Raw genomic sequence first — 57,671 nt, 5'->3', positions numbered from 1 at the left:
AGTTTCTCCGCAGGGTGTTCCACAACCGCGGATGCCAGCGGCTGCTCAACTTCTTCCATCCCTGGTGGGGAATGCAGCTGGGTCTGAACTGGGCAAAAAGAAGCCGCCTGAAACGTTCGGACGGCAAGGAGACCCCCTATATGGGGGAAGACAAGGAGTATCTCGTGCGTTACACGAAAGAGTATATGCGCACGCACAAAGACATCGACTACTTTCTTTACGGCCACCGGCACATCGAGCTGGACCTCACCCTGTCGCGCAAAGCACGCCTTCTGGTACTCGGCGACTGGATATGGCAGTTCACATACGCTGTATTCGACGGAGAACACATGTTCCTCGAGGAATATGTAGAAGGCGAGACCAAACCTTAATAAAGGTAAAAATACATTCTTCACAAGGATAAAAAATGTTTTTTTAGAGATGAAAACCCAAATTTACTGAAAAGTATTTGGAAGTTACAAAACAAACTCGTAACTTTGCATTGTCCTTAGAAAATATGACGAAAAATTGTCATTGAAAGGATTTCAGGGATTTTTCATACCAATAAGAAGATTAAAAGACATTCATAATATAAAATTAAAACTCAGGTTTGTAGATTAAGTTTAGTCAAAAAGAAAGGTAGTTGTCGTGAGACAACTACCTTTCGCGTTTTCAGAAGAGTGTGGAGCCATAGGCGGTGACAGACCCGACAACAAGCGAGGACAGGCGATGACAGAAGGAATAAGCTGTCATCATCGCTTATCGCCACCTATCATCGCCTGTCCCCGCTTGTTATCGCCTGTCTTTTCCTCTGGCTTCTTACTTCTTCAGATTCTTGACAAGCTCCTGCGTGTCACGTGCAATGACAATCTCTTCGTCAGTAGGAACAAGGACGACCTTGACCTTCGAGTCGTCTGCAGAGAGGATCTTCTCTACACCACGGCATTCGTTGCGCTCTTTGTCGAGCTTGATGCCAAGATATTCCATGTCCTTGCAGGCATCCCAGCGAAGTCCGGTCTGGTTCTCACCGACGCCTGCCGTCCACACGATGATGTCCACGCCATTCATGGCTGCTGCGTAGGCGCCGATGTATTTCTTGATGCGATAGGTGTACATCTGCAGTGCCAGATGCGCCATCTTGTTGCCTTCGTTATCGGCATTCTCTATATCACGCATATCCGAACTGATACCCGTAATACCCAGTACACCGCTCTCCTTGTTCAGGAAGTCCGCCATCTCCTGCGGCTGCTTTCCGAGCTTCTCCATCAGGTAGGTAACGGCAGAGGGGTCGATGTCGCCGGAGCGGGAGCCCATCATCAAGCCGGCCAGCGGTGTCAGACCCATAGAGGTGTCGATGACCTTGCCGCCCTTGATGGCCGCTACCGATGCACCGTTGCCGATGTGGCAGGTAATGATTCTCTGCGTCTTGATATCGACACCCAGCATCTCGCAGACACGGTGTGACACGTAGCGGTGACTTGTCCCGTGGAAGCCGTAGCGGCGGACGTGGTACTTCTTGTAGAAGTCGTAGGGTACGGCATAGAGATAAGCATAGTCGGGCATCGTGCTGTGGAAGGCATTGTCGAACACCGTTACCTGAGGTGTATGCGGCATCAGCTCATCGACGGCACGCAGTCCGCGCAGGTGACCGGCATTGTGGACGGGTGCGAGGTCGATAAGGCTCTCGATGCCGTCTTCAACCTCCTTGGTGACAATGCAGCTCTTCTCGAAGAGGTCGCCACCCTGCACGATACGGTGGCCGACCGCATCAATCTCGTCGAGGCTCTTCAATGCTCCGATTTCCGGGTCAAGCAGTACCTTGAAGACGAGTGCCACACCCTCCTTGTGGGTCGGGAGGTCGGCCATTATCTGCCGTTTCTCGCCGTTGTCCAGTTTCACCTTGATGAACGCCTCGTCAAGTCCGATACGTTCAACACCACCTTGAGCCAGCACCGACTCATCTGCCATGTCGTACAACTTGTACTTAATGGAACTGCTACCGCAGTTCAGTACTAATATCTTCATATTGTATTTTTGGAGTTGTTACTTTCTTTTCGCATCCTGTGCCTGGCACGCCGTGATGGCTACCATATAATAGATGTCATCCACGCAGCAGCCGCGGGAAAGGTCGTTGACCGGGCGGGCAATCCCCTGGAGAATCGGGCCGATGGCTTTCGCACCGCCGAGACGCTCGATGAGCTTATAGCCGATGTTGCCGACCTCAAGGTTCGGAACGATAAGCACATTCGCCTTTCCGGCAACGGCAGAACCCGGTGCTTTCTTGGCGGCAACGGCAGGGACAAGGGCGGCATCGGCCTGCAGCTCGCCGTCCACATCCAGTTCCGGGAACTTCTCTTTGGCGATCTTCGTCGCCTCAACCACCTTGTCGATGATATAAACGCTTTTCCCTGTCTCCTTGTCTCTGGCATCCTTGGCAGAGCCTTTGGTAGAGAAGCTCAGCATGGCAATGTGCGGATTCCGGAATCCGGCAACGCTCTTTGCGGTCGCCGCTGTAGTATAGGCAATCTGTGCCAGCTGGTCAGCGGTGGGATTCGGCGTGACGGCGACATCGCCCATCACGACGATACCGTTCTCCCCATACTGCTGTTCGTGTGTGAGGATCAGCATGGCACCGCTCACGCAGGTGATGCCCGGCGCGCACTTGATGATCTGCAGGGCAGGACGCAGCGTATCACCCGTAGTTGAAAGGGCACCGGAGATCTGTCCGTCAGCCCCCTCCGTCTTGATGATCATGCAGCCAAGGTAGAGATTGTTCTTCGTAACCAGTTCGCGGGCCTGCTCCAGCGTCATACCCTTCTTCTTGCGGAGTTCGGCCAGCTTTTCGGCATACTCTTCACGCTTAGGGTTGTTCTCCGGATCGACAATGGCAGCCTTGTCAATGTTCTTAAGCCCCCACTCTGAAGCGAGCTTATGGATATTGTCCGGGTTTCCAATGAGGATCAGATCGGCGATATCGTCAGCCAACACCCTGTCAGCTGCTCTAAGGGTACGCTCCTCTTCTGCCTCGGGGAGCACGATGCGCTGCTTGTCGGCTTTCGCACGTGCAACGATTTGCTCTAGTAAATCCATATTCCTTTCTTATCTTAAGATGTAAAAGTTGTATTTCGGTCTTTGTCATGCAAAGATAGCAAATTAAAGTAAGATTGCCAAACATGCTCCTTGTTTTCTCTGATAAATCAGGTATTACCTTGGAGGTTTGAAGTATTCTGCATATCTTTGCAGTCCAACCAACCAGAAAAGTTATGATCAGATTTCACGACGTGAAGACGACCGACCGTGAATTGATACAGAGCTATACGCTGTGCGGCGACCGCCAGAACTGCGATCTCAGCTTTGCCAACATCATCTCATGGCGTTTCCTTTACAACACGCAGATAGCCGAAGTCGACGGCTTCCTCGTTTTCCGCTTCTACACTGGACACCATCTCGCCTATATGGCACCGGTATGGAAATGCCACTGGGACGAATCCATGCGCGGTCGTTTCGCAGCCGTCGTCCGGCAGATGCGCGACGATGCCATCACGTTAGGGCATCCTTTCCTCATGCTGGGAGTCTGTTCCTACATGGTCGGCATACTGGAATCGACCTTTCCCGACACTTTCTTCATCAAGCCCGACCGTGACCACTTTGACTACATCTACACACGTGAGAAGCTGGCGACGCTCTCCGGGAAGAAGCTGCAGGGCAAGCGCAACCACTGCAACAAATTCCGCAAGGCCTATCCGGACTACGAGTACCGCCCGCTCACCAAGGACATGATTCCGGAATGTATCGCCGTAGAAGAGAACTGGCGGACCGTCACGAAGGACGATACCGAAGAGACGGAAGAGCTCTCCGAAGAGCTCCGCTCCATGACACGTGTCTTCGACCTCTGGGACGAGATCGGTGCCACAGGCGGTACGATATGGGTAGGGGGGAAGCTGATCGCCTTCACGTTCGGCTGTCCTGTCACGGACAAGGTCTTCGATGTCTGCGTTGAAAAGGCCGACACAGCCTACGAAGGGGCGTTCTCCATCATCAACCAGGAGTTCGCACGGCATCTGCCTGAACAATATGAATACATGAACCGCGAGGAAGACCTCGGACTGGAGGGGCTGCGCTATGCCAAGCTGTCCTACAAGCCGGACATCCTCCTGGAGAAGAGTGTGGTCATGGAAAAGTATCCTCTGGCACAGGAAGAGACGCAGGAGCAGATCAAGGAAGAGACGATAGCCCTGTGGCGCAACACCTTCCATGATCCAGAGCCTTTCATCCGGTTGTATTTCTCACGTGTCTTCAAGCCCGAGTACAACATTATCTGCCAGATGAACCAGCGCACGGTGGCCGCCCTGCAGACACTTCCCTACACTCTGAAATATTACGACAAGGAGGTGCGGACTGCCTACATCAGCGGAGTAAGCGTGCTGGAAGAATACCGAAAGCAGAATGTGGGCAACAATCTCATGTCGCAGGCACACTTCCGCCTCTACCACAAGGACATTGTCTTCGCCACGCTGATCCCCGCCGAAGAATGGCTCTACGACTGGTACGGCCGCTGCGGCTACACCCAGCACATCACCTGCACGCCACCGCCTGCCGGGGTCGACAGCATGGACTTCGCCGCCTTCGACCACTGGCAGCAGACAAGAGACTGTGTGCTCCTGCACGATGAAGAGGGCTTTGAAATCATCAAGGAAGACTACCGCATCGCCCTTTCCATCGACCCTTCGGCCCGACGGCAGAGCAGGAACATCCCGGCCATGATACGCGTCATCAACGCCGAGAAAGCACTCCAGCTGTACGCCGGCCGTCATCCGGACCGCACGGAGAATCTCCGTGTCTACAACGACTCGGACATTCCGATGAACAACATCTACTTCCAGATCCGCGACGGTCACGTCACACGTACGAACCAGCCGCTCCCCGGCACCCGTCCGCTGACGATCACGGAGCTGGCCGACCATATCTTCCGGGACGACCGTCTCGAGATGAACCTGATGCTGAACTGACAGGAGAAGGGGCGATGACAAGCGATAGACGGGGATAAGCGATGATAAGCGGGGATAAGCAACAACAGACACTTACCCCTGCCTATCATCGCCTATCCCCGCTTATCATCGCCTATCCCCGCCCACCTCAGGCAGGTGCCATCTCCTTTGTCAGGATGCTCTCCAGCTGCTCGGCGGAGAGCCGAAGCTGGAACTCGCCGTGCAGAGCCACACTGATGCGGCCGGTCTCCTCGGATACGATGATCGCCAGAGCGTCGGAGTCCTGCGAGATGCCCATTGCCGCACGGTGGCGCAGACCGAGTTCCTTGGGAATATCCTGTTTGTGGCTCACCGGCAGGATGCAGCCTGCCGCCTTGATGCGCCGCTTGGAGATGACCATCGCTCCGTCGTGCAGCGGCGAGTTCTTGAAGAAGATGTTTTCGATGAGTCGCTGGTTGATGCGGGCGTCTATCAGGTCGCCCGTCTCAACGATGTCTTCCAGCATCACCCCCCGCTCGATGACAATCAACGCCCCCACCTTGCCGCGGCTCATGCTCATGCAGGCCATGACGATGGGCATGATGGTCTCCTTGTCGACCTCCTCTTTTCCGGTCTTCGTAAAGAGCTTCACGAGGTTGTTCACTTTCCTGTGCGCCCCGAGACTGTAAAGGAAGTGGCGGATCTCCTCCTGAAAAAGGACGATCAGTCCGATGACACCCACCGAGACGAGCTTGTCCATAATGCTGCCCAGCAGGCGCATCTCCAACACCTGGCTCACGATAAGCCATACGATGACAAACACCATGATTCCGATGAAGACGTTCAGCGAGCGCGACTCCTTCATCAGCCGGTAAAGATAGTAGAGCATCAGTGCTACCAGCACGATGTCGATTACGTCTTTTATTCCAAACGGGAAAAACATAAGGCTTCTTCCCCATGTCCCTCTCCTCGAGAAGAAAGGGCGGGCGGACGACCGTATCCGCCTCACTCCGGGGCATAAATTTATGGGTTAATACTAAATCTGTCCAAGTGATTCAATCGTCTGTATGCCGCCGCATGTCCTCGACGATCCTGACGGCTTCGACGGCGGGCCGTACGTCGTGTACACGGAGGATGCCGGCTCCTTTCAGCAGGGCGATGGTGTTCAGGACCGTCGTCCCGTTCAAGCTCTCGGCCGCCGTGATGCCGAGGAGCTGATGGATCATGCGCTTGCGGCTGATGCCCACGAGCAGCGGCAGTCCCATGACCCGCAGACGTTCCATCACGCCCAGCAGGGCATAGTTTCCGTCCACCGCCCCTTTGCCGAACCCGAAGCCGGGATCGAGGATGATGTCTTTCTGCCCCAAGGCGCGCAGTTCCTGCACCTCACCGGAAAATCTGACAAGCATATCATGCAGATTCGCCGCCGTAGACATCAATATATAAGGTGTACCCAGCTCTGCCACCGTACGGAACATCTCCGGATCCCTTCCTTCCTCCACGTCATTGATGATGTCCGCCCCGAACTCCTCCACCGTCCGCCGGGCGACCGACGCACGGAACGTGTCGATAGAGAGGATGGCATCCGGCACCGCTTCCCGGATGACCGGCAGGGCAAAAGCCAGACGGCGCATCTCCTCCTCCTCGCCGGCCACCTCTCCGCCGGGGCGTGTCGAGCAGGCACCCACATCAAGGATGCCCGCCCCTTCCGCTACCATCTGGCGGGCACGCTGGCGGATGGCATCCTCCGTCTGCACACGGCTGCCTGCGAAGAAGGAGTCAGGCGTTATGTTCATAATTCCCATGACGACCGGCCGGCTCAGGTCCATGAGCCGCCCCCGCACGTTGATGGTATAGTCAACAGGCTTTACATCAGCCTCAAGGTCTTGTTTTTTCATATCCGCAAAGGTAATGCAAAACTGCCATATTCGTGAATTTTGCTTCAAGAATTTTCATGATTGCCGTCCGGCAGACATTTTCCGTATAAGCCGGTCATCGGCATCCTGCCCGACAAGACTGCGACTGGGACGGTTCCGTATTCCCGCCTTCTGACGGTGTGCCGGTGCCTGACACCAGTCGTGCAGCCGGTGGACACCGGCCGTGACGGGCGTCCGCACGTTTGCTATCTGCCGCCAGAACGGGAGCAGTCGGCACCTCCGGGGACAGCCGGCAACAGCTTAGCGGGACGGCTGTACGGCATCAGAACTTCCAGCGCAGCTGGACATCAAGATCGCTCATCGTGGACGAACTGATCTGCTGAAGTCCGGAAGCTATCGTATCCCGGTCGAAATAGCGGGTCGTGGAACTGCGAAGGATCAGCATCAGGCGGCGGGAGAGGTCGGCCCTGGCGAACAGTCCGCAGCGCACGCCCCTGCCGTAGAAAGCGGGAAAGCTGAAAGCATACAGCGGACCGCGCTCATAGACATAGATCCGGGAGGAGAAGTCGGCGGTGTGGAAATAACCTGCCGTGGCGGTGAGGCTGAGCCATGCGGCGGGCTGCCACGTCCCCGTCTCCGTGAACATATAGCCCGTGCTCCGCCGGAGATAACGGCTTGCAGCAAAATCTATCTGGCTTCTGAAGTTCCACGAGGCGGCGGCATACGACAGGGAGAGCCGCCCGCGCTGTGTCAGCTCGCGTACGAGCGCCGTCCTGCCGGCATTGTCCTTCTCACGGATCCGTACCCGATAACGTACCCGCAGCGACCACCGCTTATATATATAGGCGAGCACCGCCAGATTGTCCCATGCCTTGCTGGCCGTATGGGCACCGGGGCGCGGATGGGAGAAGTAGGCGAGATCCGTGTATCCCATGATCGACAGGCCGCGCGCGACTTTCCATTCGGCTCCCACGAGGAGGCCGCTCTCATTCTGCACGGATGCGTTGTCGCCGGAACTCCGGGCGAAGAGCGCCGTGTAGCGATAGCCATAATAACGCTGGGCGGCAAGCAGTGACAGGCAGGAGACCGGCTGGAACGAAAGACGGTTCGCCGTGGCAAGGTTTCCTCTGCTGTCCGTCGCCGTCTCGCCGCCCATAGACCAGCGGTGGTGCAGGTAACTGTAATCCACGCTGACATTCCAGAAGTCATTGCCCGACGGAGCGTAACGGCGGTAATACAAAGACGTACTGGGAGTCAGTTCCCTGCTGAAGCGGGAGAATACCCCTGTCAGCCCCATGCGCAAAGCCCCGCACGTCCATCCCAGATGCGTTCCGGCAGCCAGCTGCGCGGCGGCATCCTTGTGGCTCATCTCACGCTCGGTGCGATGGTATCCGTTCTTGGGCAGCGTCCTGACCGTCCCGCTGTCAGAGAGCACGGCATCGACGGTGCGGTAAGAGAGAAAGGCGGTTAGGTCCGTATGCCGGGCCACCTCCACCGTGGCGGCCGCTCCCTGCAGATAGCCGTCTGCCGACCGTGAGGAATGGGCGCGGATTCCTGCGGGCTGCCTGCCAAGCGTGGTGAGCAGTCCTGTCTTGCCGAGGCCGAAGGTGTTGTTGATGACGAGCCCCTGACCGAAACTTATCCTGTACCGTCCCGCCGCCAGGGTCTTCAGCCGCCCCATTTTCCGTATCAGGACATAGAAGCTGTAATGGTCGTAGCCCAAGTTGTTGCCATGTGCGAAGAAAGGCTCTCCGGGATCCTGCGCACCCACCAGCCCGGCCTGGACGTAATCGCCGTCCCGGAACGCATAACGGAACGAATGGGCATACGGATAGCCGAGGTAGCCGTTGCGGTCGCCTTCCCGCCTGTAGAACGGAATGCGGGAGGTGAACAGCAGCGTGTGCTTCGCATGGGTCAGAATGTTTTTCAAGGATGGGAAGATCCCCTGTTCCGCAGCAGGGGCGATACATACGAAATAGGGAAGAAGCTGCCGTCGGACAGCGTCCAGGGACTCGATCAGGGCGAGTTCGCCCAGTGTCCGCATGCCGTGGTACCGGTAGACGTAGGCCTGGAGTTCCTCGATCTGTTCCGCCGTCAGGAAAGGGATGCGCTCCAGATCCTCCCGGGAAGCCGTGTTGAGCGGAACAGGATGTGCCGCAAGAGCCGACAGGATTTCAAGGTTCTCTTCCCGCACAGCCTGGGATTCCTCACCGGCGGCATAGAGTTCGTCATACAGTTCTTCCCAGTCACAGGACTGCTGTGCGGCCGCTGTGAGACAGGCAAGTCCAAGGAGAAGGGTCAGTAGCAGGTTCTTCATTCGTCAATGTCTCAAAGTATTATGGCAGCAAATATAGTCTTTGTTTCCCGAAAAAGCAAGCGGAATGTCAGGAAAAACACGTTTCCTCCGCATCACACCGGGAGGCTTCTGGCGTCTCGAAACGTGCATTTATACTTTTTTGACTTTAATTCTTCGTATGCTTTCGCAAATAATTGCTATTTTTGTCCATTGGCATTAACAACAGAACAAAGACTTTAAGCTTATGAAAAAGACCGACGTGCAGCAGGCGCACAACCTCCCGTCAGAGTGTACAACCATCATCATCGGGCAGAACCAGACCGCCGACGGATCCATGATCGTGTCGCGCTCGGAAGACTGGGATGCAATGGTAGCCAAGAATTATGAGATCTTCGAGGATACGGAGCACGGACTCAACGAGTTCGTCGCACTGGACAGCCCTTTCCGCTGCGAGCTTCCGGAGAAGGCCCTGGGCTATACGGCTCTCTCACCGCACCACCTACACCGCCACTGGGGCAGTGCCGGCTTCAACACGGCAGGCGTGGGCATGAGCGCTACGGAAAGCATCTTCAGCAGTGACGAGGTGCTGAAATATGATCCGCTGGTAGAGAACGGCGTGGCGGAGAATGCCGTCTTCAACATCACCCTGCCCTATATCCGCAGTGCACGCGAAGGGGTAGAACGGCTGGGAATGCTCATCGAAAAGCACGGCATCGCCGAAGGCTTCGGCATCGGATTCGTAGACAACAAGGAGATATGGTACCTCGAGACGGCGTGCGGCCATCGCTGGCTGGCATGCCGTATGCCGAAGGACCAGTACTTCGTCACCGGCAACCAGAGCCGTTTCCGCACCTATCATCCCAATGACAAGGAGAACTACCTTGCCTCCGCCGACCTGATAGAGTTTGCGGAGAAGCACGGTCTCTACGACCCGGCACAGGGTGACTTCGATTTCCACAAGGCCTATGCGCGCGACGTGGAACTCGACACCACCTACAACTACCCGCGTGTATGGGGCCTGCAGCGGTTCTTCTCTCCGGACATCAAGAACGACATCACGAAGAACACTTTCCCGGTCTTCGCCAAGGCCGCACACAAGATCACGCTGACCGAACTGCGCACGGCATTCCGCTTCCACTACGACAATACGGAGCACGATCCCTACCTCCACGGCAATCCGAAAGAGCCATACCGACCGGTCTCCATCTTCCGTACCACACAGACCCACCTCCTGCAGGTCCGTCCGGAGCTGCCGCAGGCCATCGGATGCGTCAATTACGTCGCAATGGGGATGGCCGACCTCGGCGTGTTCCTTCCGCTCTACCAGGGAGTCACGTCTTATCCGGAGGCTTACGGAAAAGGGACTGACGTGTCGAGCGCCGACTCTGCTTACTGGAAGTTCCGTAAGGTGATGGCACTGGGCATGACCAACTACAACAAATATACACCCGTCATCAAGGAGGCCTATTCGAAGTTCGAGGCGGAGACAGACCAGCGGCAGCGGGAAATGGAAGAAGAGTATCTGCGCATCTGCAAGACACAGCCGCTGCACGCCCAAGACCTGCTGCAGGCTTTCTCGGACAAGATCCTCAACAGCGCACTCGACCTCGCCGACCGCCTGCAAGAGCAGCTCTTCACGCTGATGACGCAGGATATTCAGCAGGAATATCTCTTCCACGGAGCATAGGCCCCATACGCTGTCCGACGACTATGAAGCAGAGGGATGGGGATGCCGGATACGCCGGTGACAGCAGACAACAGGTGCTGACGGGCTATGGGGCACACCCCTCTTTCTGTTTATTTGCCGTGGGGCTGTATGTTTCTCAGGGGTGCAATCTGCATTTTCAGGGGTGTAATGCCCGGAAGAAAAGCAAAAAACTGCCGTTTCGCAAGCGATTATAAACTTTTTTTCCTACCTTTGCAGCCGAAGAAGCACCTCTCCTCTATATGTCTATGGAGGCGTGCAAAAGGCTCTGATAGTTCAATGGATAGAACGGAGGTTTCCTAAACCTTTGATCCGGGTTCGATTCCCGGTCGGAGTACAAGCGTACGATCCGCTCCCCCTACTCTTCCCAAAAGGAGGATTTTCCGGAAGGCAATATGGGAAGCCGGCAGACGGATTCAGCGGATTGTCTTTGACTAATTCCTGCTTTTCGGGCAGGCAGTTCCTCCTTTCCTGCAGAAAGGACAGGGCAGCTGGTACGGCCGGAAGAGAACACAGAAGAACCGCACAAAAGCAAGAATACGCAGAGAGCTGACGGACCTGCACAGTACCGGTCTGCCTGAAAGGGACTTTCCGGAACAGTCCGCCGGAGGCATCCGGCTTTTGAAGGAACACGAAAACGACTTACTAACCATTGTCCGGGCACATTCCGATACCCGGTGCGACCGCAACAGGTTTCCTACAGATCAGAACAACATCATCAGGCCGTTACTGCCTGACCGAAACTTTATATAATCCCCTCATCCCCACACATCACGCCTGTTCTTTCTACTTTAAAAAGAAAGAAGAGGACGGGAAGCGGGTCTGGATGAGGCCAAGGACACATTTATGATTGGCGCCATTATAGGAGACATCGTGGGCTCACGCTTCGAATTCGGAGCTGCTCCACAGGAGGGGTTCGAGCTTTTCACCCCCGACTGTTCGTACACGGACGACACCATCTGCACCGTCGCCATTGCCGATGCAGTGCTGAACGGACGCGACTACCAGGAAAGTCTGCTCGACTGGTGCCGCCGTTATCCGGACCCCATGGGGGCTTACGGCAGCCGTTTCGAGCAGTGGATCCATTCGGAGCATCCGCATCCCATGAACTCGTTTGGCAATGGTTCCGCCATGCGTGTCAGTCCTATCGGCTGGCTGTTCGACGAGTGGGAGGACGTAATAGAGGAAGCGAAGAAGAGTGCCGCCGTAAGCCACAACCACCCGGAAGGCATAAAGGGGGCGCAGTGCATTGCAGAGACCATCTGCTGGCTGCGGCTGATGCGCTTCTCAAAACCTGACGTGGAGAAGAAAGTGCGCAAGTTCTTCGGCTACGAGCTGCCGCCGATGCGGGACATCTTGAAGATCGGTTCCGAGGGACATTTCGACGGAACGTGCCAGGAGACGGTACCGATGGCATTGCGCTGTTTCATGGATGCCAACAGTTTTGAAGAGACCATCCGCCTTGCCGTGCTGTGCGACGGCGATACGGATACGAAGGCGTGCATTGCAGGTTCCGTAGCCGAGGCGTACTACCAGGTGCCGGAATGGATGATAAACAAGGCTGTCGACTACCTCCCGGAGGACATGCTCGGCATCCTCGGACAGTTCTACGAACGCATCAAAGACAGCTGCGGACCGCAGAGAAAATAGCCTTGCGGACTTCGCCGGACGGAAACAAGGCAGAGGGAATGCGGCAGATCCCGATCTGTCAAGGACATGGCCGCCGTCTCTTCTATTCCCTTTACTCCTGATCCGGTTTCCTGTTGACGGCGGTCTGTCTACGAGGGGTCTTCATGAAGGTCTCCAGCTGTTTCCGATACATCGCCCCGGTCTTCTCGCCTATCCGGAGCATGGCCTCGATCGCCTTCGGTCTGAAGTCCTGGATTCCGTAACCGCTCAGGACAGGATTGATATACAGGTCTGCCTGCGTCCGGTTGACATTGTATTTCCTTATGTCAGGACGCACCGCCAGCCAGTCGGCCACACCGCCCAGCCCTTTCAGGAAAGCCAAAGGCGACCGGTAGTTGTCGTGTTTGTGCTGCTGGAGATCAATGGCGATGACGAGATCGGCTCCCATCTTCCGCACGACATCCACCGGAAGGTTGTTGGACATTCCGCCATCGACAAGCATCAGGGTGTCTATCTGCACAGGTTTGAAAGCTCCGGGAACAGCCATACTGGCCCGCATATTCCGTGCCAGCGAACCCTTTTCGAGCACGATTTCACGCCGGCTCCGGATGTCGAAGGCGACACATGAGAAGGGGATCGCCTTTCGGACGGTTCCGCACCGCACCGGAGAATGGGCGACGAGAGAATCGAGAAAGGTGTAGATATGGTCGCCCCGCAGCATCCCGAATCCTTTCATGCGTCCCATCCTGTCCTTTCTCCGCACAGGGAAGCCGAACAGATAACAGACGCCTTCCACCTCCTTGAACACTTTTCCCATGAGGGTCGTGTCCCTGTCGGTCATGAGCGACAACCAGTTCTGCGAACGGAAAAGCCTCTCGAGGTCTGCGGCACGATACCCCTGGGCATACAGTCCGCCGATAATCGCACCGATGCTCGTTCCTGCCACATAGTCGATGGGAACATGGGCACGCTCTATCTCCTTCAATACTCCTATGGCCGCTGCCCCCTTGGCACCGCCTCCGCCAAAGACAAGTCCCACCCTGGGGCGCGCCTTTCCGCCTTTCCTCTGCTGCTGTGCCGGTGCGGACAGCGTACAGTGGAGCAGGACCAGAAATACAAGAAACATCTTCTTCATGACGGCAAAAGTACTGTTTTCTCCCGAGAGAAAAGCAGTACTTTTTCGTTTTTATTCCTGTTTCCTTTTCCTTTGAGGGAGAAGCCGGGCACACGTGACGACCCGTCCGCCGGAATGAACGGGACGGACAGGGGCAGGAGACAGCTTGCAGGACCGGGAGGGGACAGACCGGAAAAATAGCACCGCCTGCCGCTTGTCCGCCCGCCGCTTTTTCCTTACCTTTGCGCCATGAAGTTCCATTCCATTCCCTCTGTACAGCCGTTGCCCGTCCGGTTCAACAGCCCTTTCGACGACCATCCGGATGCCCTCTGCCGCGCCGCCGCAGAAGATCTGCAGAGCCGTCTGCCCGCGAATCCCGCCGAAGGGAAGATGTATGGCGTCCTGGTTGTAGAACGGAACGGACAGACAGGATACCTGCAGGCTTACTCCGGACAGATGGACGGCCAGGAGGAAGACTTTGTCCCAGCCGTCTTCGACTATCTGCAGCCCCACGGCTACTTCAAGATGCACGAGGAGGAGATAACCCGGCTGAACCACCTGATCGCACGGATGGAATCCTCTGCCGCCTACCGGCAGGCGGAGGAAAATCTGATGAAAATCCGCCAGGAGGCTGAAAAGGCGGTCGACGAGGCACGGCGCACCATGCAGGGGGCGAAGTACCTGCGCGACAAACGGCGCAGAGAGGCCTTCCTGTCGGAGGAAGAACGCAGGGAGATGACACGCCAGAGCCAGTTCCTGAAGGCCGAGCTGCATCGCAGAAAGGTAAGGTATGCCGCCCTGACGGCCGAGGCACAGGCGGCCCTCTCCGGTTATGAGGAACAGCTGACAGCATGGAAACGGGAGCGGAAACTGAAGTCGGATCGGCTGCAGCGCTGGCTTTTCTCCCAGTTCTCTCTGCTCAATGCACGGGGAGAAAGCAAGAGCCTGCCTGCCATCTTCCACGATTACTACCTGCTGCACAGCCCAGCACGCATCCGGGCGGCGGGAGGGCCGGCGGCCTCGCCCGTCCGGCGGCTCTCTGCCGAAAGCCTCGCCCCATCGCTGCTTCCGCCTTCCGGTGCCGGGGAATGCTGTGAGCCGAAGCTGCTGCAATATGCCTTCCGGAAAGGGTACACACCCGTCAGCATGGCAGCATTCTGGTGGGGGCCGTCGCCGAAGACGGAAGTCCGGCAGCACGGCAACTATTACCCGGCCTGCAACGGGAAATGCAGGCCGATCCTGACATGGATGCTGAAAGGGCTGGACGTAGCCCCTGACGACAAGACGGAGGCGGCAGGGGCTGCAGGCTTGGAAATCCTGTATGAGGACGACAGCCTGGCGGTCGTCGCCAAGCCCCCGGGACTGCTGTCCGTCCCCGGGAAAGGGCGACAGCCCTCTGTCTACAGTCTCCTGAAAGAACGGTGGCAGCGATCCGGCGCACCTTACATGGTACACCGGCTGGACATGGCGACGAGCGGTCTGCTTGTCGTCGCACGCACCGCAGAGGCGCACAAGGCTCTGCAGGCGCAGTTCGCAGCACGCACGGTGCAGAAACGGTACGTCGCCTTGCTGCCCGGCAGCTTTCCCGAGCAGCGTTTCCCGGCAGAAGGGCGCATCGAGCTCCCCCTCTCCCCCTGCCCCGACGACCGTCCCCGCCAGCGTGTAGATCTTGAAAAAGGAAAGCCCGCCATCACCGAATACCGTGTGGCGGGCAGGACAAAATACGGCAAGGAAGGAAGGGAAGCGGTGAAGATAATCCTCCATCCGCTGACAGGACGCACCCACCAGCTGCGCATGCACTGCGCGCATCCCGACGGACTGGGGACACCGATCATCGGAGACAGCCTCTACGGACAGCGTGCCGGGCGGCTCTGGCTGCATGCGGAGCACCTTGCCTTCACGCATCCGGTGACGCAGCAGCGGATGATTTTCGACCGTCCGCCGGAACTGCCCTGAGCCTCGGCAGTCGCAGAAATTCCCCTTGATGGGATGTCAGCACCTGCATGGGAATGTCAGTCCCGACGCTTGGGAATACGATTCCCGACGGCCGGGAACAGGATTCCCAACCGGTCGGGAACCCGACTCCCGGCCGTCGGGTACAGGATGCCGGCAGGCAGCAACGTTCCGGAAGGTGTCGCTTCGCAGCTTTCCCGGTCTCTGACAGGATGCTCCGGACGCATCCCGCAAGCCCCCCGCCTGCAGAAATGACAGGCGGGGATGTACGCATGGTACATCCCCGCCCTGACAGCCATTGTGCGAAACAAAGCTTATCCCTGCTCCTGGAAAGCCTTGAAGATCTTGGCAGCAATCTCTTTCTGCTCCTCTGCACTGACCTCCACATGGTGCTTGAAGTCGACATCTGCCTCGCTGTTCATCGGCAGCAGATGGATATGGGCATGGTTGACTTCCAGTCCCAGCACGACCTGCGCCACCTTCCTGCACGGAAATACGGCCTTGATGGCACGCGCCACCCTCTTGGCAAAAAGCTCGAAGGCGGCAAGGTCCTTGTCGTCCATGTCGAAGATATAATCGACCTCCCTGCGGGGGACGACCAGAGTATGCCCCTTCGTTACAGGGTCAATGTCGAGAAAAGCATAGAACTGGTCGTTCTCTGCACACTTGTAGCTGGGAATCTCTCCCGCTGCGATCTTGCTGAATATTGTCATACGGACCTCCTTGTTTTTAAGTTGATAGGCAAGTTGTTCTGAAGTATAGTCCATCGGGGTGCCGCAAAGCCGTTCTTCTCTCGGAACCAGCCCGTCCGGAAGGCAGAGAGCCGCCGAAGGTGACCTGGGAATCCCGGCCGGAGAAGACCGTGGGCGCCTTGGCCGGACACCGACCGCTTACCCCTCGATGGTGATATTGTCAATACGCAGTCTGATGGTGCCGCGAGGAATCTTGATGTCAACCTCGTCGCCGACCTTCTTGTTCAGCAGCCCCTGTGCGACAGGAGTCTTGATGGAAATCTTGTTCTGCTTCAGGTTCGCCTCCGTCTCGCTGACGATGGTGTACTTCATCTTCGCATGGGTCTTGACATTGGTCATCTCGACGGTAGACATGATCTGTACGGCATCGGTGCTCAACCGTGACACATCGACGATCTTTGCCTGTGCCACGGTCATCTTCATCTCGGCGATGCGCGCCTCAAGATGCCGCTGTGCCTCCTTGGCGGCATCATACTCCGAGTTTTCACTCAGGTCACCTTTGTCCGCCGCCTCGGCGATGGCAGCTGATGCCTTCGGGCGTTCAACCGACTCTAAATACTGCAAATCGGCTACGAGCTTGTCGTAACCTTCCTGTGACATATAAGCCATATACTTATCCGTTAAAGTTAATCGTTTTTCAATAGACATAAAAAAGACAGAATTCCAACATCGTACTCTCTGAATGCCGGAATCCCATTTCCTTAAATGCCTTAACCTCTTTATTTTCTGCAAAGGTAGCCCTAATAAATGAAACGGCAAAGTTTTAGAGGTTAAAAATACTTTCCGTGCAGGAAATGGCGGGGAGGCCGGGAGAAATACGGGGAAGTGCAGACCGGCAGGTGCGGGCAGGAGGCTGGAAAACGGGAGACGGCGGAGGCGCAGCAGGTGTTGCAAGGGAAAGATCCGCACCTTGCGAAAGGTTCTGTCCTGACGTTCAATATTCCCGGAAAATTGCTTGCATTTTTGAAAATAACTGTTTATATTTGCGACATGCAACAATGATCCTGAGCAAGCGCTCGACAGAACCTGGTATAAACATTTTTAACGGGAGAAACATTATGAAAGCATTTGCAATGTTAGGAATCGGAAAGGCAGGATGGATTGAGAAAGCTCGTCCGACCTGCGGGCCAATGGATGCCATCGTCAGACCATTGGCAGTCGCCCCCTGTACATCAGACGTACACACGGTATGGGAAGGAGCCATCGGCGACCGGAAGGACATGATCCTCGGACACGAGGCGACAGGCGAAGTGGTGGAAGTCGGTTCGCTGGTGAAAGACTTCAAGCCGGGAGACAGGGTTCTCGTACCGGCCATCACGCCCGACTGGAACTCGCTGGAGGCACAGGCCGGGTACTCCATGCATTCGAACGGCATGCTGGCCGGCTGGAAGTTCTCGAACTTCAAAGACGGCGTCTTCGCGGAATACTTCCATGTCAACGATGCTGACGGAAACCTGGCACTGATACCGGAAGGCATGGATCCGGTGGATGCAGTCATGCTGTCCGACATGGTGCCTACGGGATTCCATGGGGTTGAACTGGCCGACGTGAAGTTCGGCGACGAAGTACTTGTCATCGGCATCGGTCCGGTCGGACTGATGGCTGTCGCCGGTGCGGCACTTGCCGGCGCTTCCTACGTCTATGCGGTCGGGAGCAGGAAGGTGTGTGCCGATGCGGCACGGGCCTACGGTGCATCGGAAATCATCGACTATCACAACGGACCTATTGCGGAGCAGGTGATGAAGCTCACCAACGGACAGGGCGTCGACCGTGTCGTCATTGCCGGTGGTACGGTCGATACGTTCGCCGAGGCGGTGGCGGTGCTCAAGCCGGGCGGAATCATCGGCAACGTGAATTACCTGGGTTCAGGAGACACGGTCAACATCCCGCGCATAGCATGGGGAGTCGGCATGGGACACAAGACCATCAAAGGCGGACTGATGCCCGGTGGACGGCTCCGTATGGAAATGCTCGCCAAGATGGTGACATCGGGACGGCTCGACCTTTCGCCTCTCGTGACACACCGCTTCAAAGGATTTGACCACATGGAAGAGGCGCTCATGCTTATGAAAGACAAGCCGAGAGACCTCATCAAACCGGTAGTCATAATCGATCCCGATTTGTATTGAATTATCATTTTATCATGTATTTTGCTTGATTTATATCAATAAATACGATATTTCAAGAAAATCATTTGCAAAAACTTGCAGATATGGATTATATGCCTTATCTTTGCAACGTGTTTTTCATAGTATTAGATTTAAGGTTAACAAAGGTTGGACTACAGCGGTAGTCCTTTTTTTATGCCCTGAAAGCTGATGCTATGGGAGACAGAAGCCAGTGACAGACGTGAGAAGCAATCATAGGCGAGGATAGGCGATGACAAGTAACCATAGGTCCTATCACCGCTTATCCCCGACTATCCCCGACTATGAGCGCTTACCACCACCTATCATCGCCTACGCTCGTCCACCATCGCCTGCCACAGGTCATTCTACCGGTTCTTTATCATCTTCAGGAAATACTCATGCACATGCGTGTCGGCATCCAGTTCGGGATGAAACGCCGTAACGAGCTGATTCCCCTGGCGGGCAGCCACAATGCGGCTGTCGACAGATGCGAGGACTTCCACATTCCCGGCGGTCTTCATGATATAAGGCGCACGGATGAAGGTCATGGGGACATTACACTTGGCACCCTTGAAGAACGCCTCTGTATGGAAACTGCCCAGCTGCCGGCCGTACGCATTGCGCGCAGCCGTCATGGCCATTGTGCCCAGCCGGGGCGGTACGGGAGCCGACGGACTGTTTCCCTCCACATCATGAGCAAGGAGAATGAGCCCGGCACAAGTGCCGAAAACCGGCAGACCACTCTCGACAGCCTCACGGACAGGAGCGAGCAGACCGAGGTCGCGAAGCAGCTTACCCTGGGTGGTGCTCTCACCACCCGGGATAATCAGTCCGTCTTTCTTTTGCTGCCAGTCTTGCAACTGGCGCACCTCAAAGCAGTCGACACCTAATTCCCGGAGCATCTTCTCATGCTCCAGGAATGCGCCCTGCAAGGCGAGTACAGCAATTCTCATTGTCCACGTTCAGCCATGAGCACCTCGATTTCATGCTCGTTGATACCTACCATCGCTTCCCCTAAGTCTTCTGACAGGTTAGCCAACTCCTTAGGGTCATTGTAGTTCGTCACAGCCTTCACGATGGCGGCAGCACGCTTAGCAGGGTCGCCGCTCTTGAAGATACCCGAACCGACGAAGACACCTTCCGCACCCAGCTGCATCATCAATGCAGCGTCAGCAGGGGTCGCCACACCGCCGGCAGCGAAATTCACAACAGGCAGTTTGCCGTTCTCGTGTACGTACTTCACCAGGTCGTAGGGAGCCTGCAACTGCTTGGCAGCCTCGAAGAGTTCGTCTTCCCGCTTGCCGACAAGCTCCTGGATCTGACTCTGCATCAATCGCATATGGCTGACAGCCTGCACCACGTCACCCGTGCCGGGCTCACCCTTCGTACGGATCATCGTAGCCCCCTCGGCGATACGGCGCAATGCCTCGCTCAGGTTGCGGGCACCGCAGACGAACGGCACCTCAAACTGTGTCTTGTCGATGTGATAGATGTTGTCGGCCGGTGAGAGCACCTCGCTCTCGTCGATGTAGTCAATCTCGATAGCCTGCAGGATCTGTGCTTCTGCGATATGTCCGATACGGCATTTTGCCATGACAGGGATGGTCACAGCTTCCTGAATGCCCTTGATCATCTTGGGGTCGCTCATGCGCGACACGCCGCCGGCTGCACGGATGTCGGCCGGGATACGCTCCAGTGCCATGACGGCACATGCGCCGGCAGCCTCGGCAATGCGTGCCTGCTCCGGAGTCGTCACGTCCATGATTACGCCGCCCTTCAGCATCTGGGCGAGATTGCGGTTTAGTTCTTGTCGATTTGTCATGTTGGTTCTTTATTATTATGTGATTATAAATGATCGCAGGTGGGAATGGGAGGTGATAGGAATCGTAAGCGGGGATAGGCGATGATAAGCAACGATAGGCTGGGATAAGGGGATAGGCAGGGATAGGCGGTGATAGGCGGTGATGGACAGCTGCCAATCTTAGTCCTTATCGGTAATCACTCCCCTCTCCATTCGGAGAGGGGCTGGGGGTGAGGCCTTTGAGGAACCATTGGAGGCTTTTCTCCAGCCGCTCGGCGCCATCCCTGTCTGCTTACGGAAGAACTTGGAGAACTGTGCCTGTGATGCAAAGCCATGCTCATAGGCGATTTCCTGGATGGTCTTCTGCGTCGTCCGGAGCTGGCAGGCAAGGGCTTCCGTGAGTGTGTGATCGATGATGCTCTTCGGCGACTTGCCTGAGATGCGATGCGCCACCTGCGAGAGATAGCGCGGCGAGACATTCAGGCAGTCGGCATAGAAGGCCACATCACGATTGGTTCGGTAATGCTTCTGCACCGCCTCAAGGAACTCATTGTAAAGCTGGCTGCTCCGTCCGCTAAGGTCACTCTTCCTTGCCACGAGTGTCCTGACATACTTCCGCGCATGCTCTATGGCCTGTCCCATTGGCTCGTTCTGGCTGAGATAGACCGCCAGCGCCGACGAGAAACTGTTGATAAGACCATGCTGCATGGGGTCGTCAAGTACCAGCGAACGGACGCTTCCGTTTCCCTGTCCTTTCAAGGAAGTGCAGTCGAAGAGCCTTTCCGCCTCTCCTTCCCGAAGAATGACCATCGAACACAGGGGCAGCAGCCGCTGCCGGATCTGTCTGACAACGTCATCCGTCATGAGACGGTCGCCATTGCTTGCCGTGACGATAGGGTCGTATATTATATGGTGGGGACGATACTTCAGCAGTGCGTCTACCACGACCGCCAGCGTCTCCGTAGTCCTGATCATGCCCACCTTCACCGTATCGGGCTGCACGTCGTTGATGATCGCCTCGATCTGGCCTTTGACAATATCTGCCGGAAGATCATGGAAAGCCTGGATACCCAGTGTGTTCTGCACCGTGATGGAGGTGACCGCCGACACGGCATACCCTCCCAGTGCCGCTATCGTTCTGATGTCAGCCTGCACGCCGGATCCGCCCGTACTGTCCGAACCTGTTATGGTGAGAATTGTCTTCAACAGTTTAAGATTATCGTTTCCAATATCACTAACCCCGACAGGATGCCGCAAAAGACATCCCCGCTCCCGATCAGCCGGGAAGCATGATGCAAAGTAAAAGGATTTTATTGAATCCTGCAAGTCTTGTTCCTAAATTGACAAGAAAAACTAAAGTTCTGACGTATTCCTGCTGCTGACAGATGGGAATTATCCCAAGAATCAGGCAGAATGATGAGGGGGAAACCAGCAGGCGCATCACTCGAATACCTAATAGTAGGTATTGCCGCATTCCATGAAAGACACTACTTTTGCAAAAATTTACAAGCTAATGCTAAAATGAAAAGATTGTTAATATTTTTCGTTGCCATCGTGTGCGCTGTCGCATCCATGGCACAGAACACCGATGCGATGCTGTTCGGTGACGTGAAAGCAAAGGAGGGTGGACAGCACCTTGCCCATGCAGTGATCCAGGTCAAGGGTACCAACCTGAAGACACAGTGTGATGCCACCGGACACTACAAAATGGCGAACCTCCCTGTCGGGAAGCAGACCGTTGTCGCTACCCTTACAGGCTATCAGCCGCAGGAGATAGAAGTGATGATGACCGCAGGCAAAGGTACAGGAGCCTACTTCGAACTGGAGAAGGATCCACTGGAACTGAGCCAGGTCGTCGTAACAGGTACCCGTACCAGCCACTTCGTCAAGGATGTGCCCATCCGCACAGAGGTCCTCACCTCACAGGCACTCACCAAGAAGAATGCTCAGAACCTCTACGAAGCACTTGAGGGCGTACCGGGCATCCGCGTGGAACAGCAGTGCCAGTTCTGCAACTTCTCCGAAGTCCGCATGCAGGGGCTGGGTGCAGAGCACACGCAGATCCTCATCGACGGCGAACCGGTCTATTCCGGTCTTGCAGGCGTATATGGACTGCAGCAGTTCGGCACCAATGACATCGACCGGCTCGAAGTCGTGAAAGGTGCCGGGTCGGCTCTCTATGGCAGCAGCGCCGTAGCCGGTGCCATCAACATCATTTCCAAGGAGCCTACCTACGAACCCACCGTCAGCGGAGATATCCAGTTCGGCAACTACGGCTTCAAGAGCTACAAGGGCTCCGGATCCATGCGTTACAACAACATCGGACTGAGCGTCTTCGCCCAGCGTACGCAGATGGATGCCGTGGACGAGACGCAGAACGGACTTACCCGCAGCGAGGTGAAACACAAGGACGGAGTGTCCGACCGTGTCAACGAGACGATGAACAACCTTGGCTTCAGCCTCTATTTCTATCATCCTTTTGCCAAGAACGACAAGCTCGTACTGCGCGGGAAGGCGATTGACGAGCACCGTTTCGGCGGTGTCATGACCAATGACCAGTACCTCAATCCCTATACCGACCAGACCGAGGACATCCGCACGAACCGCCTCTCAGCCGACCTGGCGTACACCCTGCCCGTCGGTGCACACTCCGAGCTGAACCTTGCCGCCGCTTATGTCTACCACAAACGGCAGGCCACCAACGACACTTTCCTGCACGACTACATGGACTCCCACAAAGACCCAGCCCATCCTGACGAGGACGGAGCGACACCGCCGGTAGAACTCATGCGTCCTTACCTCGCAAAGGAGAACACCGTCACCCCATCCCTCACCTTCACCTCCATCCTCGGCAGCCATACCCTGCTGGCCGGCGTGCAGGGGTACTTTACCCGGCTGCGCGAGACAGGACTCTATGTCATCTCTGCCGAGGACGAGAAGACAAGCCCCTACTACGGCGTACCTTATACCTCCATCGGCAAGAAACACGCCAACGAAGTAGGCTTCTTCGTGCAGGACGAATGGAACATCACACCGGAGCTGACCGTCGTACCGGGCATCCGCGTCGACTCCCACAGTTCCGGCGAGGAATATTCCACCAGCGTGAAGGTGTCAGACAGCGCTTTCCCCTCTACCAAGTTCAGCAAGACCTCCGTCAATCCGCGCATCGCCGTCAAGTACGAACTGACCCCATCGCTGATTCTCCGTGCCAATGTCGGTACCGGCTTCCGCGCCCCCTACGGCTTCTCGGAGGACCTTCACCTCTGCAGCGGCTCGCCGCGCGTATGGAAATCGTCCAGCCTCAAGGGCGAACGTGCCGTCAGCTATAACGTTTCGGCCGATTACTACGCCCGGAAATACCAGTTCAGCGTAAACCTCTTCCGCACCAACCTGAAGGACAAGATACAGTTCTCGCCGGCTGATGACGAGGTGAAGAAGTTCGGCTATTCCTACCAGTGGGAGAATGTCGACGACGCCTACGTGCAGGGGGTTGAACTGGGTGCGAAAGCCAACCTTTTCCGCAACTTCACGGCCGGACTCAACTGGACCTTCAACCAGGGCAAGTTCAAGCACGAGCGCGCCGAATGGTCCGATCCGGACGACGAGACCGTAAAGCAGTTCCCGCAGCGGCTTCAGTATGCCAAGGACAGCCGTCACATCTCCCGCTTCCCATCCATGACCGGCGACCTCGATCTCGACTATACGCCCGGCACATGGACTTTCTCAGTCACAGGTTCTCTCCAGGGCAGGATGTACATCGACTACAACTCCGAGGATGACGGCGCCACCTCGAAGATCAAGAAGACCAGCCCGTTCATACTCTTCAACTGCCGTGCTTCAAAGCGGTTCGGTATGTGTACCGTCTACGCAGGTGCGAAGAACATCTTCAGCTACATCCAGGACGAGAAGCACACCGACGATGCAGCATTCATGTATGCTCCGGTCTACGGTGCGACCTGGTACGTAGGACTCAGCGTCAAGCTATAGGAAACTCTCTGAAACATCACAGTCATATCCAGACAGCCGTATTGCCTTCACGGGCAATGCGGCTTTTTTCATGCCGTCCCAGGGACAGTCGGCAACCCTTCAGGCTGACTGCCGTCCGGCAAACGGTTTCCGTCCGAAATCGTCAGAACTGAAAAGGACGCATATTCCCGGCCATCGGGAATCGCATTCCCGACCATCGGGAATCGCATTCCCGACCGGCTGGGAATCCTGTTCCCAGCCGTTGGGAATCCTGTTCCCAGCCGTTGGGAATCCTGTTCCCGACCGGTCGGGAAGAAACCGATTTTCACGTTTTTTCTTGCTGCTGTCCGCACAAATGACTATATTTGCGGTATAAAAACAGGGCAGTCCGCAATTCCACGCACGAAGAAGACAAGAGACGGTTTCTGCCCGGAAACGACAAGAAGACTATGGGATTAAGAAAACTCTTCAAACGACAGCTCCGTTCCGTCATTGAATGGAAGGAGCAGAACGCCGACCTGCTTTTCCATCAGCTGGAGACCACGACGGATGAGATAAAGAACGCAAGCAAACTCATTGTCGCACCCGGACAGGGCTGCATCATCGTGTATGACGGCAAGGTGATGGCCACGCTGGACGAGCCGGATGTCTACGAGATGGAGACCGCCAACCATCCTTTCATCACGACCCTGCTGAACATTGCACAGCGGGCGGAAAGCGAACACAAGATGCGCTTCTACTTCTTCCGCACCGCCGAGATGGTGAACATCCTATGGGGAACGCCGTCGCCCGTTAAATACATAGAGCCCGACTACAGGCTGCCGGTCTCCCTGGGCGCCTGCGGAAACTTCTCCGTGGTCATCTCCAATGCCGAACAGATGTTCGTCACGCTGCTCGGACCGCGCAGCGATTACAGCGCATCGGACGTGCAGGAACTGGTCTCCTCACGCATCGTCGCACCGCTGTCCGCCTTCCTTGCAGCACAGGCCTATCCCTACCGCGAGGTTGACACACACCTCATGGAGATGTCAGACGACCTGAGGCACAGGACCGCCGAGGAGCTGATCCGGCTGGGACTGGAGCTGACCGACTTCCGTGTCAATTCCGTCACCTTCGACGACGACACGATGGAACGCATCGGACGCATCGCCGATATGACGACGGAGAAGAGAGCCGCCGCAGAAGTGGACCTCGACTACGTGGGGATGCAGAAGCTGGAGGCACTGCGCGATGCCGCCCGCAACGAAGGCGGACTGGCCGGAGCAGGACTGCAGCTGGGTGCCGGCGTGCAGCTGGCACAGGACATCTTCAAGGAACAAGGCGCAGGCGGCGATGCTGCTGAACGCCTCCGCAAGCTGAAAAAACTGTTTGACGAGCAGCTCATCACCGAAGAAGAATACGAACAGAAGAAGAACGAAATACTTTCCAAACTATGATAAAGGTCATCGTCCCTGCGGCGGCCGTACTCGCCGTAAACATCACGGCAGGACTCCTCCTGTCTGCCTATCCGCTGACGAACATGCTGTTCACCAGCCTTGCCATCGCTGTCAATACGCTCCTGATCGCCCTGCTCTTCTGCTTCCGTGCGGAAAGTACTCACCGGATGAGCCTGGGAATGATTTTCCTCGGTGCGGGCATCATTGAATATGCAAGCGGACTGCTGGCCCCCACGCGGTGGACGGACAACTGGTGGGTCATCCTGTTTGCCGTACTGACAGCCATACAGGCTGTGCTGGTTTATCTGACACTGCATTACACAAAGAATTCATAACCTTGTAAAGAAAGCCGATGGCAACAAAGATAAAGCCGGTGAAATGTCCGAACTGCGGCAGCGGGAAGCACATACAGCTCGACGAAAAACGCTACCGGTGCAGGAACTGCGGAACAGAGTTCTATCTGGACGATGACGACATCAACATCAATGTCAACCACCACTTCGACTACGATACCCGCAGACCCAAATATACGGCGGCAGACTCCTTCTCTGACAACGCCACCTACAGATGGTTTCTCGCAGGCATTCTCATCGTGGGACTTTTCCTCTTTCTGCTGAATACATGCGACAATGCAGCCGGCTCCCTGCTCTCCGGCGATAAGGATTCCGTAGAGGTACACGACAATTACACTGCACTTGTCCCGATGCTCCACAAGGGCAGGCCCTGCTTCTTCTATCTCTGCGAACGACGCTTCGATTACGGGTACAATCAGAAGAAAAGGAAGCCCGACGGACTTTACTACGGTTTCCGTGACGCCGGTACAGGCGAGGTACTGGCAGACAAGCTCTTCCTCTCGAAAGATGACGATGAGAAACGGGAGAGCGGCTTCAATCTGTATGCGGCGAGTATGGCTTATTTCCATCAGGCAGGACGATGGTATTTGGTTGTGCCCAAACGCTTCATCTATGCGATTGACCCGGACACGATGAGTATGACGAATGTTTCGAAGACGATCTTCGCCGGGAAGAAGGCCATGGAGACAGGAATGTCATGGGTGGAACTGCTCGACCGCTCCAGCGGCGAGGGGTTCAAGGTGACCAACAACCTTGCCGAGACGTATTACTTCTTCCCTGCGACAGGACGGCTCTATACGGAGGAGGCTTTCGCATACGCCTCCAAGCTGACGCCTGCAGAGCTGAATGGTGAAGTGCGCGACAGCGTGTGCTACCGTCTCGAGAAAGTGAACGCCAGCTCCTCTACCTCTTCCGGGGGAAAGTACCGGATCTGGCGCATACAGTACAAGTTCCATCTTGGCGACCCGCAGGATGCCGACTTCCTGAGGACGGACGTGAGCAGATACAACTATGACGAGGGGAAACGGCTCGTCGGATTCCAGCACATATCCGACTGGTTCTCAGCCTTCGACGCACAGATCGTCTATCAGGACAACCGCTATATCCTGATAGCCTATCATCCGAACATTGACGACGATGCCACGACGGTCTTCCAGCTCCGGGACACCAGAGGACGGATCGTCTGGACACAGGCTCCTGAAATCCGCATTGAGGTGAACGGAGCCATACGCGGTGACAGGCAGATATGGATCAGGGGAACGAGAAGATACAGTAGCAAGCCGGACGAAGACTACTGCTACAGTCTCGACCTGCGCAAGGGAACATGGGCATGCCATTATCGGTTCCCGACAGAATATAAAACAGCTGAATAAGGAAGTATCAGACGGATTGGAAAAAGAACAAAGGGAAACCTGCCGTGCCGGGACCGACGGCAAGCAGGTGTTGACAGAAAGACAGACTTCAAACGCCAAGATGATGACAAGGAACAACCTGCTGCTTTTCCTGCTGCTTTTCCTGCCGCTCGCAGGGACAGCACAGATAAAGGAATACATCGAGACCTATTCGGACGGGCGGATATGGTCCAGACAGTACTGGAATGAACTGACCGATACCAAGGAGGGACGCTGGACCTATTATGACCAGGACGGGAAACTCCAGTTAGAAGAGAATTACAAAAACGGAGAACTGGACGGTAAGAAGATCTATTACAGCTATGGAAAGATAGAAGAAACCGCCGAATATAAACAGGGACTGAAAGACGGCATCTATGCAAAGTACAACAACCAGCCGGCTCCCGATGAAAAGCATGTCCTCGTCTTCACGGTCACTTACCGTAACAACCGGAAACACGGTATGGGATATGTCTACGATGAAGACGGAAAACTGAGAGAACGGCAGAGATACGACAACGGTGTCATGGTTGCCGACACCTTTGTAACGGACAGAGGCCTCGTCTGTATCAGCTGGAAAGAAAATGCAGACGGCTCCTACACGCGCATGAAGCACTTCTGTCCATACAAGACCAGGACAGCTGTAAGGGCAGCTGTCCCCAGACCGCCACGTGCGGGGGCGGCAAGACCGAGAAGGAACGTCGCTGTCAACAATCCACCCAAGACCAGACATAAAGCCGTTCCCGGCCGGCCGCACGAGCCGCAGCCGTCAGCACCACAGCGCAAACCGAAGCTGAAGGTGAACAAGGACGGTACGATAGAACTGGAATAAGCCTGCTGCGGACAGTCAGCAGACTTGTTCCTTCAGCGGACACCCAGAACGCCATAAGGACCCGTGGTACTGGCATGATAGCGTGTCAGCTTCCTGCCGCCCTCTCCTGCCACGATGTTCCCGCCGGTATTGAGGCTGTACCTACGCCCGCAGCGGCTGCAGACGGCAAGACCGTTGCTGCTGATTTTCAGTTCGCAGGAACGCTGGGGAAGCGCATGCTGCTCGTAACAGTTGGGACACTGCAGGTCGTAAGCATAGAAGGGAGCGGGACTGTCCAGATTGCCATAGCCCACGACAAGTCCGTTGTTCTTTCCCACGTGTTTCCAGCTTTCAAGCCGCTGGTCGATGCCGTCGAACCATACCGGACTGCCTGATTTCAGCCCCTGGTTGTTCTCGAAAGAAAAACTGTGCCGGCCGCTGACATACGCATACCGTATGATGCAGAACACGCCCGGCGACATCGGATTCATCGCCGATGCGAGAACGGGATCCTGATGCGTATCATTATGGAAAGTGAAAAAGACATGGCTGTCTTCGTACTCCTTGTCACCGCAGGAGGACAACAGCAGGACAAGCAGCACGATGATGGATGGAAAGACTTTCTTCATAACACCGGATTATGAATGGCTTACAAGATTATGAACGGTTGACAAGCCCACCGGGCAATTACTCAAACGGAATCATGGCCAGTGCATCGGCTATCTTCTCGATGCCTTCCTGCAACGGCTTCGACACCATGCCCTTCGCAAAGAAAGGTATATCGGCATCGATCGTGAGTTTCATCTTCGAAGAAGTTTCGGTGACAGGCAGAATCTGTATCCAGAAGTTGAACGACAACGGGGAGTTGTCGCTCTCGAACTTTATCGTCTTCGGCTCGTCACGCTCGATGATGCGCATGGAAATCTGACCGACAGGGTCGACGCTGACCGACAGCGAGTCATGATCAAAGGAGAGACTCTGCAGTTTGTCCTTCACCTTGTCCATGTCGGCATTGCCCGTAGAGCCTTCCGGGAAACGGTCCTTCAGCCGCTGCACGTTGTTCAAATCGTTCAGCATTCTGTACACGCTCTGCTGCGAATGGGGTATCTGTTTTATGCTGCTTTCAAACTTTGTCATTTCTTGTATTATTGTTGGTGAAGTCGAAGAAAGCGTGTCACATAGCCATATTGTAGGGACAGATGTCCTCGTCTGTCCACGAAACAGATATTTATCGACGGACGAAGGCTTCTGTCCCTACAGTTCAACTATTATATGAACTTTTGACACACACCCTTTTTAAACCTTTCATTTTCTCCAGTTCGCCGGATCCTTCCGCCACTGATGCAGCATCGGAACATCAGTCTCCTTGATATAGCCGGTCTCCAGGGCTTTCTCAACAACGTGCTCGTAATCGGTAAGAGTGACGAGCTTCACCCCTGCTTCACGGAATGCCTCTTCAGCTACAGGGAAGCCGTAGGTGTAAGAAGCGACCATACCCACCACTTCAAATCCAGCCTCACGAAGGGCAGCGACCGCCTTCAGTGATGAACCGCCGGTAGAGATGAGATCCTCCACAACAATGACCTTGGCACCGGCGGGCAGCTCACCTTCAATCTGGTTCTTCATGCCATGGTCCTTCGGTTTCGGACGAACGTATGCGTATGGCAACGCCAGCTCATCGGCAACAAGCATGCCCTGCGCAATGGCGCCCGTGGCGACACCGGCCACAGCCGTAGCCTCCGGGAAGTTCTCAAGGATGGCATGAACCAGCTCGAGCTTCACAAACGAGCGCACGTCGTGGAACGACAAGGTCTTGCGGTTGTCACAATAAAACGGTGACTTCCAACCGCTTGCCCATGTGAACGGGTCATTGGGCTGCAACTTAATCGCCTTGATACCGAGCAGTTTGCCCGCAAAGACTTTCTTTAAATCTTCCATCTTGATAGTTTATGGTTATATTCTAAGTGCAAACTTACGCATTTTTTCCGAGACTAAAGGACAAAAACACCATAAAAGGAGAGAACAGACAAAAGACGAGTGAGCAAAGACAGGGCAGACATCAGACTGTCTGGCGGCCTGCCGGTATGCAGCTGTAACGACAGACACCCGAAGAACCGCACGCACGATCCCTACACCATAAAGAAAGACAACAGACAGAAAATGTTTCCCTATTCTTGCGGAAATCCGTTTTTTATTATACATTTGCAGCAGATACAGATAATACCAGGGAAATGTGACAGCACCTGGGAACTTACGACACAACTCTCTTTATTCAAACATGGAAAGACTTTTATTCCTCCTCATCCTGTTCTGTACAGGACTCCGTGCCAGCGCACAAACGGTATCAGGAAAGGTTCTCAACGAAAGCAAGAAGCCTGTACCCTATGCGAATGTCGTTATCCTTTCAGCCGGGGATTCTGCCTTCATTGCCGGTACGACAACCAACGACGACGGCGCTTTCAGCATCAGGAATGCCGCTCCGGGCAACATCCTCAAGGCTTCCTTCGTAGGCTACGAACCGTTTTCCACGGTCCTTTCCGACCAGGAAACCCTGACCATCGTACTGAAAGAGGACGCACAGCTGATGAAAGAGGTGGTTGTAAAGGGCAATGCCCCCCTGCACAAGATGACGGCAGAGGGCATGCAGACGAACATCGAGAATACCGTGCTGAGCAAGCTCGGTACCTGCGAGGATGTTCTTTCGCATATTCCGGGACTGATAAAGAAGAAAGACGGCTACGAGGTCTTCGGCAAAGGGGCACCGGTCATCTATATCAACGGACGGCAGATGCGGGATGCTACGGAGCTTGAACGCCTGAAATCAAGTGACATCAAGAGCGTCGAGGTGGTTGCCAACCCCGGTTCCAGATATGATGCAACGGTGAAAGCCGTGGTAAAGATACGCACGAAGAGGGTGCAGGGCGACGGCTTCGGCTTCGACGTACGGTCTTCTTACTACCAGTCGGAGAATGTCGACCTCGTCGAACAGCTCAACTGGAAGTACCGCCACGGCCGTCTGGAACTCTTCGGCGGGCACGGCTATTCGCTTGACAACGGAAGCTATCCCAGCAAAACGACCACAATTGTCTATGCCGATACGCTTTGGAGGCAGGACTTCACACAGGAAGCTACAGAGAAAGCATCCCGCTTCAAGAACACGATAGGGGCAGACTATCAGCTGAATGACAGCAATTCCATCGGCATGAAATACACGGTCAACTTTCTCCACGACTCTCCCGCCCCTTTTATGCTCAGCAGTGACGTAAGGGCAAACGAGGCCTTCTATGACCATATCAACACTTCTGCCATGCGCAGCAAGACCCATCGTCCCTCCCAGTTCCTCAATCTTTACTATGTCGGGAAGATAGGAAAGATGGACATAGACTTCAATGCCGATTACCTTTACAACAAGCAGTGTGACCATACCGTCTACCAGGAAGACAGCCGCAACAAGACCAGCCGCACCGTGACTTCCGACAACCAGGAGCGCAACAGGCTCTTTGCTTCCAAGCTGACCCTGGGCTATCCTGTCCTGGGGGGCAGTCTTTCCGTGGGTGCAGAATACACCAGCACGAACCGCAATGACGATTACGTCAACCCCGAGCAGTATGTCCCGACCTCATTCGCACAGCTGAAGGAGTCCAACTTCGCTCCCTTCATGGAGTACACGCACATGCTCCCTGTCTGCCAGCTGACCGTCGGTCTGCGCTGGGAAGCGGTGAGGTTCAACTACTATGAGAACGGCCTGCACATTGCCGACCAGAGCCGGTCGTTCAGCAACCTGTTTCCAAGCATCTCGGCTGCCACCAAAATCGGAGACCTGCAGATGCAGTTGAGCTATGCAGCGAAGACCCGCCGCCCCTCTTACCGTCAGCTGAGCAACAACGTATCCTACGGCAACCGCTTCCTGATGCAGTCGGGTAACCCGCTGCTCCAGCACGAATACATCCATACGCTCTCTCTGGGAGCCATGTGGAAGTTCATCCAGCTGGGTGTTTCCTATAAAGACCGCCGCCACGCCATTGTGTTCTGGAGCGAGCAGGACAACCATAACTCGGCTGTCTCACGTATTACTTATACGAACCTTCCAAGCATCAAGTCGATATCCGCCCAGGTCACCTTTTCCCCTACCATCGGCATCTGGACTCCCGAATTCAGTGCAGCTGTACAGAAGCAATGGCTCAATTTACAGACAAAAGTGAGGACCTATAAACTGAACAAACCTATCTGGCAACTCAGCTTCAACAACACGTTCAACTTCGGGAAAGGGTGGCTGCTGTCGATGGAGTCCTACTTCGTCAAAAAAGGCAATGATGAAATCGGGGCATTGGCAAGCAATACAGGTTCGCTGGACATCAACCTCACCAAGTCATTCCTGAAGGACAGACTGGCTTTCCGTATTGGCGGAACGGACCTGTTCCATACCCGGAAGGAGGGAGGAATAGGTTATACTGAACTGATGGAAACAATACAGGTCAGCACGTATGACAGCCGCCAGCTGGTCCTCACGGTCACCTATAAATTCAATGCTTCACGAAGCAAATACAAGGGAACCGGTGCCGGACAGGCAGAGAAGAAGAGACTGTGAGCGAACAGCCTCCTCGCCATACAGCGCACAGAGGCGTGCCAAGACCCGGGATTCCGGAAAGACCGCCTTCCATATCGACGGTTTCAGACCCTCACAAACATCAAAACGACCGCTGTCATCGAATTGTCAGCTCCAGGGCAGCGGTCATTCCGTGCTGTCGGACAACTGCCTTCAGTGGTGCGTCGGCGTTCCGGCACGCCCTCTGCAAGTCGTGTCGAGAACCACGGGAAGAAAACTGACAGATGAGGGTGTGTCAAAATGCAGATGAATAACCTGACGACTTTCAAACTATAAGCAGGTTTTTCCTAAAAGCAAAGAAAAGACCATTTCTTTACTCAAAATCGAGTACGGAAATGGTCATTTTTAATGAATTGTTTCAAACTGCAAGATTGTCAAAATGGCATTTGTATTTTGACACACCCTCAGGTGCAAGAATGACGCATGGCGATTCACCAACATCACGGACAAGGAGCAGAAGATTCTATCTACACGTAGATAATGACTTATTTACATGTAAAGAATGACTTATCAACACGTAAAGAATGACTTATCTACACGTAACTAATAGCTGAAAATGAAGAAATGTTGAGGTTGATGTAAACTAACTGATAATGAGGAGGAAATACACGAATTAGCATAAAACTGCTCTGTTTGTAAAGGGCAGAAATATGCAGATTTAGGCAGAAGTTCAGTTACCAGAGTGTTACCTTGTTTTGATGTTGGTAACGATGGTGCAGTATTCGGTAACTGAATTATTTTCGCTCGTGTGGCTGTTGCTGCGGTCGGCAGTTTTCTGCATAAGTGAGGAACGCTTTAATTCGGGTAACTTTGCATAAGACAGGCTGTGCTCGTCCATTTGAGAGCAAGCTCTCATGGAACTCGCTTGCACTGTCTTTGCCCACAAATATTAAAGCGTATGAAAACAGAGAAAATGAAGGTGTTGCTCTACCTTAAAAAGAGCGGTATAGGCAAATCAGGTAAAGCCCCGATTATGGGGCGGATAACACTTGGAAGGAGTATTGCGCAGTTCAGTTGTAAACTTTCCTGCAACCCCGACTTGTGGAATTCACGTGAAAGCAGGATGGACGGCAAGAGCCGTGAGGCGGTGGAGATTAACGGAAGGTTGGAGAACCTGTTACTTTCCATTCAGTCTGCCTGTCAGTCGTTGATTGCCAAAGGACAGCCATTTGATGCAACCGATGTAAAGGAACTGTTTCAAGGCAGTGTGCAGGCACGATGCAGGCTCATCGAAAGGCTGGATATACTCATCAAGGAGAAAGAAAGCCATATCGGTATAGACATCAAGGAAGGATCTATGTCCGCCTATTATTCTACTCGAAAACGATTGCAGGAGTTCATTCAGAAGAAATACTATGTTTCGGACTTGGCTTTCTCACAGTTGACAGAAAACTTCATTTACGAATTGCAAGCATTCTGTCTTGGCGAACTCGGGCATCAGCAAAGCACATTTTTCAGAGTTGCAGCCGATTTGAAGACTGTCTGCAGGCTGGCTTATCGTGAGGGGCTGGCTGATACGCTTCTGTTTGACAAAGTCCATATAGAACGGGGAGACAAGAAAACACCCAAAGCACTTGACCAAGAAGCATTGGACAAACTCAAAGCACTCCGCTTTGATGAGTTGGAAGAGGAAATGGAAACAGCTCGTGATGTGTTTCTCTTCGCCTGTTATACCGGTGCAGCTTATTGTGATTTGATGGGGCTAAGCAAGAAGCATCTTGTTCGTGACGATGAGGATTGTCTTTGGTTAAAGTTCAACCGACAGAAGACAGGTGTGCTTTGTCGTATCAAGCTATTGCCCGAAGCAGTTCGATTAATTGAGAAAATGCACAGCGATGAAAGGGAAACACTGATTCCCCATATCAAATATCCCACTTATCAGTCCTGTCTTAAAGCCTTGCGACTACGGGCAGGTATTTCTTTTCCCTTTACCTCGCATACCGCAAGGCATACCTTTGCCACCCTTATCACATTGGAGCAGGGCGTTCCTATTGAAACGGTGAGCAAGATGCTCGGACATACGAACGTAAGTATGACCGAACGTTATGCGAAGGTTACACCGCAGAAACTCTTTGAGGAGTTTAACCGTTTCCTTTCTTTCACTGAAGATTTGCGTTTAACCATTTAACCAAGATTTTTTATGAGAAGTACATTTAAGATATTGTTTTACATCAACAGAAAGAAAATAAAAGCAGACGGCAAGACCGCTATTCTCTGCCGTATCACCATAGACGGAAAGAGCACCGCCATTACCACAGGCGAGCAGTGCAAATCCTCCGAGTGGAACAGTAGGCAAGGGATGACAACCGATAAGAAGACCAATCAAAGAATTGGCAAGTTTAAGGAACCTGTAGAAAAGACCTATCAGGAGATATTGATAAAGGACGGAGTGGTAAGTGTGGAACTGCTCAAGAACCGTTTGCAGGGAATAGCCACCATGCCGACAACACTTCTTGCCATGAGCAAAGCAGAACTGCAATCCGTTAAAGAGTGCGTGGGCAAATCAAGGGCAGAGGGGACTTATCAGAACCTATTCTATTCAGATAAGTTGCTTACGGAGTTCGTAAAGGATAAGGGAATGACGGATATAGCCATAACCACTATAACGGAAGACTTATTTGAAGAATACCGCTTCTATCTGAAGAAACGAGGTTTGGCAACAGCAACCATGAATCGTTACCTTTGTTGGTTGAGTAGATTGATGTATCGTGCGGTCAGTCAAAGGCTCATTCGCTGTAATCCTTTTGAGAATGCCAAGCATGAGAAAGCGGAACAGAAGATACGCTTTTTGCAAAAGAGCGAAGTATCTAAACTTATGGCACTGAGAGTAATTGATAAGGAAGCAGAACAAGCAAGACGGATGTTTATCTTTGCCTGCTTTACGGGCTTGGCTATCGCTGATATGGAACATTTGCAATTTGGACACATTCAAACGGCAGCCGACGGACAGAAATATATCCGTAAAGAAAGGCAGAAGACAAAGGTGGAGTTTATTGTGCCCCTGCACCCCATAGCGGAAGCCATCATCAATCAATGCAAGAAAGAACAACCAAGTATGAAAGAAATGCAGACGGTGAAAGACAAAGACAACAGCTTTATCTTCCGAACTAATTGCAGCCGTAGTGTGATGAGCGTAAAGCTGAGCATCGTAGGCAAAGCTTGCGGTATCAGGGAACGGTTGTCCTACCACATGGCGAGGCACACGTTCGGCACGATGAGTTTAAGTGCAGGAATACCTATCGAAAGCATTGCCAAGATGATGGGGCACGCCTCTATATCAAGCACACAGATATATGCGCAGGTGACGGACAATAAGATTTCGGAGGATATAGACAGACTGATAAGGAAACATCAAAAGGAGGAAACAATGGGGGAAACCGTATGAAAGTCAATTACCATCAAACAAAAGGAGACCGCAGTTATTTCGAGTGGGGCGATAATATGCAAATCACTCGCAAAGGCAAAGGCGAAATAGCAATGACAGAGAGTGAACTGGTGGATTTCTTTAGTGTAACATGGAGGAAGCTCAATTATCGTCTGCAACTTCTACTAAAAGTCTCTCCCCTGCAACCCGACGAAAGGGATACAGGGGAGCAGGAAGTCTACGTGAACGGACGGCTGCGAGGTTATGCCTTGCTTTATCCGCTTTCAATCATCATCGCTTTGTCTTATCAATTGGACAGCATGGAAGCATACTTCTTCAGGAAATACATCTGCCAAGAGTTACAACGTCCTGCATCTGTGATGGAGCAGATATTCCTATATGGAAGTGGCAGTATCAATTGATATGCTTTTCTCTTTCACCGATATTATCTTACTACATAACTACAAGGAAAGGTAATACGGTGAAAGGAAAGGGTTGGTATTGTAGTCAGAAAGTAGGAATGGTTATTACTACCGTCTAACTACACACAACTATGTTTTTGAGGCCTTCAAGTATACCGAAAGCCTTATAAGTAGTTATTCTCCAAGTAGTCTATCAACAGTAGAGATACGCATCTGTTTTATTGCATAACATTCCTTTTACCCGTATTTCCTGACCCTCTGATTTCTTCGTGATAAAGATAATTCACTATCGAGGGATGTCCTTTGGGACTTCGTTCGTAAGGCAATTCATTATCCACATACTTACATTGAGCCTCCTGCGCCATTTCCGCGGCCTCTTGCTCTAATTGCTTCCAATATGTTCGGTCTTTATGCAAATAGATTTCTTCATAAAGTGGGAACAAATGGGGATAGTATGATTTGATATAACCCATAATGTTAGCCTTAAAACCACCCCGCAGATTGAGGTTCTCAAGCCAAAAGAGGTCGCAAATATCTTTCACTTCATGAAAAATAGCTTTGAAATTGGTGATGCCAGGGAAGATGGGCGACACAAAACAAATGGTTCGGATGCCCGCCTCGTAGACCTTTCGCATGGCTGCGATGCGCCGCTCTATGCTCACGGCCTTGTCCATGTCGGCACGAAATGTCTCATCAAGCGTGTTGACTGACCACGATACGGTGACTTTCTTCATTTGCCGGAGCAGGTCAAGGTCGCGCAACACGAGGTCGCTCTTTGTACAAATGAGTATTTCTGCATCGCTGTCTTTGAGCTCTTCAAGCAGTTTACGTGTCCTGCGGAACGTTGCTTCTTCGGGATTATATCCATCGGTCACTGATCCAATAACCACGCGTTGTCTGGCATATTTCTTCGGATTCTTGATTGCAGGCCAATGCTTCACGTCTAAGAAAGCGCCCCATTCTTCTTTATGTCCTGTGAAGCGCTTCATGAATGAGGCGTAACAATACTTGCAAGCATGGGTGCACCCCACGTATGGATTCACCGAATAGCCACCAACAGGGAGGTTGGACTTGGTCATGATGCCACGCACCTCTTTCGTTCCAATGAGTGTTTTTGCCATATATCTTCCTTTATTCTTTATAAATCCTCTACCGTTTCACCGTCTTCAGGAATAAAGACGCGGTCTAAAATTCCTGCCACTTCCGCACGCTTTCTCACCATTTCACGCGTCACGCTATTATGGTTCACGCCTTCAAGATGCGTCACAAATAACTTTGCATCAGGTGCAGCTACAGCAACTTTTACCACATCTTCATCGTTCATAATAACGCGTCCACCCAAACGAAAGCCATTGCCACCAGCATTAAGAGTGATAACCTCGGGGCGAAAACGCTTCAAATTGCGCTTCACACCAGCATACCAGATGGTATCTCCGGCGTGATAGAGCGTCTTTTCTTGTGGATGAGTGAATACATAACCCGCTGTATGTCCGGCAGGATACTTCATGATGAAATTACCATGCTGGCTTTCGGCCTTTTGTATGCTCACTTCCCCTATCCTTGTATTGTCGCCGACAACTTCCACATGATTAAATCCATGCGACATCACCACCTGCCGATTGTTTTCGTCTTGCACAAAAAATCGCATATCTTTAGGCATCATTTCATAGGCCGCCTCATCGATATGGTCATCGTGTAGATGGGTAAGCAACACCGCATCTACACCTTTTAGCATCTCTTCTACAGGAAAAGGTAGTTCATGAAGTGGGTTGCGCAGATGTTGATTTCTACTAAAGGGGAAAGGAGGCATGCAGCCTTTCTTTCCCAACATGGGGTCGATCAGAATTTTCTTTCCCCCATATTCAACGATTATCGTTGCGTTTCTTACTTGCTGGATATTCATTGTTTATTAAAATTAAAGTTTAACATTGGCTTCCAGCATAATACCATCCTTCAGAGGTTCATCATCATCAGAGAACGAGTTTGCCTTATATTGTACGCAAAGCACGAGCATTTCGCTGCTGCCTGTATTCTTGAAAGCACGTTTGCCATTGGGCGCAATTCTCACGATGCTTCCTTCTGAAACGGGAAATCGTTTGCCGTCTACATCGAAAATGCCTTCACCTTTAAGAATGAAATAAAGCTCTTCGTGGGTTTTATGGGTATGGCGTGTGCCATAATCCTGCCCAGCTGCAAGACTTTGGAAAGACAATTCTGCGCCTGTTGCTTGTAGTGCATGTCCGGCAAACATCTTTCCCGGGATAGAGAAATTGCCCATAGCCAACTCATATTCCTTAATTTCATTCAACTTACCTACGTTCACCGTGGTGAAGTTCTCACCTTTTTCTACAATTTTAATTTCTTTCATAATGCTATTTGTTTTGATTACGAGTGCAAAGGTAGTGCATAAAACAAAGACACATTCTACCATTAATAATATATGCTCTACCATTTTGATAAGCCATTAATTATTCGTACATTTGTTGCATGAAATTAGAGAGTCATCCCCAAGAACTTACACAAGTTCCTTTCTGCAAAACGGAATGTGGTGTAGACTTCAACATCAATACCGATACGCACGAGCGTTTACGGGGCGTATTGATGGAGTATCCGTCTTTCAAAACCAACTTCTTCGAGTTGTTTTTCTTCAGGAAAGCATCCGGGTGGCTGCGTTATGGCTTTCAACATATCGCGTTGAAAGACAATACGGTGCTGATACTTTCGCCGCACATCCATCAGGAGTGGCACATTGATGAAAGCCAAACGGATTATCGTTTCCTTATTTTCCGTGATGATTTTCTTTCAACCTATCTTGCCGATCCTTTCTTTACTTATCGTTTGCTTTATTGCTACCAAACAGATTTCCCACCCTATCTGTCGGCTACAGCTATGGAACAACAAGAATACGAGCGTTTGCTTGTGCGGATAAAAGAAGAACTCAACCATCCTCTTGCCGACAGCTATCACATCATCGTATCCTTGCTTCATTATCTGCTCATGACCCTTAATCGTAGGTATTCTGCTCAATACCATCTGCCTTTTGATGCCCCCAAGAACCACCATGCCTTTGAGTTCAAACAACTCTTAGAGAAGCATATTCGCCAATACCAGCAAGTGGCCGACTATGCAGCCATGCTGAACATCAGCCGCATCACATTGAATGCTTCTGTACAGGCACAATATGGGCAAACGGCCGTACATCTGCTGAAACAACGTCTGCTTGCAGAAATCAAGAATGAAATACTATTCACTGACAAAACTACCAGTGAATTGGCATACGAATTCAATTTCTCGGAGCCGGGACATTTAATGCGTTTCTTCAAAAAACAAACAGGACAGACGGTTACGGAGTTTAAAGAAGAATATAAAGGACAACAGTTTACCGCAGAATAGAAAAATGATTAAACGAAGAACTTACCAATAAACGAACGGCACTTGAAACAGATATATCTCTGCTCAAGTGCCGTTATCCATTCACCAATATACGCTTATTGCCTTTATCCTGTCTGACTACCCTGATAATTCTCCTCCAGCATCTTCTCCAAGTCCGAAACCTTGTAGAGTATCTTTCCTGCAAACTGCGTGTAGGGAATAATCTTCCTGTCTCGGTAGTCCTGCAAGGTACGGGGACTGATATACAGTCGCTCGCACACTTCCTTGCCCGTTAGGAAAAGTTCGCCTGCAAAGAGTGGCTTGTGTGTATCCGCCACTTCTACTATTCGTTTACCTACACCTCTCAACGCTGAGACGACCAACTGCATCTCGTCCGACTCCATGTTCAAGTCTCTTGCTGTTTCCATCATATCATTTTGTTTTTAGGTTTGTTCGACTTCATAAGAAGCAGTGTTTCCACATCTTCGCGCTTGTAATAGCACTTGTGTCCGATTTGCGTAAATGGCAGCACACCCGTATCACGATAATGCTGCAAGGTGCGTTTGCTGATGTTGAGTAACCTGCACACATCTCCGTTGTGCAGCCAGTCGGTGTGTTTGCTCTTTTCTCCGAATGCTTTGTGGCAGCATTCTGCAAGGCTCAAGATTTCATCTCGCAGCTTTGCCCAATTGGTTTCTGTAATGACGTAATAGTTCATAATCTTATCTTGTTTTATTGTTTGTTGTTTCAAATCTTTCCAGTTTCCATCGGCAAAGATAATGGCGTGCGTACACCTCTCAAAGCTGTGGTGAACAGCAGGGAAATGCCGGGAAGAATAAGGAAAGAGGTAATCTGCATCATCGGTTCGCATTTGCGTTTTCCTGCCCCGTCTTCTTTTTTCGATGTAAAATTAATATCGGATATTTCTCATTCTATCGCTTTCATTCAAGTGGCAGCTTGTGGCGCTATGACAAGGACAAAAGAGACAGATTGATGTTCTTGCCACTGCACAAATGAGGTTAATAAGGTAATCAAAGCAAAAGAGTGCATCTGAAAGCAAACAACGGCAATCATATTTCTGCTAACCTTTCTTTCCTGTCACCCGTTTTTTGCTTAATGAGGCAATAAATGCTCTTCTTGCCTGCCCGTTTCCCTAAGAATTTTACAGCAGACAGGTGCAACATTATGCAAGAAGGCTCTGAATGCTTGGAAGTTACGCATTCTCACCCTAACTTCACTCTTGGAAACCAATTCAAGGGAATAATGAAAAAGAACGCAGATGCAGGCAAGTATAAGCAACGGGGAAAGCTTCCCCATCTCCATTCCTTCAAACTTGTAGTAGCCGAATGTAGTAAAATGTGTAGTATCGCCCTACACTATCAAGCATTACTGATTATCAATTACTTATCACAGAATAGTATGTAGTAAGAAGAAGGATGAAAAAGTTTGAAAACGGTAAAACAAGTCAAACTTAAAATAAGATAGAGTGATGAAAAAGGAAAGAAGAAACATAGAAGAAATAGATCGTTTCATAGGAGAAACTTTTGGCGTAAGCCCGGCTAAAAGTTCAAACGGACAAACCGCCGCTGAATTTCGGGCAAGGAGAATGAAAAATATTCAAGAGCAAAAACAACAAGAAACAGAGCATGCCATAGAGCATGCCACGCCATCCGAGCCTGTACTGCATACAGAGCATGCAACTATTCAACGACGCATCAGTGCCAAGATGAGAAAAGAGACACTCGAAGCATACAAGCAAGCGTTCCTTATTCCGACAAAGCTAAGTGAGAGAAAGGCGGTCTATCTGAGCAGAGAGACGCAGGAACGTGCCGACTTCATCGTTCGCAGGTTGGGTGACAGGGGTAGCAATCTTTCAAGTTTCGTGGAAAACATCGTGCGCATTCATTTGGAAGAATACGGAGAAGATATAGAGAAATGGAGGAAGCTATAAACAACAGAAAAACAGTTAAGGACTATCAAGTAAAAGGATGTCCCTTTCACTCAAAATCCTCGACCGTTTTAGGATAGTACCAACAATAGATTTTTACTGAACACATTGAACGGTGGGAATGCCACGAACACAGTTAATCTTCTGAATGCATAGCATTCATTTTTGGACGACAAAACGCTTTATGCGTAAACGTTTCGTTAGCTGACATTGCAAGACGTCAGTTTGTACCCACAAACTGCGCTTGCTCCCCTCGTTTTATTGTCGGGGGAGATAAGACCGTAATCACTTCGTTCTCATCGGTCAGTGTTCAGAAATTAAGCAACAACAAATCATCTAAAATGATTAACTTTCAAAGAAACTTATATGGACAGATATAATAGAAAGACTGCCAAGTGGCAGCAACGAGGTAAGGAAGAAGTGAGGATGAACAAGACGGAGTTCATCAAGGTAAGATGTACAAGAGAGGAAAAGCAGCGTATTAGGTCAAAGGTAGAAAGTACAGGGCGGAAGTTCTCAGACTACTGCCGTGAGATACTCCTGAATGGTGAAGTAATTGCCGTCCCTAAGATGACCGACAATGAAAGGGAAGCCATCGAGCTACTCAGACGAACTGCCTACTTCTTCTCACATATTTCCAATCTTATCAAGGTAAAGGATGATGCATGGGTACTGATTACTCAAAGTCTTTCCTATCTGGCAAGGGAGGCATTTAAGCGTTTCTTCAATCCCAAATACCGCATTGAGGAAAGGGCAATTAAACTCTTAAATCTAATGGAGAATGATAGGAAAATGTAGAGCAATTGCGCATGGCAGCAATGCGCTGGAATATATTTTCAGAGAGGGAAAACTCGGTAAAACACTTCCCTTTCACAATCTCTGTGGAACGACACCAAAAGAAATTTACGAGGAAATGAAGATGGTGAACGATTACAATACACGTTGCAGGAACAAGTTCCTCCGCATCGAAATCGGTATAGCACCACAAGACGAGAAGAAACTGCCCGTATCTGAACTTATGCGGATAGCCCATCTGTTTGCCAAACAAATGGGACTTGACAACCATCAATGGGTGGCGGTAACACACAAGGACACCGACAACAGACATATCCATATCATTGCCAACCGCATCAGCCTGTATGGGGAGGTCTATGACACCACCTTTGTAAGCAACAGGACAGCAAGAGTGGCGGAGGAAATAAGTCGCTCGAAAGGCTTGACTATCGCAAAGGAGGTCAGGGCGGAAAGGAAGCATCAGAAAGCAAAAGCCAATCCTACGAGAGAGCAAACAAAGAAAGAAGTACAGCAAATCTGTTATGCCTTGTTGGATAAATATAAAGGCGGTGGCATATCAGGGCACTCCATGTTTCTCTACGAATTGAACAAGAACAACATTATCATAGAGCGCATGAAGAACAAACAGGGAAAAGTCTATGGTTTGAAGTTCTCCTACTGTGGCCAGACATTCAAAGCTTCTGAAATCGGCAGAGAGTTCGGGTACCGTTCCTTGCAGAAGAACTTTGAGATAGCCAATAAAGCCGAAACAAAGGAGACGATAATAAAAGCTCACACAATAGCAGATAAGACTACAAAGAATAAAGTTCAATCAGACACAGGCTATCAACTTGTTCCTCCCAGTCGTTCATACATACCGCCTGCAAAAGCAAATGACAGTTCATCCATTGCACAAGCCGTAGGAAATGTAGCAAGCACCGCCTTGAATGCTGCCGAAGAAATGATTTCGGGAGCAGGTGGACTTATCAATCTACAGACACACGGTGATGATTATGCCGAGATGGCTTGGCAACATAAACTCAGAAACCAAGCCAAGAAAAAGAAGAAACGAGGAAGAGGTATATAACAGCTCTTCTCTATTCCCAATCGTCCAAAAACTCAAGGATGAAGTAAAAGAGCGAAAATCTTATCAAAAGAGCTTGTTATTCAAAGCAAATGATTATCTTTGCAAATAGAATAACAAGCGTTCTTTGTTGATGTAGAAACATGCGACAGAAAGCACTTCGCTCGTTTCCAAATCGTTACCTGTTTAGTTTTTACAGCGAGGTAACTTCTTCTTTCTCAATTAGATACGTTTTAGACATCATCTTAACACGTAAAGAAATATTTATCACCATGTAGAAAAATACAACTATACGGGCATGCACATTTCCAGATGACGGCTCGCAATGACACCACCAGCGTCATGTCCAGCGGGAGACAACAGGGCAACCGCAAGTGGCCGGATCCTCATCGGGCGACCGGTCGGCCGAAAAAAGGGATGCACCCATCGGCAGGTGCATCCCTTCTGCTGTTCGAGGCCTCGTCCGACCACCGGAAAAACCCATTGGTTCGTCAAGGCCGGCACAAGCCTCGGTTGAATCAACCGGGTCTCTGTTTAATCATCCGCCTCAGCCTTCGGCAGGACGAAGTAGCCATAGTGGAGATAGTCGTCTTTCAGAATCCACATGATTCCCCATACGTGCGTATCGGAAACCTTGAGGATCTCGACATTCGCACCTTCGTAGACCGTCACGTCACTGCTCCAATAGTCTGTCTTGACTTCAATTTTCCCGTCCGCTTTCTTCCCTACGGAGAGGTCGCCGCTGAACCAGCACTTCAGATAGATATAATCACTGTAGTTCCATTGCGCAAGCTGCTTGCCGTCCTTTTCCCCGATGGAGAAACTGCCATACGACTGTGCATGACTGCCATCGAAGACGAAGTTCTCCTGTGTGGATGCCATGATGGCAGCCTTCTCCTCATCGGTGAAAGGAATATCGGTCGTCGTAACCGTTACCTTCACCGTCCTGCTGACGCCCATCTTGTCGGTAATGGTAAGCGTAGCCGTTCCGTTGCTGAGCCCGCGGATGGTGATGACGTTGTCTACGACGGAATAGACCTCGGCAATGTCTTCATGGTCGCTGACCGCTTCATAGCCGCCGTTCCCACCGGTGACGGTCAGCGTGGCAGAACTCTCGGTGTGTCCGGCCTTTATCTGCACGCCGACCTCCTCTTTGTCAAGAAGAATCTTCTTGTACATTGCCTTTACAAGCACACGCCTGTAATTGCCGGCAGCATCGGAGACCACGATGCCTGTAAGTCCGCTTTTTACAGCGGCCACAGTAATCGCATTCCCCTTGATTGTCAACGTTGCGACATCAGGATTCTCACAGAAAGCCCTGTATTCGCCGCCTCCGGCAGTGATGTTGAACGTGGCCGTCTCACCCACTCCGACACTCACGGTGTCGGAATCGAACGTGAGGGCTGTCTCCACCTTGGGTTCCGGCTTCACTTCCGGTGTGTCTTCATCGTTGCTGCAGGCTGTAAAACCCAAGGCAAGAAATGCCGTCATTACGGCTGAATAGAAATATCTCAGTTTCATTGTTTCAAGTGTTTAGCAGGTTACCAATCTTTTGCATAACTACCCGTCCGCACGGTTTCCTCTCCATAGAAGGCACGCGTGATGTTGTTCAGACGGGTCACATAGCCGTTCTGAGGGGTCAGACCGAAGACCATCGTACCACCATAACCGTCAGTCTTGATAGATTTTGCAGTATTAAAAGAAATGATACGACCTTGTCCGAACTCTGATGATCCCTGTATCATGCCCTTAGGCGACAGGCCTTCATAGTTGTTGGAAAGGTCGCCGTAGCGTCCGTAATCCTGCAGGGCATAGTCGATGAACTCGCCCGGCTTGTGGCCGTCAACAGTCTCCAGGCTTCCCGTGCGGCTGTAGACATAGACTTCTATGAGCTTGTCGGGCATGATCCGCTTGCACTCGTAGCAAAGGCGGGATGCCGCTTCTATGGAAGGTGAGACGAAACCGGGGTAATCGCCATAGTTGGAATATTCATCGTCGAAGAACACACCGTCAAGTCCGTAGGCATCAACAACGGCTTTCAACTCCTGTGCAAACTTAATCGCACCCTCCTTGGAGAGGTTGGCAACACCCGAACGGTCATGGTTTCCGAGAATGCCGAGAATCACCTTCATACCCTTCTCCTGCAACGGCTTCAGGTACTTCTCCTTATAATCGAGCAGGTGCTGCACGTTCTCATTGTTATAGTTATACACCTCACCGCTCTCAGCATTGTAGTTGATGTTACCGGAGAAAAGAATAACCTGGTCAAAGACATACTTCTTCGACTCCTTCAGCGTGTAACACAGGTTGTGCAGCGGATTGGCATCGTTCACCTCCATACAGCTGATTACCTGCAAGCCGTTGTCCTTATGGCAGTTCGGCATCTTGGTAATGTCACGCACAAAGAGAACGAACTCACCCTTGTCCTTTGATGTCTGGCTTATACCTTTCACACTCAGAGGAATGGCATAAACGCCATTTTCCTTCAGATCCGCAGCCGTGGTATAGCTTACAGTCACCTTGGAAGATTTCGTCGCGCCGGCATTTACCGTAACACCACCGCTCACCGTAACGAGTGATTCGGGCAGTGCCTCGAAGGCTGTGCCATGCATCTTGTTATAATTCTCAAGTGCCTTGGCATCATACACCAGCGTATAGTCTTCATTCACCTTGGCTGCCTGGGTGAGGTTCACGTAAAAGTCCGTCGAACCCTTCTCATTGAAGACAAGGGAATCCTGACTGCTGCATCCGTACTTGTCCGTGAGGAAAGCAAGACTGTTCTCCAATGGCTTGTAACCGCCTTCCGGAACAAGAGGCACATCGATACTCTCCGAGCAGGATACAGCCAGAGCCATGCCGAGCATTGAGAGTGCGAGTGTTTTAATATTGTTGATATTCATAAATGTCATTTTGATTAAAACGTTTAACAGATTATTTCTCTGGCAATGAAACATTATGCCATGGCAGCGGTTTGTCAGCCTTGGCGTCATTACCGTTGCCCGTAGCATCCTTTACGATGTTGGGACTGGAACTGTCGTCCATCTTCCAATAGCCCACGAGACCGGGAGTCTTCGGGTCAACGCTGTAGATGTGTCCGGCAATCTCTTCCTGCGTACGGACAACATTCCAGACACGTACTTCAGACATATTGCCCTCGAACCAGCGGGCATCATCATAAGACTTGCCAATGAGGAACATACGGTCAGGAGAATCTCCCTTGATGGTTACCGTTCCCATACGAAGCGTGCCGTGCGACTGCAGCATGCCGTTGACATATACTTTCACCTCACGTGTATCAGCATTGTAGGTCATGGCCACATGCTGCCAGCGCTTGGTCAGCAGACCCTTGTTGGAGTCGTAGTCTGGGAAGTTTCCGCTGCGGGTCGCTATCTGAATCTGATTGTCAGGGAAGCCTGCATCACCGATACGCATGAGGAAGTTGCCCTCAATACCCATGATGGTAGAGATGAGCTTGCCGAATTCACGCGGGTAGATGAGTGCCTCCATCGTAATCTGGTGCATGTCAGTAACCAGGTCCGGGGTCTTCCAGTCTACCTGCAGATAGTTCTTGCTCATGTCAGCTACAACATTGATGAGCGCACCTGCACGGAACACAAAGTAATAGTTCTTGGCCGCCTGCAGGACTTCAATATCCTTGCAGTCGACCGTTACGGGCAGGACATATGTCGTCGAACGGTCCAGGTCGCCGAGCTTGGAGAATTCAAACCGTGCCTCATTACTCTTCACACTGCCCTGATTGATTTTCACCTCACCCACGAGTACCTTATAACAAGTGTCTGGCAGCAATACGGCATGACCGTAATAGGCCTTGTTATAAGTCTCCAGCAGCTGGGGAGCTGGTGCGAAAGTTGCATTCAGTTCTTTCTCAGCAGGGCGTGAGGTCGAGAGTTTCAACGACTTCACCATGGTACTTGCATCTTTGATAATAGTCTCACTGGTGAAAGTCTTTCCATCTATGAACGCCTTACTTGTGAAGTCGGCTTCATCATTGTTCTGGCATGCTGCCATCAACAGAGCTGCTGCCAGGACAGGAAAATATTTAAATAGCTTCTTCATTTCCTTTTACTCTTTAACGGTTGGATTGATAGTTGAGATGACCTTACGCAGGTTCGGATAGGTGAACGAGGCATTGTAATAATCAACATTGGCATTCAGCAAGCCCATTCCAGCACAGGTATAGCCGGTATGGTCCGAAGCAATGAACCGTGCAATACCGTGCATGGCCAAAGTCTTGCCCCAGTAACCGGTCTTGGTATCGGTTTCGTCGATAGACTTGTTGTTTGCCAAAAGAATGAACTTGTCAGTCGGCACACCTTCTACCGCAGCCTTACGAACCAGATAATCAACACCCGATATGGACTTCTCATCCTGTGTCGGGATAATGAGATAGCATGCCTGTGCAAACAGACTCTTGTCAGTTACATGCTGCGGACGACCCATTATTATCAGTTCCTTGTCTTTATGGCGTTCTTTCCAGTCCTTGGTTATACCTAAGAAAACGTTCTCCAAGGCAATAGCCTCAGCCTTTTCCTGCTCATTGAGATAATGTGTGAGCTTCGCATTGAATCCCATTATCACACCATCATAGTTATACTTATCAGCAAGACGTAACTGTGTATTGACAGAATCAACCAGGAAACCATTGAAGTCACGGAAGTGCTTACCAGCATTCTCAGGCTTTGCCATAAAGGCTTTCTTCCGTGCTTCGTAAACTGTCTTGATAGCATCACAGCTTACCTGAAATACGACTTTCATACCTTTCTGACTTCTTACTTCCTCGATTTCCTGCATCATCTGTTCAGTAACCGTTCCCGGATTTGTCAGTACAACGTAATCCACACTGTCAGGAACAGCGTTGATATGCTGCGCCTGAGTGAATGGAACAGCCTGGCTGTTATCGAACCATGCCATCATAATCTTATGACTGCTTGCCTTGTAAGCACGGATGCCTGCAAGATAGTTCTGATAGAGTTCAGGATTCTGACGCTCTATACCGGGCTGGTTGATGTCTACAGGTTCAACGTCTGTATCACAGCTGGACATAAGCAAAGCCGCCGCACAGACCGTTGAATATGCTATATATTGAATGATATGTTTCATTTTTCTTTCTATTTAATCGGTAATCATTATTTTGCCCACCAGACATCTGTAGCCATGTTGTCGGCGCCGCCGAGCATGCCGACGGCTGCATTGTAGTTGTCAAGGTTGTTGCTGCGTTCTTCCTGTGGATAAGCCAGACGACGGGCACCCCGCTCGTTGCTTACCACGCCGCCACTGTTGTTCACCTTCACCGGCATCAGTTTCGGGTAACCTGTACGGCGATAGTCCGACCATGCCTCCAAGCCAAGTGGGAACATAGCCAGCCACTTCTGGGTGATGATACGTTCCAACTGCTGCTCTACGGTATTGTTGTCATCCCAGGCAATCGTAATTGTTGACACTGAGCCTGAATAAGAATTGAGTCCGGCGGGATCTGTATAGACAGCAGGTGTACTGGTATTATCAGCCAGATAAGCCGCAGCACCCTTTACGCCCCACTGCTCAAAGGACAGCTCAACACCTTTCTTATAGAAACTGCCGGCTGTACCTCCCATGTTCCAGTTCTTCAAAGCACCTTCAGCACGCAGGAAAGCCACTTCGGCCGCATTCATCCACAAGAGCCTGGTGTCGGTCTTTACATTGTAGTTGCTGTAAGCATGGGCAATCTCTGCACCCGGGATCTGGATACCGGAACGCAAGCCATAGTAGCCATTGGTTCCTCTTGAGAAAGTGGACTTTGTGAACATCGCTTCACGACGCGGATCCTTGTAACCGTTCATGTAAGTGGTGATGTCGGCGCCGATACGCGAGTCACCACCATTATATTCATACATGACAACCCTGAAAGGATTGGTATTCGACAAGGTCATGAAAGCATTGTCATCATTGGAAGTCATCACACCGACCTCATTGCTCACCGAAGCCTCAGCCTCCTGTTTTGCCAATGCAGGGTCAGCCTTTGATATGCGGATAGCCAGACGAAGACGAAGAGAATTACCAAACTTAATCCACTTCTCGACATTACCGCCATACACATTGTCAGCCTTTGGTGAGAAGTTGAGCGTGCGATTGGCCGTCAGCGTAGCAATGGCCTCGTCCAGCTGCTTGAACATGAGCTTATATACCTCCTGCTGGGAATCGTAGGGTGCAGTGATTTCACCATTCTGTCCCACCTTGGAATAAGGTATCGGACCATAGGCATCGGTAACACGATGGATACCGGCAACCTTTATGATCTGTGCGACAGCCAATGGAACAGGCTCGTCGGTGGCACTCTTCACTTCGTTGAAATAGATGGAGAGCTTAGGAAGGAAGTCCCTGAACAACACGCGGTTCCAGCTGTTCTCCGGACTGAACTGTGCAAAGTTCTTGCCTATAAAGCCGGCATTGGAATCGGAGAGATAACCGCCATACGAACCGCCGCACAGGCACTCTGTGAACTGATTGGTATTGACATCCGTAGGAATCACCCAGCTCTGCAGGTTCACCATGGCTGCGCCCAATGAATAAGCATCACGTTCCGTCTCCTTCTTCGACACGCCGTAGGGATCCTGGTTATAGTCCTCGTAGCTGTTGGTACAGCCCGCCAGACTCACAACCAGACCGGCCGATACCGTTGACAATATGATATTTCTTAAGTGTTTCATAACTTTGATTTAGAATTTAAGCTTAATGTTGAACCCGATATTTCTCGTACTGGGCGTCATGAACTTGTCTATACCCTGATAGTAGTTGCCGGTCGTAGCCGTTGTCTCAGGATCGAAAGGAGCCTTACAGTAGAACATCAACAGGTTGCGACCTGTCACGGAAAGCGTCAGGTCGCCCAGACCGAAGAAGTGATTCTTCTTGAAGGTATAGCTGAGACTTGCTTCCTGTAAGCGGACATTCGTTGCACTGTAAGTGTAGAACTGCGGAATACCGTCACTGCCACCGATGGTCGAATACCATGATTCGGGGTTGAGGCGGTCATTGCCGTTCACCTCTACATATCCCCTGTCACGTGCCTTTGCACTTGCCTCTGATACTCCATAGAGGTCGAGCGCAGCCTGTGTCGCCGAGTAAACGATGCCGCCGAAACGTGCACTGACCATCACACTGAGGTTGAAACCCTTATAAGAGAAATCATTGCGCCATGCCATGTTCGCCTTGGGGAATACAGAACCCAGCTTCACGTCACCGACGTTATTGTTACGATAAACCTTGCCGTTCTTGTCGACATAGATACGTCCCTTGTCGTCACGCTTCACATCCGTCAGGGAGTAAAGGTCGCCTAACGTACCGCCCTCCTTGAGAATGAAGTGTGCATTGCCCAGTCCTCCGACATCCAGACGGTCCTTGTTGATGACAGCCCCTGTCTCGGGATGAACGTAGTTACGCACCAGCTCGTTGATACGGTTGCGGTTGGAACTCAAAGTATAGTTGCTTGACCATCCGAAACCAGCCCAGTTATTGCTGTAACCCAGAGCTAACTCGATTCCATTGTTTGACACATTACCTGTCTGGATATAAAGAGCAGAGTAACCTGATGACACAGAGATGTCAGGATTGAAAGTCTGGTTGAAAGTCTTTGTCCAATAGAGTGTCGCATCCAGACTGAAGTGCTTGAGAAAGCGGGCCTGCAGACCGATTTCCCACGAGTTCGTCGTCTCCGGTTTCAGGTCGTAGATCGGATAGACCATCTGACTCTTCCACTGCTTCGTCGTATTGTCCCACTCGTACTTCGGATTGGCAATGTTGCGGAGGAACGGAATACCGACAGAGGCGAACGAGCCGCGTACTTTCAAGTAGTCAATAGCCTGTGGCAGCTTGACAGACTCAGAGACAATCCACGAGCCGCCCACTGACGGATAGAAGAAAGAATGCTTGTTGGAATGAGGACCTGCCAACATTGAAGGCCAGTCGTTACGTCCTGTAACCGTAAGGTACAGCTGGCTCTTCCATCCCAGTTCCAGACTTCCGAGAAGCGACTTCGTCTGCTCATGATAGCCTGCCGGCAGCCGTTTCTCACGTGCCGCATCTACCTGATACTCATTGAAGACATTGGGAATCAGGTTGTCGGCTATCGGACCGTCAAGACCAGTCTGGTCCTGCTTGATGTCAGAGAGAGAAGCACCGACATTAGCCACCAGTGACAGCTTGTTCTGCAGGAAGTGCTTGTTGACATTCAGCATCACATCGCCGTACACCTGCTTGTCGTCGGTCTTTACCTTGGCATACTGGCCGTTGGCACCGGCGATGGTTGTGTTCGTGCTGGCATAGTACTTCTTCTCGAAAGTATTCGTAGCATTGTCAATACGGATACGTCCCACGACGTTCAACCAGTCTGTCACCTTATAAGTAAGTCCGGCATTCATCATGTAGCGGTACTTCTTGTTGGTACGGAGGTTACGGTAGTTGATCCAGTAAGGGTTCTGACCGACGAACTCGCTGAGCAGGTTGTTCCAGTTCTGCGTGTAGATATTGCGTGTCGTATCGAAGTGTTCAAACATCGCCATATCGTTGTAGTCGTTGCCACGCGGATAGAGGTAAGCCGAAACCAGCGGATTGGCATACACACCCTGGTTGGTCATGTTGCGGTCGTTCTGGATGATATAGCTTGCACCGACATCCAGCAGCAGCCTGTCGCCCAGCATGCTGGATGTGTTCCGGAACGTAAAGTTGTAACGGTTGTAACGGTTGTTGGGAATGATACCGCCTGAATTCAACGCACTGGCAGAGAAGTAACTCTGGTTCTTCTCCGAACCTGTCGAAACCGTGAAAGCCTCTGTGGTCATGATGCCTGTCTTGAGATAGTCCTTCTTCGGGTCATACCCCATATAGTTGGCATCATTCAGCAGGCGTCCCCAGCTGTAGCTGTCACCGCCGGCTGTACGCAGACTGCTGCCTGTCCCGTAACGGTTCTGGAACTCCGGCAGACGGAAAGCCGTGGAGAACTCCGTGCTCTGACTGACGGTAAACTCCGTATGTCCCACCTTTCCCTTCTTCGTTGTGATGACGATGGCACCGTTGGAAGCACGGTTACCATAAAGTGCAGCTGCCGCCGCACCCGTCAAGACAGACATACTCTCAATATCCTCCGGATTGATATCTGCGATGGCCTCTGTCGTACCGTTCGATCCGAAGATCGCATCACCGCTGCCGCCGAGGTTGAACATCGGCACGCCATCGATGACATACAGAACGTTGCTCGACTGCTCGATGCTGCGTGTACCACGCATCACGACCTTTGAAGCGCCACCGGCACCGGACGAACTGGCATTGATGTTCACACCAGCTACCTTACCGCTGAGCGAATTGATGAAGTTGGCATCCTTGTTAGTCCCCAAAGATTCACCGCTCACCTGCTGTACATTGTAGCTCAACGCCTTCTGTTCACGCTTGATGCCGAGGGCCGTGACAACCACTTCGTTCAGCTCCTTGGCACTGCCCATGGAAAGGCTGATGTCGTATGTATCAGCCTTACCGACACGCACTGTCCTGGTGGTGTAGCCGATGTAGGAGATTTCAAGTTCAGAACCCTCCTCCGCCATCAGCGTAAACCGTCCGTCAATATCTGTGACAGCACCGCCCTGGGTACCTTTCAGACGGACAGTAGCACCGATGACCGGTTCTCCGTTCTCCTCCTTTACAACTCCTACGACTTTCTTCTTCTCGCCGGCGTTCTGCGGCTTCTGCGGAACCTGTGTTGACGGAATAGAAACGGCATTTCCATCCCTTTGTCTCAATGCAGTCATAGAACTCTCCCGCATCGCATCCGTCTTGTTGAACGCAACGCCGTGAGCTTCCGTGCTCAGATTCAGACATAACAGGAATGCGGTCAGGTACAGACCATTTTTCTTGTTATTCATTCAGCTTTATTGTTAATTATGTTAATATTTTTCAAAAGGTAATATGATAGAATCCGTCCGCTTATATTGAGGGCAGCCTGGACGCATCCTCTTCCATAGGCGGAACTTTTCATTCAGGTTTACTGTCTTGCATTAGGTTTTGTATTCGGTTCTTGTCGGTTCTCAGTTTGTGCCCGGCAAAAGTAAGAAAAAATTTGAATTGGACAAAGAAAAAGCCCTCCTTTCTTCCGGAGTTTCCGCAAAATATGGAATCAGTAGATAATTTGTGTCAAGGCTTAGTACGGATCACGTTAAGTATTATAATAATTCGGATAGAAGTAGTTTGTGTTGTTCAATGGCCGTGACGGTCCCATTCACGTGCAGTCAAGGATAGCCATGGCTTTTTCATACCGTATGCCACATGGATCCCAATAAAAAGTTCATCTGCAATTACATCTGGAACGTTCTGCCCCGACAGACGGTCTGCAAGGAGTCAATCCCTTTACAGCATACGGCTGCCGGAGCGGGAAGCCACGCATCTATTCATTATTCGCAAACCCCAGAGAGAGGACGCTGACCTTGACATTGCCGGCTTTGAAGAGCTCACGGGCTGCAGCGACGAGCGTCGCCCCGGTGGTGATGACATCGTCAACAAGCAGGACATGCCGGTTGCGCACGGCAGAGGCATCCGTCAGCCGGAACGCCTTTTCCACATTCTCGTTACGTTCCCAACGGCTCTTCTGCGTCTGGCTGCCATGGAAAGAGATACGTTCAAGGACGTCGCCGACTACAGGAATCCCGGCTGCAGTGCTGATGCCCCGGGCTATCTCCACGCTCTGGTTGTATCCTCTCTCCCGTTCACGCTGCCGGGCAAGCGGCACAGGGACCAGCGCGGTGATGCCGTCGAAGAAGCCGCCCGCTGCAAACTCGTCGGCAACAAGGCGGCCAAGCAGCTCCCCTGTCTCGGGATGTCCGCCATACTTGAGCTGATACAACAGGCGGCTGGTGTCCGAGTGAGCCTTGTAGAAGAAGAGGGATGCCCCTCTCTCAATGGGGATTCTCCCCCAGAAGAGCCGCACAAGCCGGTTGTCACAGGCATTACGGGCATAGCCTGTACGGGGGAGGCTCTGGTTGCAGCAGGCACACATCACCTCCTCCGTAACGGTCAGACGCCCTCCGCAGATGGTACACGACCGAGGAGCAAGGGTGTCTATCAGACGGGCAAGCACACTAATCGGTCTCGTCATCGTCATCAGCAAAGTCTATGTTGCCGTCCGCTGCGACAATCCCTTCGTCAATACACTTCCTGATCAGCTCCATCGTGAACCCGCGTCCCATGGCAAATCTGATCAGCTTCATCGAGCGTTCATAGTCATTGTCAGCCTTGATGGTGCGGTACTTGCCAGCCAGCAGCGGGCGCAGGACGGCAAGATACTCCTCATCCCCGACAGCATCCAGGATGGGCGACGAGACGGAACTGTCCACCTTCTTCATCCACAGAGCCTGCTCTATCTTCCGGCGTCCCCACTTGTTGTAACGGATTTTATCGTAGACGAAAGACTCCGTATAACGGCTGTCGTCCACATAATGCAGCCTTAAGAGTTTCTCCATAATGCGTGCCTGGGCATCCTCCGCCAGTCCCCACCTGCGCATTTTCTCCAGCATTTCACCCGAGCAATGTTCGCCTTTCGCACACAGGTCGGCAAGTTTCTTCAGAGCCTGCGGCTCCGGCATAGGTCGTTTCTGTATCATGGTCGGAGGGCTTTCGTGAAGCGTAACTTGCCGAACTGGTCTTCCCTAAGCATGACCTGCTTATAACCAGACTCGTCCAGCATCTCCTTCACCTTATTTATATATAATGGGTTGGTCTCGAAGTAGAGTACACCTTCATCCGACAGCGTCTGCACGCCGTATTCAGCTATTGCCCGATAGAACTGCAGCGGGTCGTCATCCGGTACGAAAAGGGCGGTCTCCGGCTCGTATTCCAGCACGTTCGCCGCCATTGCCGCCCTCTCCCTGTTGCAGATATAGGGCGGATTGCTGACGATGATGTCCCATTGCCGCTCCATGGCAGCAGGAGAGGGATGGAGTGCGTCTTCCATCTTCAATTCAACACGGGCATCCCATCGGTGGATATTCTCACGTGCAATCAACAAAGCATCACCCGATACATCCCACGCCGTAAGGGCGGAATTGTAAAGATCCAGTGCCAGACTGACAGCTACGCATCCGCTCCCGGTCCCCACGTCCAGCACCTGAAGCGGCACAGGAGGCTGCAGGGCACAGTAAGGGCGGTTGTAATCTTCTTCTATCCACCGGCACAGCACTTCCGTCTCCGGGCGTGGAATCAGTACTCCGGACGCAACATGAAAGGGCCGCCCGCAGAACATTGCATACCCGAGAACATACTGCACCGGCTCTGCACGTTCCAGTCGTGACATGATTTTCTCCAATCCGTCAGCTTCGTCTCGTGATAATTCATTAACTTTGCCCGTATAAATATCGGTCAGCGAAATGCCAGACTGCACCTCCAGCACAAGCCGAATGATTGCCTGTGCCTCACCGTCATCGTACAAGGGAGTGAGTCTGTGCCATAAATCCTGGTATGTCATGACTGCAAAGATAGGAATTTTAAAGATATGAAACAAGAAGAAACTGACGAAATCTATATGCGCCGCTGCCTACAATTAGCACGTAACGGACAGCAGCTGGCCAAGCCGAACCCGATGGTGGGGGCGGTCATTGTGAGCAAGGATGGCAGGATTATCGGTGAAGGCTATCATGTCCGCTGCGGCGAAGGACACGCAGAAGTGAACGCTTTTGCATCTGTGAAGAAAGAGGAAGAGGCTTTGCTGCACGAAGCAACGGTGTATGTCAGCCTCGAGCCTTGTTCCCATTACGGCAAGACACCTCCCTGCGCCGACCTGATTATCAGCAAAGGCGTGCGCCGTGTAGTCTGCGGCTGCATCGACCCTTTTTCCAAGGTACAGGGGCGTGGCGTGAAGAGGCTCCGTGAGGCCGGCATTGACGTGACAGTAGGTGTATTGGAAAAGGAGTGCCTGGAGCTGAACAAGCGGTTCGTCACTTATAACACGCATCACCGACCGTACGTGATACTGAAGTGGGCGCAGACAAAAAGAGTAACAACTAACACACTATTCAACACACCAACAAACACACTATCCAACACACCAGCCATCCCCTCCCCCTCACCCCTCCCCCATAGGGAGGGGAGTGAACACCGAGATTCCCCTGATGATCTGAGTATTATAAATGGCAGCCAAGATGAAATAACGGATCGTGAGAAAAAAACTTCTGCGGCTTACATTGGCAACTTGCCGGGCAGAGACTATCATCCGCTGATCATCTCTACGCCCTTCACAAAGATGCTGGTACATAAGCTGAGGGCAGAGAACGATGCGATACTCGTTGGCAAAACAACGGAAGAACTGGAACATCCACAGCTGACGGTGAGGGAATGGAGCGGTCCGAATCCTGAAAAACTGGTGCTGACAAGCCATCCGAAAAGAGAGGGGGAATATGCTACGCCTGCCGAAGCACTGTCACACCTCTATGCCGAGAAGAAACAGAGTCTCATCGTCGAAGGCGGTGCAAAGACCTTGCAGAGTTTCCTTGAAGCAGGACTATGGGATGAGATACGCATAGAGACTGCACCTTTCACGATCGGCGAGGGTATAGAAGCCCCCCCGCTGCCCGGAAACATACGCATCACAGGCATCGAGCATTATGGGAACGCCATCATAACCTACGAACGGAGATAAGAAGAGCTAGGAACAGGTCTGTCTCCCCCCTGCCTCCCCCCACTAATCAGTCTCTGAGGATGATTTTCGACGATCCTACGCCTTCCAGACAAGCAGACTCCGCCTGCTTCCTGAAAGATTACAGCGGATGCATAAAAGGGTTCTTCCGTTAAACGCATGGATGCTTTTCGTATAGCTTTGACGGAAGAACTGAGGTTGTTCATTAAACAAAAAACATGGGCAAGACCGTCTTGGCGGCCCATTCTAAGTAGGTCGTAAGAATTAATTTACACT

At 52.1% G+C, this 57,671-nt stretch carries 48 protein-coding genes, 1 tRNA gene and 1 pseudogene (1 of these 50 running past the window's edge); 22 read left to right on the top strand and 28 right to left on the bottom strand.

Going from position 1 to position 57,671, the window contains the following annotated elements; translation table 11 throughout:
- A protein-coding gene (locus HMPREF9141_RS06825; RefSeq protein WP_007367888.1) for a UDP-2,3-diacylglucosamine diphosphatase crosses the window boundary here: on the top strand, positions 1–371 show its final stretch. 394 nt of this gene lie to the left of the window's left edge; only the last 371 of its 765 coding nucleotides appear in the window; the start codon falls outside the window, past its left edge; its stop codon occupies positions 369–371.
- A 427-nt stretch (positions 372–798) separates the two neighbouring features.
- Here HMPREF9141_RS06825 and HMPREF9141_RS06820 read toward each other — a convergent pair whose 3' ends face one another.
- Both HMPREF9141_RS06820 and pta read right to left on the bottom strand, forming a co-directional pair.
- Positions 799–2,004, bottom strand: coding sequence for an acetate kinase (locus HMPREF9141_RS06820; RefSeq protein WP_007367887.1), 1,206 nt, complete (start codon positions 2,002–2,004; stop codon positions 799–801).
- Positions 2,005–2,022: 18 nt separating this feature from the next.
- On the bottom strand, positions 2,023–3,069 hold the full coding sequence (pta, locus tag HMPREF9141_RS06815) for a phosphate acetyltransferase (RefSeq protein WP_007367886.1): 1,047 nt from the start codon (positions 3,067–3,069) through the stop codon (positions 2,023–2,025).
- 173 nt (positions 3,070–3,242) lie between these two features.
- On the opposite strand from pta, the gene HMPREF9141_RS06810 reads away from it, so the two are divergent.
- The gene (locus tag HMPREF9141_RS06810) at positions 3,243–4,988 is read left to right on the top strand and encodes a GNAT family N-acetyltransferase (RefSeq protein WP_007367885.1); all 1,746 of its coding nucleotides are present in this window, start codon (positions 3,243–3,245) and stop codon (positions 4,986–4,988) included.
- A 127-nt stretch (positions 4,989–5,115) separates the two neighbouring features.
- Here HMPREF9141_RS06810 and cdaA read toward each other — a convergent pair whose 3' ends face one another.
- The 3 genes from cdaA to HMPREF9141_RS06795 all read right to left on the bottom strand — a co-directional run bounded on the left by cdaA (position 5,116) and on the right by HMPREF9141_RS06795 (position 9,140).
- A complete protein-coding gene (gene cdaA, locus HMPREF9141_RS06805; RefSeq protein ID WP_007367884.1) occupies positions 5,116–5,889 on the bottom strand; it encodes a diadenylate cyclase CdaA in 774 nt (257 codons plus the stop codon).
- A 112-nt stretch (positions 5,890–6,001) separates the two neighbouring features.
- Positions 6,002–6,844, bottom strand: coding sequence for a dihydropteroate synthase (gene folP, locus HMPREF9141_RS06800; RefSeq protein WP_040554646.1), 843 nt, complete (start codon positions 6,842–6,844; stop codon positions 6,002–6,004).
- Positions 6,845–7,145: 301 nt separating this feature from the next.
- Entirely contained in the window at positions 7,146–9,140 is a 1,995-nt protein-coding gene (locus HMPREF9141_RS06795) for a helix-hairpin-helix domain-containing protein (RefSeq protein ID WP_007367880.1), read from the bottom strand.
- A 223-nt stretch (positions 9,141–9,363) separates the two neighbouring features.
- Here HMPREF9141_RS06795 and HMPREF9141_RS06790 point away from each other — a divergent pair, with 223 nt between their 5' ends.
- The 3 genes from HMPREF9141_RS06790 (at position 9,364) to HMPREF9141_RS06780 (ending at position 12,474) form a co-directional block, all read left to right on the top strand.
- Positions 9,364–10,806: a C69 family dipeptidase gene (locus tag HMPREF9141_RS06790; RefSeq protein WP_007367878.1), complete on the top strand. Its 1,443-nt coding sequence runs from the start codon at positions 9,364–9,366 to the stop codon at positions 10,804–10,806.
- 283 nt (positions 10,807–11,089) lie between these two features.
- A tRNA-Arg gene (locus tag HMPREF9141_RS06785) sits at positions 11,090–11,161 on the top strand.
- 509 nt (positions 11,162–11,670) lie between these two features.
- Complete coding sequence (locus HMPREF9141_RS06780; protein ID WP_007367877.1) at positions 11,671–12,474, top strand: ADP-ribosylglycohydrolase family protein; 804 nt, start codon at positions 11,671–11,673, stop codon at positions 12,472–12,474.
- A gap of 91 nt (positions 12,475–12,565) precedes the next feature.
- On the opposite strand, the gene HMPREF9141_RS06775 is transcribed toward HMPREF9141_RS06780, so the two are convergent.
- Positions 12,566–13,588, bottom strand: coding sequence for a patatin-like phospholipase family protein (locus HMPREF9141_RS06775; protein WP_007367876.1), 1,023 nt, complete (start codon positions 13,586–13,588; stop codon positions 12,566–12,568).
- 228 nt (positions 13,589–13,816) lie between these two features.
- Here HMPREF9141_RS06775 and HMPREF9141_RS06770 point away from each other — a divergent pair, with 228 nt between their 5' ends.
- Complete coding sequence (locus tag HMPREF9141_RS06770; RefSeq protein ID WP_007367874.1) at positions 13,817–15,523, top strand: RluA family pseudouridine synthase; 1,707 nt, start codon at positions 13,817–13,819, stop codon at positions 15,521–15,523.
- Positions 15,524–15,834: 311 nt separating this feature from the next.
- Here the strand turns inward: HMPREF9141_RS06770 and HMPREF9141_RS06765 are convergent, their stop codons facing one another.
- A complete protein-coding gene (locus HMPREF9141_RS06765) occupies positions 15,835–16,233 on the bottom strand; it encodes an HIT family protein (protein ID WP_040554950.1) in 399 nt (132 codons plus the stop codon).
- Positions 16,234–16,410: 177 nt separating this feature from the next.
- The gene (gene greA, locus HMPREF9141_RS06760; protein WP_040554644.1) at positions 16,411–16,881 is read right to left on the bottom strand and encodes a transcription elongation factor GreA; all 471 of its coding nucleotides are present in this window, start codon (positions 16,879–16,881) and stop codon (positions 16,411–16,413) included.
- A gap of 449 nt (positions 16,882–17,330) precedes the next feature.
- On the opposite strand from greA, the gene HMPREF9141_RS06755 reads away from it, so the two are divergent.
- Positions 17,331–18,401, top strand: a complete 1,071-nt coding sequence (locus HMPREF9141_RS06755) for an NAD(P)-dependent alcohol dehydrogenase (RefSeq protein WP_040554642.1) — start codon at positions 17,331–17,333, stop codon at positions 18,399–18,401.
- A 365-nt stretch (positions 18,402–18,766) separates the two neighbouring features.
- Here the strand turns inward: HMPREF9141_RS06755 and pdxT are convergent, their stop codons facing one another.
- From pdxT to HMPREF9141_RS06740, 3 genes are all read right to left on the bottom strand, one after another.
- Positions 18,767–19,354, bottom strand: a complete 588-nt coding sequence (gene pdxT, locus HMPREF9141_RS06750; protein ID WP_007367868.1) for a pyridoxal 5'-phosphate synthase glutaminase subunit PdxT — start codon at positions 19,352–19,354, stop codon at positions 18,767–18,769.
- Entirely contained in the window at positions 19,351–20,223 is an 873-nt protein-coding gene (gene pdxS, locus HMPREF9141_RS06745) for a pyridoxal 5'-phosphate synthase lyase subunit PdxS (protein WP_007367867.1), read from the bottom strand. The genes pdxT and pdxS overlap by 4 nt, the downstream gene beginning before the upstream one ends.
- Before the next feature lie 159 nt (positions 20,224–20,382).
- On the bottom strand, positions 20,383–21,408 hold the full coding sequence (locus tag HMPREF9141_RS06740; protein ID WP_050788043.1) for a hydroxymethylpyrimidine/phosphomethylpyrimidine kinase: 1,026 nt from the start codon (positions 21,406–21,408) through the stop codon (positions 20,383–20,385).
- A 315-nt stretch (positions 21,409–21,723) separates the two neighbouring features.
- Between HMPREF9141_RS06740 and HMPREF9141_RS06735 the strand changes: the two genes are divergently transcribed.
- From HMPREF9141_RS06735 to HMPREF9141_RS06715, 5 genes are all read left to right on the top strand, one after another.
- Positions 21,724–24,189 (top strand): TonB-dependent receptor, encoded by a 2,466-nt coding sequence (locus HMPREF9141_RS06735; RefSeq protein WP_040554640.1) that lies wholly within the window; start codon positions 21,724–21,726, stop codon positions 24,187–24,189.
- A 428-nt stretch (positions 24,190–24,617) separates the two neighbouring features.
- Positions 24,618–25,604 (top strand): SPFH domain-containing protein, encoded by a 987-nt coding sequence (locus HMPREF9141_RS06730; protein ID WP_040554946.1) that lies wholly within the window; start codon positions 24,618–24,620, stop codon positions 25,602–25,604.
- The gene (locus HMPREF9141_RS06725; RefSeq protein WP_007367862.1) at positions 25,601–25,939 is read left to right on the top strand and encodes a hypothetical protein; all 339 of its coding nucleotides are present in this window, start codon (positions 25,601–25,603) and stop codon (positions 25,937–25,939) included. The genes HMPREF9141_RS06730 and HMPREF9141_RS06725 overlap by 4 nt, the downstream gene beginning before the upstream one ends.
- 17 nt (positions 25,940–25,956) lie before the next feature.
- Positions 25,957–27,330: a TFIIB-type zinc ribbon-containing protein gene (locus HMPREF9141_RS06720; RefSeq protein WP_007367861.1), complete on the top strand. Its 1,374-nt coding sequence runs from the start codon at positions 25,957–25,959 to the stop codon at positions 27,328–27,330.
- Between the two features lie 16 nt (positions 27,331–27,346).
- Positions 27,347–28,180: a toxin-antitoxin system YwqK family antitoxin gene (locus HMPREF9141_RS06715; protein WP_007367860.1), complete on the top strand. Its 834-nt coding sequence runs from the start codon at positions 27,347–27,349 to the stop codon at positions 28,178–28,180.
- 32 nt (positions 28,181–28,212) lie between these two features.
- On the opposite strand, the gene HMPREF9141_RS06710 is transcribed toward HMPREF9141_RS06715, so the two are convergent.
- From HMPREF9141_RS06710 to pyrE, 3 genes are all read right to left on the bottom strand, one after another.
- On the bottom strand, positions 28,213–28,788 hold the full coding sequence (locus HMPREF9141_RS06710; protein WP_007367859.1) for a hypothetical protein: 576 nt from the start codon (positions 28,786–28,788) through the stop codon (positions 28,213–28,215).
- A gap of 58 nt (positions 28,789–28,846) precedes the next feature.
- Positions 28,847–29,296, bottom strand: a complete 450-nt coding sequence (locus HMPREF9141_RS06705) for a polyketide cyclase (RefSeq protein ID WP_007367858.1) — start codon at positions 29,294–29,296, stop codon at positions 28,847–28,849.
- Between the two features lie 168 nt (positions 29,297–29,464).
- On the bottom strand, positions 29,465–30,097 hold the full coding sequence (pyrE, locus tag HMPREF9141_RS06700) for an orotate phosphoribosyltransferase (protein WP_007367857.1): 633 nt from the start codon (positions 30,095–30,097) through the stop codon (positions 29,465–29,467).
- A 340-nt stretch (positions 30,098–30,437) separates the two neighbouring features.
- On the opposite strand from pyrE, the gene HMPREF9141_RS06695 reads away from it, so the two are divergent.
- From HMPREF9141_RS06695 to HMPREF9141_RS06680, 4 genes are all read left to right on the top strand, one after another.
- Positions 30,438–32,747 (top strand): outer membrane beta-barrel protein, encoded by a 2,310-nt coding sequence (locus HMPREF9141_RS06695; protein ID WP_007367856.1) that lies wholly within the window; start codon positions 30,438–30,440, stop codon positions 32,745–32,747.
- 916 nt (positions 32,748–33,663) lie between these two features.
- Complete coding sequence (locus HMPREF9141_RS06690; RefSeq protein WP_007367854.1) at positions 33,664–34,893, top strand: site-specific integrase; 1,230 nt, start codon at positions 33,664–33,666, stop codon at positions 34,891–34,893.
- 12 nt (positions 34,894–34,905) lie between these two features.
- The gene (locus tag HMPREF9141_RS06685) at positions 34,906–36,150 is read left to right on the top strand and encodes a site-specific integrase (protein ID WP_007367853.1); all 1,245 of its coding nucleotides are present in this window, start codon (positions 34,906–34,908) and stop codon (positions 36,148–36,150) included.
- Positions 36,147–36,551, top strand: coding sequence for a hypothetical protein (locus tag HMPREF9141_RS06680; RefSeq protein ID WP_007367852.1), 405 nt, complete (start codon positions 36,147–36,149; stop codon positions 36,549–36,551). The genes HMPREF9141_RS06685 and HMPREF9141_RS06680 overlap by 4 nt, the downstream gene beginning before the upstream one ends.
- 218 nt (positions 36,552–36,769) lie before the next feature.
- Here the strand turns inward: HMPREF9141_RS06680 and HMPREF9141_RS06675 are convergent, their stop codons facing one another.
- Genes HMPREF9141_RS06675 through HMPREF9141_RS06665 form a run of 3 tightly spaced genes read right to left on the bottom strand, consistent with a single transcriptional unit; the run spans position 36,770 to position 38,919 of the window.
- Positions 36,770–37,672: a radical SAM mobile pair protein B gene (locus tag HMPREF9141_RS06675; protein WP_007367851.1), complete on the bottom strand. Its 903-nt coding sequence runs from the start codon at positions 37,670–37,672 to the stop codon at positions 36,770–36,772.
- 17 nt (positions 37,673–37,689) lie between these two features.
- Complete coding sequence (locus HMPREF9141_RS06670; protein WP_007367850.1) at positions 37,690–38,454, bottom strand: MBL fold metallo-hydrolase; 765 nt, start codon at positions 38,452–38,454, stop codon at positions 37,690–37,692.
- Positions 38,455–38,466: 12 nt separating this feature from the next.
- Positions 38,467–38,919 carry a cupin domain-containing protein gene (locus tag HMPREF9141_RS06665; protein ID WP_004384417.1) on the bottom strand — a complete coding sequence of 151 codons (453 nt, stop codon included), beginning with the start codon at positions 38,917–38,919 and terminating at the stop codon, positions 38,467–38,469.
- Between the two features lie 119 nt (positions 38,920–39,038).
- Between HMPREF9141_RS06665 and HMPREF9141_RS06660 the strand changes: the two genes are divergently transcribed.
- Positions 39,039–39,944 carry a helix-turn-helix domain-containing protein gene (locus HMPREF9141_RS06660; protein ID WP_007367849.1) on the top strand — a complete coding sequence of 302 codons (906 nt, stop codon included), beginning with the start codon at positions 39,039–39,041 and terminating at the stop codon, positions 39,942–39,944.
- Between the two features lie 104 nt (positions 39,945–40,048).
- On the opposite strand, the gene HMPREF9141_RS06655 is transcribed toward HMPREF9141_RS06660, so the two are convergent.
- Positions 40,049–40,354 (bottom strand): helix-turn-helix domain-containing protein, encoded by a 306-nt coding sequence (locus HMPREF9141_RS06655; RefSeq protein WP_007367848.1) that lies wholly within the window; start codon positions 40,352–40,354, stop codon positions 40,049–40,051.
- Positions 40,351–40,641, bottom strand: a complete 291-nt coding sequence (locus HMPREF9141_RS06650; protein WP_040554944.1) for a helix-turn-helix domain-containing protein — start codon at positions 40,639–40,641, stop codon at positions 40,351–40,353. Before HMPREF9141_RS06650 ends, HMPREF9141_RS06655 begins: the two co-directional genes overlap by 4 nt.
- A 410-nt stretch (positions 40,642–41,051) precedes the next feature.
- Between HMPREF9141_RS06650 and HMPREF9141_RS14010 the strand changes: the two are divergent.
- The 4 genes and pseudogenes from HMPREF9141_RS14010 to HMPREF9141_RS06630 all read left to right on the top strand — a co-directional run.
- Positions 41,052–41,240 (top strand): annotated as a pseudogene (locus HMPREF9141_RS14010) (hypothetical protein); the annotation flags it as partial.
- Between the two features lie 172 nt (positions 41,241–41,412).
- Positions 41,413–41,874 (top strand): DUF3408 domain-containing protein, encoded by a 462-nt coding sequence (locus tag HMPREF9141_RS06640; RefSeq protein WP_007367844.1) that lies wholly within the window; start codon positions 41,413–41,415, stop codon positions 41,872–41,874.
- Positions 41,875–42,237: 363 nt separating this feature from the next.
- On the top strand, positions 42,238–42,669 hold the full coding sequence (locus tag HMPREF9141_RS06635) for a plasmid mobilization protein (RefSeq protein WP_007367843.1): 432 nt from the start codon (positions 42,238–42,240) through the stop codon (positions 42,667–42,669).
- Positions 42,653–43,732: a relaxase/mobilization nuclease domain-containing protein gene (locus HMPREF9141_RS06630; protein WP_007367842.1), complete on the top strand. Its 1,080-nt coding sequence runs from the start codon at positions 42,653–42,655 to the stop codon at positions 43,730–43,732. The genes HMPREF9141_RS06635 and HMPREF9141_RS06630 overlap by 17 nt, the downstream gene beginning before the upstream one ends.
- Positions 43,733–44,263: 531 nt before the next feature.
- Here HMPREF9141_RS06630 and HMPREF9141_RS06625 read toward each other — a convergent pair.
- The 9 genes from HMPREF9141_RS06625 to prmC all read right to left on the bottom strand — a co-directional run bounded on the left by HMPREF9141_RS06625 (position 44,264) and on the right by prmC (position 56,228).
- Positions 44,264–45,250 carry a hypothetical protein gene (locus HMPREF9141_RS06625; RefSeq protein ID WP_007367841.1) on the bottom strand — a complete coding sequence of 329 codons (987 nt, stop codon included), beginning with the start codon at positions 45,248–45,250 and terminating at the stop codon, positions 44,264–44,266.
- A gap of 20 nt (positions 45,251–45,270) precedes the next feature.
- A complete protein-coding gene (locus tag HMPREF9141_RS06620; RefSeq protein ID WP_083809435.1) occupies positions 45,271–46,629 on the bottom strand; it encodes a BT_3987 domain-containing protein in 1,359 nt (452 codons plus the stop codon).
- 31 nt (positions 46,630–46,660) lie between these two features.
- Complete coding sequence (locus HMPREF9141_RS06615) at positions 46,661–47,806, bottom strand: DUF1735 and LamG domain-containing protein (RefSeq protein WP_007367839.1); 1,146 nt, start codon at positions 47,804–47,806, stop codon at positions 46,661–46,663.
- Between the two features lie 6 nt (positions 47,807–47,812).
- A complete protein-coding gene (locus HMPREF9141_RS06610) occupies positions 47,813–48,850 on the bottom strand; it encodes a glycoside hydrolase family 18 (RefSeq protein ID WP_007367838.1) in 1,038 nt (345 codons plus the stop codon).
- 26 nt (positions 48,851–48,876) lie between these two features.
- The gene (locus tag HMPREF9141_RS06605) at positions 48,877–50,436 is read right to left on the bottom strand and encodes a RagB/SusD family nutrient uptake outer membrane protein (protein ID WP_007367837.1); all 1,560 of its coding nucleotides are present in this window, start codon (positions 50,434–50,436) and stop codon (positions 48,877–48,879) included.
- Between the two features lie 9 nt (positions 50,437–50,445).
- Positions 50,446–53,637 (bottom strand): SusC/RagA family TonB-linked outer membrane protein, encoded by a 3,192-nt coding sequence (locus HMPREF9141_RS06600; RefSeq protein ID WP_007367836.1) that lies wholly within the window; start codon positions 53,635–53,637, stop codon positions 50,446–50,448.
- A 518-nt stretch (positions 53,638–54,155) separates the two neighbouring features.
- Positions 54,156–54,863, bottom strand: a complete 708-nt coding sequence (locus HMPREF9141_RS06595) for a ComF family protein (protein ID WP_174256067.1) — start codon at positions 54,861–54,863, stop codon at positions 54,156–54,158.
- Positions 54,847–55,368, bottom strand: coding sequence for a regulatory protein RecX (locus tag HMPREF9141_RS06590; RefSeq protein WP_007367834.1), 522 nt, complete (start codon positions 55,366–55,368; stop codon positions 54,847–54,849). Before HMPREF9141_RS06590 ends, HMPREF9141_RS06595 begins: the two co-directional genes overlap by 17 nt.
- Positions 55,365–56,228, bottom strand: a complete 864-nt coding sequence (gene prmC / locus HMPREF9141_RS06585) for a peptide chain release factor N(5)-glutamine methyltransferase (protein WP_007367833.1) — start codon at positions 56,226–56,228, stop codon at positions 55,365–55,367. The genes HMPREF9141_RS06590 and prmC overlap by 4 nt, the downstream gene beginning before the upstream one ends.
- A gap of 27 nt (positions 56,229–56,255) precedes the next feature.
- On the opposite strand from prmC, the gene ribD reads away from it, so the two are divergent.
- A complete protein-coding gene (gene ribD / locus HMPREF9141_RS06580; RefSeq protein WP_007367832.1) occupies positions 56,256–57,398 on the top strand; it encodes a bifunctional diaminohydroxyphosphoribosylaminopyrimidine deaminase/5-amino-6-(5-phosphoribosylamino)uracil reductase RibD in 1,143 nt (380 codons plus the stop codon).
- The last annotated feature ends 273 nt before the right edge of the window (positions 57,399–57,671 follow it).

It is taken from the genome of Prevotella multiformis DSM 16608 (assembly GCF_000191065.1).
Classification (GTDB): Bacteria; Bacteroidota; Bacteroidia; order Bacteroidales; family Bacteroidaceae; genus Prevotella; species Prevotella multiformis.
Note: the sequence above shows the minus strand (reverse complement) of the source record. Positions and strands in the feature narration are given on the sequence as shown.

Bases quoted from the DNA above. Each gene is read 5' to 3' on its own strand.
- HMPREF9141_RS06675 (WP_007367851.1), bottom strand. From the start codon at position 37,672: ATGGCAAAAACACTCATTGGAACGAAAGAGGTGCGTGGCATCATGACC.
- HMPREF9141_RS06680 (WP_007367852.1), top strand. From the start codon at position 36,147: ATGAAAGTCAATTACCATCAAACAAAAGGAGACCGCAGTTATTTCGAG.
- pta (WP_007367886.1), bottom strand. From the start codon at position 3,069: ATGGATTTACTAGAGCAAATCGTTGCACGTGCGAAAGCCGACAAGCAG.
- cdaA (WP_007367884.1), bottom strand. From the start codon at position 5,889: ATGTTTTTCCCGTTTGGAATAAAAGACGTAATCGACATCGTGCTGGTA.
- HMPREF9141_RS06625 (WP_007367841.1), bottom strand. From the start codon at position 45,250: ATGAAACTGAGATATTTCTATTCAGCCGTAATGACGGCATTTCTTGCC.
- HMPREF9141_RS06775 (WP_007367876.1), bottom strand. From the start codon at position 13,588: ATGAAGAAGATGTTTCTTGTATTTCTGGTCCTGCTCCACTGTACGCTG.
- HMPREF9141_RS06790 (WP_007367878.1), top strand. From the start codon at position 9,364: ATGAAAAAGACCGACGTGCAGCAGGCGCACAACCTCCCGTCAGAGTGT.
- HMPREF9141_RS06665 (WP_004384417.1), bottom strand. From the start codon at position 38,919: ATGAAAGAAATTAAAATTGTAGAAAAAGGTGAGAACTTCACCACGGTG.
- HMPREF9141_RS06595 (WP_174256067.1), bottom strand. From the start codon at position 54,863: ATGACGAGACCGATTAGTGTGCTTGCCCGTCTGATAGACACCCTTGCT.
- HMPREF9141_RS06590 (WP_007367834.1), bottom strand. From the start codon at position 55,368: ATGATACAGAAACGACCTATGCCGGAGCCGCAGGCTCTGAAGAAACTT.
- HMPREF9141_RS06770 (WP_007367874.1), top strand. From the start codon at position 13,817: ATGAAGTTCCATTCCATTCCCTCTGTACAGCCGTTGCCCGTCCGGTTC.
- HMPREF9141_RS06670 (WP_007367850.1), bottom strand. From the start codon at position 38,454: ATGAATATCCAGCAAGTAAGAAACGCAACGATAATCGTTGAATATGGG.
- HMPREF9141_RS06710 (WP_007367859.1), bottom strand. From the start codon at position 28,788: ATGAAGAAAGTCTTTCCATCCATCATCGTGCTGCTTGTCCTGCTGTTG.
- HMPREF9141_RS06780 (WP_007367877.1), top strand. From the start codon at position 11,671: ATGATTGGCGCCATTATAGGAGACATCGTGGGCTCACGCTTCGAATTC.
- HMPREF9141_RS06810 (WP_007367885.1), top strand. From the start codon at position 3,243: ATGATCAGATTTCACGACGTGAAGACGACCGACCGTGAATTGATACAG.
- HMPREF9141_RS06730 (WP_040554946.1), top strand. From the start codon at position 24,618: ATGGGATTAAGAAAACTCTTCAAACGACAGCTCCGTTCCGTCATTGAA.
- HMPREF9141_RS06620 (WP_083809435.1), bottom strand. From the start codon at position 46,629: ATGAATATCAACAATATTAAAACACTCGCACTCTCAATGCTCGGCATG.
- HMPREF9141_RS06690 (WP_007367854.1), top strand. From the start codon at position 33,664: ATGAAAACAGAGAAAATGAAGGTGTTGCTCTACCTTAAAAAGAGCGGT.
- greA (WP_040554644.1), bottom strand. From the start codon at position 16,881: ATGGCTTATATGTCACAGGAAGGTTACGACAAGCTCGTAGCCGATTTG.
- HMPREF9141_RS06725 (WP_007367862.1), top strand. From the start codon at position 25,601: ATGATAAAGGTCATCGTCCCTGCGGCGGCCGTACTCGCCGTAAACATC.
- folP (WP_040554646.1), bottom strand. From the start codon at position 6,844: ATGAAAAAACAAGACCTTGAGGCTGATGTAAAGCCTGTTGACTATACC.
- ribD (WP_007367832.1), top strand. From the start codon at position 56,256: ATGAAACAAGAAGAAACTGACGAAATCTATATGCGCCGCTGCCTACAA.
- HMPREF9141_RS06655 (WP_007367848.1), bottom strand. From the start codon at position 40,354: ATGATGGAAACAGCAAGAGACTTGAACATGGAGTCGGACGAGATGCAG.
- prmC (WP_007367833.1), bottom strand. From the start codon at position 56,228: ATGACATACCAGGATTTATGGCACAGACTCACTCCCTTGTACGATGAC.
- HMPREF9141_RS06720 (WP_007367861.1), top strand. From the start codon at position 25,957: ATGGCAACAAAGATAAAGCCGGTGAAATGTCCGAACTGCGGCAGCGGG.
- HMPREF9141_RS06610 (WP_007367838.1), bottom strand. From the start codon at position 48,850: ATGAAACATATCATTCAATATATAGCATATTCAACGGTCTGTGCGGCG.
- HMPREF9141_RS06605 (WP_007367837.1), bottom strand. From the start codon at position 50,436: ATGAAACACTTAAGAAATATCATATTGTCAACGGTATCGGCCGGTCTG.
- HMPREF9141_RS06820 (WP_007367887.1), bottom strand. From the start codon at position 2,004: ATGAAGATATTAGTACTGAACTGCGGTAGCAGTTCCATTAAGTACAAG.
- HMPREF9141_RS06635 (WP_007367843.1), top strand. From the start codon at position 42,238: ATGGACAGATATAATAGAAAGACTGCCAAGTGGCAGCAACGAGGTAAG.
- pdxS (WP_007367867.1), bottom strand. From the start codon at position 20,223: ATGACAAATCGACAAGAACTAAACCGCAATCTCGCCCAGATGCTGAAG.
- HMPREF9141_RS06650 (WP_040554944.1), bottom strand. From the start codon at position 40,641: ATGAACTATTACGTCATTACAGAAACCAATTGGGCAAAGCTGCGAGAT.
- HMPREF9141_RS06685 (WP_007367853.1), top strand. From the start codon at position 34,906: ATGAGAAGTACATTTAAGATATTGTTTTACATCAACAGAAAGAAAATA.
- HMPREF9141_RS06695 (WP_007367856.1), top strand. From the start codon at position 30,438: ATGGAAAGACTTTTATTCCTCCTCATCCTGTTCTGTACAGGACTCCGT.
- pyrE (WP_007367857.1), bottom strand. From the start codon at position 30,097: ATGGAAGATTTAAAGAAAGTCTTTGCGGGCAAACTGCTCGGTATCAAG.
- HMPREF9141_RS06640 (WP_007367844.1), top strand. From the start codon at position 41,413: ATGAAAAAGGAAAGAAGAAACATAGAAGAAATAGATCGTTTCATAGGA.
- HMPREF9141_RS06630 (WP_007367842.1), top strand. From the start codon at position 42,653: ATGATAGGAAAATGTAGAGCAATTGCGCATGGCAGCAATGCGCTGGAA.
- HMPREF9141_RS06615 (WP_007367839.1), bottom strand. From the start codon at position 47,806: ATGAAGAAGCTATTTAAATATTTTCCTGTCCTGGCAGCAGCTCTGTTG.
- HMPREF9141_RS06765 (WP_040554950.1), bottom strand. From the start codon at position 16,233: ATGACAATATTCAGCAAGATCGCAGCGGGAGAGATTCCCAGCTACAAG.
- pdxT (WP_007367868.1), bottom strand. From the start codon at position 19,354: ATGAGAATTGCTGTACTCGCCTTGCAGGGCGCATTCCTGGAGCATGAG.
- HMPREF9141_RS06735 (WP_040554640.1), top strand. From the start codon at position 21,724: ATGAAAAGATTGTTAATATTTTTCGTTGCCATCGTGTGCGCTGTCGCA.
- HMPREF9141_RS06660 (WP_007367849.1), top strand. From the start codon at position 39,039: ATGAAATTAGAGAGTCATCCCCAAGAACTTACACAAGTTCCTTTCTGC.
- HMPREF9141_RS06755 (WP_040554642.1), top strand. From the start codon at position 17,331: ATGAAAGCATTTGCAATGTTAGGAATCGGAAAGGCAGGATGGATTGAG.
- HMPREF9141_RS06705 (WP_007367858.1), bottom strand. From the start codon at position 29,296: ATGACAAAGTTTGAAAGCAGCATAAAACAGATACCCCATTCGCAGCAG.
- HMPREF9141_RS06600 (WP_007367836.1), bottom strand. From the start codon at position 53,637: ATGAATAACAAGAAAAATGGTCTGTACCTGACCGCATTCCTGTTATGT.
- HMPREF9141_RS06795 (WP_007367880.1), bottom strand. From the start codon at position 9,140: ATGAAGAACCTGCTACTGACCCTTCTCCTTGGACTTGCCTGTCTCACA.